The sequence below is a fragment of the Streptomyces sp. GL_148 genome (assembly GCF_057834205.1).
This window is the reverse complement of record NZ_CM174396.1, coordinates 6,239,598-6,296,056: the sequence shown is the minus strand read 5'-3', so window position 1 is coordinate 6,296,056 and position 56,459 is coordinate 6,239,598. Positions and strand designations below refer to the sequence as shown.

Here is a 56,459-nt window from a genome sequence, read left to right as displayed (position 1 = left end):
CGACCTGAACAAGGTCTTCTTCACCACCGGTGGCGGCGAGGCCGTCGAGACCGCCTGGAAGCTCGCCAAGCAGTACTTCAAGCTCCAGGGCAAGCACACCAAGTACAAGGTCATCTCGCGTGCGGTCGCCTACCACGGCACCCCGCAGGGCGCCCTGTCCATCACCGGTCTGCCGGCCCTGAAGGCCCCCTTCGAGCCGCTGGTCCCCGGCGCGCACAAGGTGGTCAACACCAACATCTACCGCGCCCCGATCTACGGCGACGACCCCGAGGCCTACGGCCGCTGGTGCGCCGACCAGATCGAGCAGGAGATCCTGTTCGAGGGCGCCGACACCGTCGCCGCCGTCTTCCTGGAGCCGGTGCAGAACGCCGGTGGCTGCTTCCCGCCGCCGCCCGGCTACTTCCAGCGCGTCCGCGAGATCTGCGACGAGTACGACGTCCTGCTCGTCTCCGACGAGACGATCTGCGCGTTCGGCCGCCTCGGCACGATGTTCGCCTGTGACAAGTTCGACTACATCCCGGACATGATCACCTGCGCGAAGGGCATGACCTCGGGCTACTCCCCGATCGGTGCCTGCATCATCTCGGACCGCCTCGCCGAGCCGTTCTACAAGGGTGACAACACCTTCCTGCACGGCTACACCTTCGGCGGACACCCCGTGTCCTCCGCGGTGGCGCTCGCCAACCTCGACATCTTCGACAAGGAAGGCCTCAACCAGCACGTGCTGGACAACGAGGACGCCTTCCGCTCGACGCTGGAGAAGCTGCACGACCTGCCGATCGTCGGCGACGTCCGCGGCAACGGCTACTTCTACGGCATCGAGCTCGTCAAGGACAAGGTCACCAAGGAGTCCTTCACGGACGAGGAGACGGAGCGCGTGCTCTACGGCTTCCTCTCCAAGGCGCTCTTCGAGAACGGCCTGTACTGCCGCGCCGACGACCGTGGCGACCCGGTCATCCAGCTGGCCCCGCCGCTGACCGCCGACCAGGGCACCTTCGACGAGATCGAGGGCATCCTGCGCCGCGTGCTCACCGAGGCCTGGACCAAGCTCTAACCAGCCGGCGTCCTCCCACCGTCCCGCAGGCGGCAAACTGCCGGACCACACGGCCCGGATCCTCCGTTCGAGTGAGAACGCGGGGGTCCGGGCCGTGTGCTGTCACCATCCAAGACGTTCATCTCTTTACATCTCATTGCGGCGCCAGTGACCAAGCGGGCTCCGCTTCGTTCCCCCGGACGGAGGTGTACGCCATGGTGGCTCCACGGGACAACGCCGCGCTGGACAATGCCCGGCCCGACAGTGCCCTGCCCCAGGACGATCTGCTCTGGGCACGGTCCCTTCACTACTCCCACAGCGGTTCGCCGGGACTCATCGGGGTCTCGGTCGGCGTCCGCGCGGGAGAGATCCTCGCCGTCACCGGCCCCCGGGGCAGCGGGAAGACCACCCTGCTCCGCTGTCTGTCCGGACAGCTGCGGCCCGAGCAGGGCGAGGTCTGGTTCAACAGCGTCCCCGTGCACACCATGGGCACGCCGGCCCTCGAGCGGCTGCGCCGCGACCGCTTCGGCTGGATCGGCCCCGAGCCGCGGCTGCTGCCCGAGCTCCGGGTCTGGGAGAACGCCGCCCTGCCGCTGCTGATCGCGGGCGCACCCCACCGCACCGCGAAACGGGCCGCCTGCGAATGGCTGGACCGCCTCGACATCGGCGCCTTCGCCCGCAAGCACCCGGGCTCCCTCAACCGGGCCGAGTCCCAGCGCGTCGCCCTCGCCCGCGCCCTCGCGCACCTGCCCGCCGTGATCTTCGCCGACGAGCCCACCGCCCCGCTGCACCGCGCCGAGCGCTCCCTGCTGCTGCGCACCCTCACCACGGCCGCCCGCTCCCACGGCATCACCGTGCTGCTGGCCACCCACGAGGAGGAGACCGCGGCCGTCGCCGACCGGCGCTTCTCCCTGCTCGACGGCCGCCCCGCCGCCGCGGCGGCCGGGCTCTCCCCGAACTCCTTCCCCCAGCCCCCGGAGGACCAGGCCGCGTGCTCGCTCTCCGCCTAGCCCGCGGCTCCCGGCCGCTGGTCCAGATGCGACGGTTGTTCGTCGCCGCCGCCTCGGCCGGCAGTGGCTTCCTGCTGCTGTACGTGCTCGCGCAGGCCACGGCCCGGTCCGCCGGATCGTTCCCTCAGCTGCTGTGGGCCCTGGTCCCCCTCGCCGTCACCGTCCAGTTCGCGGTCGCCGTGGCCCGTACCGACCCCGCGACCCGCCCCCTGGAAGGACTGGACGCCGCCGGGCTGGGACCCGTACGGCTCACCCTGGTCGCGACGATCTCCACCGCCGTGGCCTGCGCCCTCGGCAGCGCCGTGGCCCTGGCCGTCTTCCTCCATCTGCGCGGGGACGTGACCGGGCTGCCCTTCGACGGCGCCGGGGCGCGGCTGCTGCACGGCGACCAGCCCCTGCCCGTGGCGGCGGCCCTCACCCTGTTGGCCCTGCTCCCGCTGGCCGCCTCGATCGCCACCGCCCTCGCCCTGCGCCCGCACCCCCGGCCCGCGCCGCAGACCGCACTGCCCTGGGGCATCGCGCTGACCGCCTGCGGACTCGCCGCGCTGGCCTACTCCCGCCCCGGCGGAGCCGGCATGCCGACGGGCTGGGCGCTGACCGCCCTCGGGCTCGCCCTCGCCGGTCCCGGCCTGGCCTACGCCTGCGGGGCCCTCGTCCAGGCCGTCCGCCCGGGCGCGCTCCGGCTGCTGGCCGGGCGGACCCTCCAGGAGGAGGCCCCCCGTCTGGGCGCGCCCCTCGGTGTCCTGTGCGCCGTCGGGGCGGGCGCCCTCAGCGCCGTGGCCCTGCGCGATCACGGCGGGCTGCAGGTCCCGCTCGGCCCGCTGACCGCGCCCGCCGCCGCTCTGGTGGCGCTCTGCGCGGCCGCCACCCTGCTCACCTCGGCGGTCGAGGTCCGCCAGGCCCGGGCCGCCACCCGCGAGACCCTGACCGGGCTCGGCGCCCCGGGCAAGGTCCTCCGTACGGCCGCGACCGTACGGGCCACCGCGCTGGTGGCCGTGTGCCTGCCGCTCAGCTGGGGTGTGGCACAGCTGACGTCGCTGGCATTGACCCGCTGAGGCGGGCAGCCCTTAGGGTGGGCCGAATGGTCAACCCACACATCGAGACCGACACCGAGATCGAGACCCTCGCCGAATTCGACCGGGTCGTGGCCCGCGGCTCGCTCTGCGGGTACCGCATCCAGTCGGTCAACCTGTTGGAGCGGACCTTCGCCCTGCTGTCCGCCGACACCTCGGCCGCCGTGTTCCTGGGCTGCGCGATGGAACCGGACGCCTCGGTCAAGGTGCGCGCGGACGGCGCCCTGGTCTTCCCGCCCGTCCCCGACCTGCCCTTCAACCCGTACCGGGGCCTGCTCTACACGGCCGAGGAGCTCTTCAGCGGGCTGTCCGCGGGCTACGAGGCCACCCCGGACGCCGAGGCGTACGCCTGGTTGCAGGAGACCAAGGCGGACGGCGACATCTACTCCTCGATGCTGCGCTCGATCCACGACGACGCGATCTCCGACGCCCTCGACGAGCACCTCCTCGGCGCCCGCGTGGTCGGCGTGATGGGCGGCCACGCCATGGCCCGCGGCGGCGAGGCGTACCGGGGCGCGGCCGAGCTCGGCCGGACGCTGACCCGCTCCGGGCTGACCGTGGCCACCGGCGGCGGTCCGGGCGCGATGGAGGCGGCCAACCTCGGCGCGTACCTCGCCCCGGCCCCCGACGAAGCCCTGCCCGAAGCCCTGCGGATGCTGGCCAAGGCCCCCTCCTTCACCCCGTCCGTCTCCGACTGGGCCCGCGCGGCCTTCGCCGTACGGGAACGCTGGCCGGCGGTCACGGGCGGCGACTCGGTGGGCATCCCGACCTGGTTCTACGGACACGAGCCGCCGAACCCCTTCGCCGGGCACATCGCGAAGTACTTCGCGAACGCCACCCGCGAGGACGGACTGCTCGCCCGCTCCAACGCGGGCGTGGTGTTCCTGCCGGGCGCGGCGGGCACCGTCCAGGAGATATTCGACAGCGTGACGCCCAACTACTACGAGTCCCGCGGCGAGCCGAGCCCCATGATCCTCGTCGACCGCGCCCACTGGACCGAACGGCTGCCCGCCTGGCCGCTGCTCCAGGCGCTGGCCCGCGGCCGGGCGATGGAGTCCCGGATCGCCCTGGTCGACTCGGTGGCCGAGGTCCCGGCGGCACTCGCCGCCATGCGGTGACCTCGAAAACCTGACCCGGCCAGGCAACTCCGAGCCTCTTCCACACGTCTGGAAGAGGTACGCACTACGTAAAACCTGCCAGACGTGAACGGAGCCCTCGGGTGCTCATAGGCTTGCTGACCGCTATCGCGGCGTCCATCTGCTACGGCACGGGATCCGTCCTGCAAGCCGTGGGCTCACGGCGGGCGGCCCGGATGTCGCCCGCCGCCGCCGGGGTCACCCAGCACGGCGGCCCGAACCTCACCTCCACGGCGAAGGCCGCGATGACCTGGGAGTTCATCGTCGGCACGATCCTGGACTTCGTGGGCTTCGGCCTGGGCGCCCTGGCCGCCCGCCTCCTGCCGCTCTTCCTCTCCCAGACCGTCATCAGCGCCAACCTGGTGATCACGGCCGTGCTGAGCGTGAAGATGCTCGGCATCCGGCTGACCCGCAAGGAATGGACCTCCATCGGGGTCGTCTGCGCGGCGCTGGTCCTGCTGGCGACGGCGGCGGGCCACGAGGGCGGCCACTACGCGCCGCCCGCCACGCACTGGTGGCTGCTGGCCGTGACCGTACTGATCATCGTGGGCGGCACGGTGGCGGTACGTTTCCTCGGCGGCCGGGCCGCGATCCTGGCGGGCCTGCTGTCGGGTCTGGCGTTCGGCGCGCTGGGCGTCGGGGTCCGCATCCTGAACGGCGTGGAGCCGTTCTCGTTCCCCTCCCTCCTCTCCGACCCGGCCCTGTACGCCATCGTCCTGGCCGGCGTCGGCGGCATGTACCTGCACACCGTGGCCCTCCAGATCGGCTCGGTGAACGGCGCCACCGCCGCTCTGGTGGTCGGCGAAACCGTGCTCCCCGGCGCGATCGGCGTGCTCTGGCTCGGCGACGCCTCCCGCCCCGGCATGGCCTGGCTGGCGATCCTCGGCTTCGTCCTGGCGGTGGCCGGCGCGGTGGCAGTCGCCTGGTACGGCAACCACGAGGGCGCGGACGGCGACGTCCCCACCCGGGAACCGAGCCCCGCCGGCGTCTGAGTCGCGGGGTCTGGGCATTTCAGCCGTCCGGCGTTGAGGACCAGGGTCTGGGTCCTTCAGCCGTCCGGCGTTTGAGGACCGGGGTCCGGGTCCTTCAGCCGTCCGGCGTTTGAGGACCGGGGTCTGGGGCGGAGCCCCAGAAACGGGTCCGGGCGGAGCCCGGGGAACGGGCGAAGGGCGGGTAGGGGACTTGGCCCCGCGCAGCGGCAAGGGCCGCTGCGCGGGACTCCGCCCCGCGCAGCGGCCCTACTCCCCCGCCAGCACGACCACCTCGGCCGGGGCGAAGGACACCGCAACCCGGTCCCCGACCGCCGGCGCCCCCTCCAGCCCGCACTCCGCCTCAAGCCCCGGCCCCACCTCGGGCCGCAGCAACAGCGCGACATGCGTCCCCCGGAAGGTCCGCGACACCACCTCGCAGCCCAGCCCCGCAGGCGACAGCACGACCCCGGACGGCCGGATCAGCACACGGTGCTCCCCCTCCGGTGACCCGGCCGGAATGGGTACCTGGCCCCACGGGGTCACGGCCACCCCGGCCGAAAGCGCCGCCGGCACCACGTTCTCGAAGCCCAGGAACCGAGCCACGAACTCCGACGCCGGCCGCTGCCACACCTCCAGCGGCGTTCCCGCCTGCGCGATCCGCCCGTCCCGCATGACGACCACCCGGTCGGCCAGCGCGAACGCCTCGCCCTGGTCGTGCGTGACGGCCAGCACGGTCGTGCCCAGCCGCGAGAACAGCCCCCGCAACTCCGCCACGAGCCGCTCCCGCAGCCCGCGGTCCAGCTGCCCGAGCGGCTCGTCCAGCATCAGCAGCCGCGGCGAAGGCGCCAGCGCCCGCGCCAGCGCGACCCGCTGCTGCTCGCCTCCGGACAGCGAGGCCACCGCCCGTCCCTGCGCCCCGGGGAGCCCGACCAGGTCCAGGAGCTCGGTGACCCGGGTCTCGGAGGACTGCTTCGAAGCACCCCTCATCCGCAGCCCGAAGGCCACGTTCCCGCCCACGTCCCGGTGCAGGAACAGCTGGTGGTCCTGGAACATCAGGCCCACCCCCCGCCGGTGTACGGGCACTGCGGCCTGGTCGGCGCCGCCCAGGAGCACCCTCCCGTCGGCTACGGGCTGCAGCCCGGCCACCACCCGGAGCAGGGTGGACTTGCCGCTCCCGCTCGGCCCCAGCACGCACACGATCTCGTGCTCGGCGACCGCCAGGTCCACGGCGTCCACGACCGCGCGCTCACCGAAGCGGACCGACACCCCTTCCAGCTCGAGCAGCGTCATCAGAACTCTCCGGAGGTCTTGTCGGGTCGCAGTCGCTCCAGCGCCAGCAGGGACACCGCGCACACCAGCATCAGGATCGTGCTCAGGGCCATCGCCTGCCCGTAGTTCATCTCCCCGGCCCGCCCCAGCAGCCGCGCCACCGCGACCGGCAGCGTCGGATGGTCCGGCCGCGCGATGAAGACGGTCGCCCCGAACTCCCCGAGGGACACGGCGAAGGCGAAGCCCGCCGCGATCAGCAGGGCCCGGCGCACCATCGGCAGGTCCACCTCCCGCCAGGCCCGCAGCGGTGAGGCGCCGAGCACGGCGGCGGCCTCCCGCAGCCGTCCGTCGACCGCGCGCAGCACCGGCAGCATGGTCCGTACGACGAAGGGAACGCCCACCAGCGCCTGCGCCAGCGGCACCAGGATCCACGAGGTCCGCAGGTCCAGCGGCGGCTCGTCGAGGGTGATGAGGAAGCCGAAGCCGACGGTCACGGCCGACACCCCCAGCGGGAGCATCAGCAGCGCGTCGAAGCCCCGTACGAAGCGGCCCGCGCGCCGGGTCAGCGCGGCGGCGGCGAGACCGCCGACGACCAGCGCGATGGCGGTGGCGGCGAGCGCGAACTGCAGCGAGTTCCAGATCGCCTCCAGCGGCGGCACCAGGAACGTTCCGCCGCCCGCGCCCACCTCCTGGAGCGCCCGGTAGAAGCCGAAGCCATAGCCGCCCGGGGCGTCGAGGGAGCGTTCCACGAGCACGCCGAGGGGAAGCACGATCAGCAGCGCCACCGTCAGCAGCACCCCGCCGAGCAGGGTGCGCTGGGCCCAGCCGCGCGGCCGGTGCGTGGTCCGGCCCGGGTCGACGAGCCGCAGCGCGGTCTCCCGCTTGCGCACGGTCCAGGCGTGCACGCCGAGGATCGCGCCGATGGCCGCGAACTGCACCATCGTCAGCACGGCGGCCGTCGGCAGGTCCAGGAGCTCTGCGGTCTGCCGGTAGACCTCCACCTCCAGGGTGGAGTACGCGGGCCCGCCCAGGATCTGCACGACGCCGAAGGAGGAGAACGTGAACAGGAACACCATCAGCGAGGCGGCCGCGACGGCCGGGCCCAGCGCGGGCAGCGTCACGCGCCGCCAGGCGGCGAACCGCCCGGCGCCCAGCACCCGCGCGGCCTCCTCCTGACGCGGATCGAGCTGCGCCCACAGCCCGCCGACCGTACGGATGACCACGGCGTAGTTGAAGAAGACGTGCGCGAGAAGGATCGCCCAGACGGTCGTGTCGAGGCGGATCCCCCACACCTCGTCCAGCAGACCGTTCCGCCCGACGAGCGCCAGGAACGCGGTGCCGACCACGACGGTCGGCAGCACGAACGGCACCGTCACGAGCGCCCGCAGCAGCTGTTTGCCGGGGAACTCGAAGCGCGCGAAGACGTACGCGCCGGGGAGTGCGATCAGGAGCGTGAGCACCGTGGACGCGAGCGCCTGCCAGGTGGTGAACCAGAGCACGTCGCCGATGTCGGGCCGGGCCAGCACCTCGCCTATCCGGCCGAACTGCCAGCCGGCGTCGGTCTTGAGCCCGCGCCCGACGATCGCGGCCACGGGGTACGCGAAGAACAGCCCGAAGAAGACGAGCGGCACGGCCATCAGACCGAGCCTGACGGCCGTGACCCGCCCGCTCTCCTTCGGAGCCTTGCTCACTCGTCCTACTTCACGACGAGCGTGGTCCACGTCTTGACCCACTGGTCGCGGTTCTTGGCGATGGCCTCAGGGGCGACCGTCTCGGGCTTCTCGATGACGACGCCGTGCTTGGTGAACAGCTCCGGCAGCGTCGCGTCCTTGGTCACCGGGTTCACGAACATCTGGAGCGGCATGTCCTCCTGGAACTTCTTGGAGATCAGGAAGTCCAGGAGCGCCTTGCCGCCCTCCTCGTTCTTCGCGCCCTTGAGCAGACCCGCGAACTCGGTCTGACGGAAGCAGGTGCCCGTCGCGACGCCCGTCGGGGCCTCGGCCGGCTGCGGCTCGCCGTAGAGGACCTCGACCGGCGGGCTGGAGGCGTAGGAGACGACCAGCGGCCGGTCGCCCTTGGCCTTCTTGCCGCCCGCCGAGCCGGAGAAGCGCTCGTTGTAGGCCTGCTCCCAGCCGTCGACGACCTCGACGCCGTTGGCCTTGAGCTTGCTCCAGTAGTCCTTCCAGCCCTCGTCGCCGTACTTGCCGACGGAGGCGAGGAGGAAGCCGAGGCCGGGCGAGGAGGTCGCGGCGTTCTCGGTGACCAGCAGGTTCTTGTACTCCGGCTTGATCAGGTCGTCCAGCGTCTGCGGCGGGGCGATCTTCTTGTCCGCGAAGTAGGCCTTGTCATAGTTCACGCAGATGTCGCCGGAGTCGACGGGGGTGACCCGGTGCTCCTTGTCGAGCACGAACTCGGGCTTCACGCCGGCCAGCCCCTTGGCCTCGTACGGCGTGAAGATGCCGTTGTCGAGGGCCCGGGAGAGCAGCGTGTTGTCCACGCCGAAGAAGACGTCGCCGCGCGGGGAGCCCTTGGTGAGGATCTCCTGGTTCAGCGCCGCGCCCGCGTCGCCCGACTTCAGGACCTTGACGGTGTAGCCGCTCTGCTGCTCGAACGCCTTGAGGACCGTGTCAGTCACGTTGAAGGAGTCGTGCGAGACGAGAGTGATCGTCTTGGACTTCGGGGCGTCGCTCGCCCCGGCGGACTTGTCCTTGGCGTCGCCGCCGCCGCAGGCGCTGAGCGTGGTGACGCCGAGCGCGGCCACAAGCGCGACGCCCGCCATCTTCTTGGTGGTGCTCATTGGTGCATTCCTCCTGGGATGTCCAGGAGAAGACGCGGCCCCGCCCGGCGCTCTGTGGAGCGGACGCCGGGCAGGGCGCAACAGCTTGAGTGATGACCGAACTTCCTACCCCGAATGACCGGGGCGAGGTTCAGAGGGTCTGCGGTGACGGTTACCGCACTCTCAGCGCTGTGGCGCTCCCCTGTCGGAATATGAAATTGGTTCGGCCACAGGGTACCCCGCGGCCGAAAGCGAACCTCAACTGGCGGAAATCAGCGCTCCGAGGCGGCGAGCTGGCCGCACGCGCCGTCGATCTCCTGACCACGGGTGTCGCGGACGGTCACCGGCACGCCGTGGCGGGCGATGGCGTCCACGAAGGCCTTCTCGTCCTCGGGCCGCGAGGCGGTCCACTTCGAGCCCGGCGTCGGGTTCAGCGGGATCAGGTTGACGTGCACGCGCTTGCCCTTGAGCAGCCTGCCGAGCAGGTCTCCACGCCAGGCCTGGTCGTTGATGTCTCGGATCAGGGCGTACTCGATGGAGATCCGGCGGCCGGACTTCTCCGCGTACTCCCAGGCCGCGTCGAGCACCTCGCGGACGTTCCAGCGGGTGTTCACGGGGACCAGGGTGTCGCGCAGCTCGTCGTCCGGGGCGTGCAGGGAGACGGCGAGGCGGCACTTGAAGCCCTCGTCGGAGAAGCGCAGCATCGCCGGGACCAGGCCCACGGTGGAGACGGTGATACCGCGCTGGGACAGGCCCAGGCCGTCGGGCTCCGGGTCGGTGAGGCGGCGGATGGCGCCGACGACGCGGTTGTAGTTGGCGAGCGGCTCGCCCATGCCCATGAAGACGATGTTCGACAGCCGGGCGGGCCCGCCGGGGACCTCGCCGTCGCGCAGGGCGCGCATGCCGTCCACGATCTGGTGGACGATCTCGGCGGTCGACAGGTTGCGGTCGAGACCGGCCTGGCCGGTGGCGCAGAACGGGCAGTTCATGCCGCAGCCGGCCTGCGAGGAGATGCACATGGTGACCCGGTCCGGGTAGCGCATGAGCACGGACTCGACGAGCGTGCCGTCGTGCAGCTTCCACAGGGTCTTGCGGGTGGTGTCGTCATCGCAGGAGATGTGGCGCAGGACGTTCATCAGGTCCGGCAGCAGCTCCTGCTGGAGCTTCTCGCGGGAAGCGGCCGGGATGTCGGTCCACTCGGCCGGATCGTGCGCGTACCGGGCGAAGTAGTGCTGGGAGAGCTGCTTGGCCCGGAAGGGCTTCTCACCGATCGCGGCGACCGCCTCCCGGCGCTCCTCGGGGGTGAGGTCGGCGAGGTGCCGGGGCGGCTTCTTCGCTCCACGAGGGGCGACGAAAGTGAGCTCTCCCGGGACTGGGCGGGCCATGGCAGGTACTCCTTGTAAGACGAAAGGCGCGCCGCAGAAGCAGCGCGCCTTCCAAGAGTAACCGCCCCGCCTGTACGGGCGCCTTTTCGCAGGTCAGCCGGTGCCCACGAACAGCGCCAGCAGCAGCCAGACCACCGGGGCCGTCGGGAGCAGGGAGTCAAGCCGGTCCATGATGCCGCCGTGACCCGGCAGCAGCGTGCCCATGTCCTTGATCCCGAGATCCCGCTTGATCATGGACTCGCCGAGGTCACCGAGGGTCGCGCTGACCGCGACGGCGAGGCCGAGCACCAGGCCCTGCCACCAGACGCCGCCGTCGATCAGGAACTCCATGCACAGCGCGCCGGCCCCCATCGCGAAGGCCACCGCTCCGAAGAGCCCCTCGCGGGTCTTTCCGGGGCTGATGCGCGGGGCGAGCTTGGTCTTGCCGAAGCGCCACCCCACGGCGTAGGCCCCGGTGTCGCTGACCACGGTCAGGACCAGGAAGGTGACGACCCGCTGCGGCCCGTCGTCGGCGGTGAGCAGCATCGCGACGAAGGTGGCCAGGAAGGGGACGTAGAACGCCGCGAAGACTCCGGCGGTGACGTCCTTGAGGTAGTCCTCGGGCGGCTCGGTCATCCGCCACACCAGGACCGCGAGGGCGGTCAGCGCCATCGCCACCCAGGCACCCTCGGCCCCGCGGATGTATCCGGCGATGACCATCGCCGCACCGCCGATCGCGAGCGGGACCAGCGGAGCCTTGATGCCCTTCTTCTCCTGCAGCCGGGAGGTGAGCTCCCACAGGCCGACGACGACCGCCACGACGACGACGCCGACGAAGACCGCCTTGACGATGAACAGCGACGCGAAGATCACCGCGCCGAGGCCGACTCCGACCCCTATGGCGGCGCGCAGGTCCCGCCCGGCGCGCTTCTTCTGAGGCGGGGGCGGGGGGTCCTGCGGCGCCGGCGAAGGCGGGGTCGGCGGGGGGCTGGGCATGGGCTCCTGCGGCGGCGTATCGGCGCGGAAGAGGGGGCCGCCGTCAGCGGCGGCCCCCCGATCGCGTGCTTCCCGGTCGTCGAAGTCACGGCCGGCGGCATCGGGCACGATGGGCATGGGCCGAGTGTGCGGGCCCACCAGCGCATCGTAGGCGGGACCCGCCGGAACCGGCTCCGGCTGCCAGGAAGTGTCGTTCATCAGACTTCGAGGAGCTCGGCTTCCTTGTGCTTGAGCAGCTCGTCCACCTGCGCGACGTACTTCGCGGTGGTGTCGTCGAGCTCCTTCTCGGCGCGGCGAACCTCGTCCTCGCCGGCTTCCTTGTCCTTGACGAGCTTGTCGAGGGCGTCCTTCGCCTTGCGGCGGATGGCGCGGATCGAGACCTTGGAGTCCTCGGCCTTGGTGCGCGCGACCTTGATGTACTCCTTGCGGCGGTCCTGCGTCAGCTCGGGGAAGGTCACCCGGATGATGCTGCCGTCGTTGCTGGGGTTGACGCCCAGGTCGGAGTCGCGGATGGCCGTCTCGATGTTGCGCAGGGCGCTCTTGTCGAACGGGGTCACGATCGCCATGCGCGGCTCGGGGACCGAGAAGGAGGCGAGCTGGTTGATGGGCGTGATGGCGCCGTAGTACTCCGCCACGATCTTGTTGAACATCGCCGGGTGCGCACGACCGGTGCGAATCGCGGCGAAGTCTTCCTTGGCGACGACGACGGCCTTTTCCATCTTCTCCTCGGCCTCGAGGAGGATCTCTTCGGTCACCACGTGCTCCTGCATGTCAGAAATGGATGGTTCAGGCGGACGGGGGGCTTGCTCAGGCCCGGGTGCCCTGGTCGCTCACGAGCGTGCCGATCTTCTCACCCTTGACGGCTCGCGCGATATTGCCCTCGGCGAGCAGCTCGAAGACGAGGATCGGCAGCTTGTTGTCGCGGCACAGCGTGATGGCGGTGGCATCGGCGACCTTGAGGTCGCGCGACAGCACCTCGCTGTACTCCAGCGCGTCGAACTTCACCGCGTCCGGGTTCTTCTTCGGGTCGGAGTCGTAGACCCCGTCGACGCCGTTCTTGCCCATGAGCAGGGCTTCCGCGTCGATTTCCAGGGCGCGCTGGGCGGCCGTGGTGTCGGTGGAGAAGTAGGGCATGCCCATGCCGGCGCCGAAGATGACCACGCGGCCCTTCTCCAGGTGGCGGACGGCGCGCAGCGGGATGTACGGCTCGGCGACCTGGCCCATGGTGATGGCCGTCTGGACGCGGGAGTCGATGCCTTCCTTCTCCAGGAAGTCCTGGAGGGCGAGGCAGTTCATGACCGTGCCGAGCATGCCCATGTAGTCGGACCGGGCCCGGTCCATGCCGCGCTGCTGGAGTTCGGCGCCGCGGAAGAAGTTGCCACCGCCGATCACGATGGCGATCTCCGCGCCGTCGCGGACCACCGCGGCGATCTCGCGGGCGATGGCGTGGACTACGTCGGGGTCGACGCCCAGTCCTCCGCCACCGGAGAAGGCCTCGCCCGACAGCTTCAGCATGAAGCGGCGGCCCTTCTTGTCCTGGTCGCTCTTGTCGTCGGAAGCGGTGTGGGTGTCCACGCCCTGATTCATGGAGATCTCCTCGTGCACATACGAAGAAGGCCATTGCCGGTGGGTCCTCGCGGTTCCCTCTACGGCAATGGCCTCCTCGTCAGATCTGCGGTCGCCCTGCGCGAACGCGGGCGACTGCTTCAGACCCTACCGGGGTCCGGTGTCCGTCGCGTACGGACGGACTCAGATGCCGACCTTGATGCGCGAGAAGCGCACCAGGGTGACACCGGCCTCGTCCAGAACCTTCTGGACGGACTTCTTGGCGTCCAGGGCGTAGGCCTGGCCAAGCAGCGTGTTGTCGCGGAAGAAGCCGTTGACACGACCCTCGACGATCTTCGGCAGCGCGGCCTCCGGCTTGCCCTCGGCGCGGGTGACCTCTTCGGCCACGCGACGCTCGGACTCGACGACGTCGGCGGGGACGTCATCCTTGGAGAGCCACTTCGGCGCGAACGCGGCGATGTGCTGCGCGACGCCGCGGGCGACCTCGGCGTTCTCCTTGTCGAGCTCGACCAGGACACCGATCTGGAACGGCAGGTCGGGCATCGTGCGGTGCATGTACGCCGAGACGTAACCGCCGGTGAACTGCGCGAAGCGGTCCAGGACGATCTTCTCGCCGAGGTTGGCGTTGGCCTCGTCCACGAACGCCTGGACGGTCTTGCCGGGCTCGATCTCGGACGCGAGGAGCGCCTCGATGTCGGCCGGGGAAGTCGCGGCGACGTGCTCGGCCAGCTGGTTGGTGACGGCCAGGAACTTCTCGCCCTTGGCGACGAAGTCCGTCTCGCACTTCAGCTCGACGATGACACCGGAGGTGTTGTCGTCGGCGATCACGGAGACGACGGCACCGTTCTCGGCAGAACGGCCTTCGCGCTTGGCGACGCCCTTCTGACCCTTGATACGGAGCGCCTCGACGGCCTTGTCGACGTCGCCGTCGGACTCGACCAGCGCGTTCTTGCAGTCCAGCATGCCGACGCCGGTGAGCTCGCGGAGCTTCTTGACGTCAGCGGCGGTGTAGTTCGCCATGAGTCTGTGATTCTCTCTCGAAGTCGTAGATCTACGGGTGAACGGCGGAGGAGGCGCGCTTTTGGCGCGGCTCCCCCGCCGTCATCGTCCGTGCTGTGAGTGCCCGGCGCATGAACGCCGGGCGCTCTCAGTGGGTCAGGCCTGCTCGGCGTCGGCGGCCGGAGCCTCGACGACGGGCTCGGCGACAACCTCGGCCTCGGCCGGAGCGGCCTCAGCCTCGACGGCGGGGGTCTCGACAACGGCCTCGGCCGGAGCGGCCTCAGCGTCGTCGGCCTTCTTCTCGCCCTCGAGCAGGTCGCGCTCCCACTCGGCGAGCGGCTCGGCAGCGGCCTTCTCGCCCGGCTTCGAGTCGCCAGTGGCGGCACCGGAACGGGCGATGAGGCCCTCGGCGACGGCGTCGGCGATCACGCGGGTGAGCAGACCGACGGAGCGGATCGCGTCGTCGTTGCCCGGGATCTTGTAGTCGACCTCGTCGGGGTCGCAGTTGGTGTCGAGGATCGCGACGACCGGGATGTGGAGCTTGCGCGCCTCACCGACGGCGATGTGCTCCTTCTTGGTGTCGACGATCCAGACGGCGCTGGGAACCTTCGACATCTCGCGGATACCACCGAGGGTCTTCTCCAGCTTGATCTTCTCGCGAGAGAGGACCAGGAGCTCCTTCTTGGTGAGACCCGAGGCGGCGACGTCCTCGAAGTCGATCGCCTCAAGCTCCTTCAGACGCTGAAGGCGCTTGTAGACGGTGGAGAAGTTGGTGAGCATGCCACCCAGCCACCGCTGGTTGACGTACGGCATACCAACGCGCGTCGCCTGCTCGGCGATGGCCTCCTGGGCCTGCTTCTTGGTACCGACGAACATGATGGAACCGCCGTGGGCGACGGTCTCCTTCACGAACTCGTAGGCGCGGTCGATGTACGACAGCGACTGCAGCAGGTCGATGATGTAGATGCCGTTGCGCTCCGTGAAGATGAAGCGCTTCATCTTCGGGTTCCAACGGCGGGTCTGGTGACCGAAGTGGACGCCGCTTTCCAGCAGCTCCCGCATCGTTACGACGGCCATGGCCATCTCCTTGTTTCTCGGTTTGGTTCCTGACGCCCCTATCGCGCCCTGCCCCCGTAGAGGGGACCGAGAGACGCTGTCACCTGGCCCTGAGGGGCCGGTGCTGGGGCGTGCGAAGTCGACCCGGTGACCCGGATCGCCACAAGAAGTGTACGGGACCCGGTGGTATGCCGGATGACGCGGTTGTCCACAGCGTCCCGACCGTCCACAGGCCCGGACGGAGCCGGCGCCGGGTTGGGACCCTTCCCCGCATGACGAAGCTGCTGCTCACCGTGCTCATGACCCTGGGCCTCGCCCTGAGCCCCCCTCCACCGACCCCGGGACCGCCGGGGCCACCGGCCCCGGGCGGACGCCCGCTCCCGTCCCCCCTGACCGTGGTCCGCTGGTGGGACCCGCCCCCGACCCCGTACGCGGCGGGCCACCGCGGGGTGGACCTGGCGGCCCCGGTGGGCGCGGAGCTCCGCGCGGTCGGCCCGGGCCGGGTCCACTACGCCGGACCGGTCGCGGGTCGCGGGGTCCTCTCGCTGACCCTCCCGAACGGCCTGCGCACGACGTACGAACCGGTCCGCCCCCTGGTGGTGCAGGGCGCCGAGGTCACGACGGGCCAGGTGGTGGCCCTCCTCACGGACGGCCCCCACTGCCCCCGCTCCTGCCTCCACTGGGGTCTCCTGCACGCGCAGACCTACCTCAACCCGCTGGCGCTGCTCCCGCGCCCGACCCCCCGCCTGCTCCCCCTGGCCGCTCTTCAGCCGTCCGGCGCGTGAGGACCGGGTCAGCCCCCGACGCCCCGCAGGGCCATGGCCACCGCCGCGTCCGTGACCACGACGGGGTCTTCCCCCGCACCCGCCTCGATCCGCCGGACTGCGGCGTCCACCACGCCCTGGAGCAGCATCGCGGCCAGCCTCGGCTCCGCCTGCCCCAGCGCGGCCAGCGCCTCCACGATCATCGCGATCAGGCTCCCGTGCGCCGCGCGGATCTTCTCGCGCGCCCCGGCGTCCAGCTCGCTCGCCGAGATCGCCACCACCGCCCGGTGCCGCTTGTCCCCCACCAGCCCCAGCTGGCAGCGCACGTACGCCTCGATCTTCGCCTCCGGCGCCTGCGCCTCGGACATCGCCGCCTCGATCTCGGCCGCCCACACGGGGAAGTCCACCGCGCACAGCTCTTCGACGACGGCCGCACGGGACCGGAAGTACTCGTATACGGAGGACCGGGCGAGGCCGGTCCTCTCGGCGAGGGCGGGGAAGGTCAGCGCTTCCGTCCCCCCTTCGGACAGCAGGGAACGCGCGGCGTCCAACAGGGCGCCGCGCTGCATCGACCGGTGCTCGGCCACGGAGGCCGCTCGAATCCTGGGCACGCGTCCACTCTACGGATGTACCGCAAGGCCGTCGTACGCTCTCGGCCTCCGCCCTCGCGCCCCGGGACCCCCGGTTCAGCGCCCGACGTCCGCCAGCTTCGCCCGCAGCTGCAGGACCGACTTGGTGTGGATCTGGCTGACGCGGCTCTCGGTGACCCCGAGGACGTTGCCGATCTCGGCGAGCGTGAGGCCCTCGTAGTAGTAGAGGGTCACCACCGTCTTCTCCCGCTCGGGCAGCGTGTTGATGGCCCGCGCCAGCAGCCGTCGCAACTCCCGGTCCTCCGCGACCTCCACCGGGTTGTCCGCGGCGGTGTCCTCCAGGGTGTCCATCAGGGAGAGGCGGTCCCCCTCCCCGCCCACGTGCAGCAGCTCTTCCAGGGCGACCACGTTGGCCAGCGACAACTGGCTGAAAACGGCGTGCAGATCCTCCACGCCGATGCCCATTTCCCCGGCGACCTCGTGTTCGGTCGGGGTGCGCCGCAGCTGGGCCTCCAGCGTGGCGTAGGCCCGTTCCACGGCGCGCGCCTTCTGCCGCACCGAGCGGGGGATCCAGTCCAGCGCCCGCAGCTCGTCGATCATCGCGCCGCGGATGCGGGTGATCGCGTACGTCTCGAACTTGATGGACCGTTCGATGTCGAACTTCTCGATGGCGTCGATCAGTCCGAAGACTCCGGAGGAGACGAAATCGGCCTGTTCCACATTGGGCGGCAGACCGACGCTGACGCGGCCCGCCACGTACTTCACGAGGGGCGAGTAGTGCAGGATCAGCTGCTCCCGCAGCCGCTCGTCACCCGAGTCCTTGTACGAGCGCCACAGCACCTCCAGGGACGAGGGCGCGGTGGACCGCTCGCTGCTGCGCGCAGCGGGGGGCACCGCAGCGCGGTCAGACCCTGAGGTGTGCTGGGGCATACTTCGCCTTTGCCGGAGCCGGATTCCTTGGGAGCGTAGCGTGACGGAAGTGTCGCGGTGCGCGAAGAGTACGGGATCGCGCGGGCCCACAAGGGCGCCCCGACTCGCGCGGGCGACCGGGGACCGGCGCCTGGCGCACGGTCCCGGCGGGTGCCACCGGGAAGACCGCGTCTCTCATCGCCTTCACTCTTTCACCGGAACGCCCCAGGTCAACGACCGCCTCGCCGGGCGACTGCGCTTTATGCGCCTCCTCTCGGCCGCTTCGGGGTCAACTGCCAGCCGTCGCCCTGCCGTTCGACGAACCCCAGAGAGTGAAGTTCGTACAGTCTGCCGATGACTTCATCGGTGCCGGTGCCCGACGCGAGGGCCAGTTCCTCCAGGTCTGCGAGGCGCCCCGCCGGGAGGGCGTCGAGTACCCGGACCGCTTCGGGCCCCAGCAGGTCCCGGGCGATCACGGGGCCCCGCCGCTCGGGGGCCAGTTCTCCCATCCCTCCGACCAGCTCGATGACCTCCGCCGCGTCCGTGACCAGCGAGGCTTCACCGCGCAGCAGTTCGTGCACGCCGGCCGAGAGCCCGCTGGTGGCCGGGCCCGGGATGCCCATGGTGATCCTCCCCAGTGCCTGGGCCCGCCGGGCGGTGACCAGGGACCCGCTGCGGTGGGCCGCCTCCACGACGACCGTGCCCCGGGTCAGGGCGGCGATGACGCGGTTGCGCAGGACGAAACGGCTCGGCGTGGGGTGGCTGCCGGGCGGCAGCTCGCCGAGGAGCAGCCCCTGGGCGGCGATCCGGCCGAGCAGTCCGGCGTGGCCGCGCGGGTAGGGCACGTCCACCCCGCAGGCCAGCACGGCGGCCGTCGCTCCGCCGGCGGCGAGGGCCCCGCGGTGGGCGGCGCCGTCGATCCCGTAGGCGGCGCCCGAGACCACCACCCAACCGCGCTCGGCGAGTTCACCGGCCAGGCTCTGGGCCATGTGTGCCCCGTACGGGGTGCACGCGCGGGCCCCGACCACCGCCACGGAGCGCAGGGCCCAGGCCCGCAGGCTCGCCCTGCCCCGCACCCACAGCCCGACGGGCCGGGCGTCACCGAGGTCGTCCAGCTGACTCGGCCACTCCGCCGACCCGGGGCAGACGAACCGGCCCCCGGTCTCGGCGGCGACCGCCAGGTCCCGCCGAGGGTCGGCCGACGCAGCCCGGCGGCGGTATCCGGCGAGCCGCTCGCCGCCGACCCCGGTCAGCACCCCGGGCTCCGGCGCGGGCCCGGTCAGCAGCCGTATCAGCCCGACCGCCCCGTACGCCTTCAGCCAGCGCCCGCCGTGCTCCTCCCCGGGCTCCAGGACCCGGGTGAGCGCGGCCCGAGCGAGCACCTCGCCCGCGGGCTCCGCCTCCTCCTCCGTGCCGGGTCCCGGACCGGGTCCCGGGGCCGGCGCCGCGGCGGTCATGAGGCGGCGTCCAGGTGCGCCGTGGCTCCGCGGGCGATTCCGGTGCGCAGTTCGAGGGCGACCGCCACGTCCAGGGCGTCGGGGCGGTCCCGGCTCCGCAGGTCGGCCACCGTCCAGGCGACCCGGAGCACCCGGTCGAGCCCCCGCGCGGTCAGCAGGCCGCGCTCCAGGTCCCGCTCGGCCTGGGCCAGTGCTCCCGGGGCGGCCGGCCAGCGGGTCCGCAGCTCGTGGCCCGGGACCTCCGCGTTGAGCCGCCAGGGCGTGCCCTCGAGCCGGGCCGCGGCCCGGTCACGGGCCTCCCGGACCCGCCCGGCCACCACCGCCGTGGCTTCGCCGCGGCCCCCGCGTCCCAGCAGATCGGAGCGGGTGACCGGCTCGACCTCCACGCGCAGGTCCACCCGGTCCAGCAGCGGCCCCGACAGCCGGGCCTGGTAGCGGCGGATCACCGAGGCCGGGCAGTCGCAGCCGGTCCCGTGCAGGGTGTGCCGCCCGCAGGGACAGGGGTTGGCGGCCAGCACCATCAGGAACCGGGCCGGCAGGCGTACCACCCCGGCGGCCCGGGCGATGACCACGTGTCCCGCTTCGAGGGGCTGCCTCAGGGCGTCCAGGGCCTTGGTGCTGAACTCCGCGGCTTCGTCGAGGAACAGCACCCCCCTGTGGGCCAGCGACACCGCTCCGGGCCTGGCCACACCGGCTCCGCCTCCGACGAGGGACTGCATGGTCGCCGAGTGGTGCGGGGCGCAGTACGGGGCCCGGGCGACGAGCGGTTCGCCCGGGGGCAGGATTCCCGCGACCGAGTGGACGGCCGTGACCTCCAGGGAATCCTGTCGGGTGAGCGGGGGCATGATCCAGGGGATCCGCTCGGCCATCATCGTCTTGCCCGCGCCGGGCGGTCCGCTCAGGAAGAGGTGGTGGCCCCCGGCGGCCGCCACCTCCAGGGCCCGGCGTGCCGCGTGCTGTCCGGCGACGTCGGCGAGGTCGGGGAAGTCCCGCCCGTCGCCGTCGCGGGCCACCCCCGTGCCGAGTCCGGCGCCGGGGACGACCAGCCCGGCGAGCATCGGGTCCGGGCGCCCGGACGGATCCGGTGGATCCTCCTCGGGGACCTCCCCCTCGGTGAGCACCGCGATCAGTTGCCGCAGGCTGCGTACGCCGAGCACCGAGACGTCCGGGACGAGCATGGCCTCGGCCGCGCACTGCTGCGGGACCACGACCTGCCGGTATCCGGCCTCGGCGGCGGCGAGCACCGCCGGCAGGATCCCGCGGACGGGACGCACCCGGCCGTCCAGCCCCAGCTCCCCGATGAGGACGAGATCGGCGATCACCTTCGGGTCGACCACTTCGGCGGCGCCGAGCACGGCGGCCGCAACGGCGAGGTCGAAGCCCGCGCCCCCCTTCGGGACGGACGCCGGGCTGAGGCCGACGGTGAGCTTCTTCTGCGGCCAGGCGGCGCCCGAGTTCACCACGGCCGCCCTGACCCGGTCCCGGCTCTCGACCAGGGTCTTGTCGGGGAGCCCCACCAGGGAGAAGGTGGCGACCCCGGGCTCCAGGTCGGCCTGGACCTCCACCACCACGCCGTCGACGCCCACGAGGGCGACCGAGCAGGCCCGCGCGAACCCCATCAGGCCGCCCCCCTGACGTGCTCCACCACGGGCCCGCCGCGCCGCGGCAGGAGGACCCCGACGAGGTCGATGCGCACCCCGCCCGGGGGTGGTCCGCCGTGGTCGGCCAGCCAGCGCCCGGCGAGCCTGCGCAGGCGCTCGGCCTTGGCGGGCCGCAGCGCGGCCATGGGATGTTCGAACTCCCCCGCGCGCCGGGTCTTGACCTCGCACACGACGAGGGCGTCCCCGTCCCGGGCGACGATGTCGATCTCCCCGCCGCGGCACCGCCAGTTCCGCGCGATCACGGTCATCCCGGCCTCGGTGAGCCGCCGCGTCGCGAGGTCCTCGCCGTACCGCCCCAATGCCTGCTGTGCCACGCCCTTCGCGTTCATCCGGCACCACCTCCGGCACCGACGATCCCGCGTCCCCGCCCACCTAGTGGATCTTGGTGGACAACCGGGGCGATGTGGACAACCGCGTCACCCCGGCGAGGGAATTCAGCTGCCCGGAAGTTCGAGATCGCTCTTGTTGAGCTCCTCGATGTTCACGTCCTTGAAGGTCAGCACCCGCACCTGCTTGACGAACCGAGCCGGTCTGTACATGTCCCAGACCCACGCGTCGGCCATCGAGACCTCGAAAAAGACCTCCCCCTGTACCGAGTGCACCTGCATCTCGTAGTCGTTGGTGAGGTAGAAACGGCGTTCGGTCTCGATCACATACTTGAACAGCCCGACGACGTCGCGGTACTCGCGATAGAGCTTCAGCTCCATCTCGGTCTCGTACTTCTCGAGGTCCTCGGCACTCATGGCATGTTCCCCTTCAGCCGTGCGTCCCCCTATTGTGCGCCAGGCCCGTGCGCCCCTAAACGATTTCCGGGGCCAGGTTCACGGGCGCACCCGGGGGACCATCGTCGAGCAGCGTGCGGAGCAGCTCTGCGAGTCTGGTCGGGTACACCGTCTCATGGGCCGCAAGAAGTTCCTCGGAGGTCCACCACCTGGTGCCCGAGACGCTGCGGCGCTCCAGCTCGGTGAGGCCTCCCAGTACGGTCGCGGTCTGGGTCGTCCGGGCCAGGAAGTACCACTCGTCCTGCTCCCAGCGGCGCCCGTCGAAGGGGAACGAGCAGTAGCGGTGCCACAGCACCGGCCCCAGTTCCACGTCGGTGATCCCGGTCTCCTCCGCGAGCTCGCGGAGCGCGGCCTGCTCCCGGGTCTCGGCCCCTTCCAGGCCGCCGCCCGGGGTGAACCACCAGTCGTCCGCCGGGTCTCCCGGCTCGAAGCCGTGCAGCAGCAGGATCCTGTCCTCGGGGTCCAGCAGGATCACCCGCGCCACCTTGCGCGGCGATCCCGACCCTCCCGGAACTCCCGCCCCTCCCTGCCCACCCGACCCGGAACCGGTCCCCGGCCCCGCCGTCGCGTCAGCGGACATCGGCCCGCTCCTGCCTCCGCCCGCGCCCGAGAACCCGTACGACCGGCCCGTACGCGGCTCCGAGCACCACCAGGGCGGCTCCGGCCACCACCGCGGCCACCTGGAGCAGCAGCGGCCCCGGCGTCGAGGTCCCGCCGGGCAGGGCCGCGTAGGCCCGGGGCCGCTCCAGCATCGACATGTCGGGCCACGCGAGGGCGTCGACGCGGCCGGTCACCGCCGAGCGGGCCACCGTCCCCTGTCCGGCCTCCTCGAGGTGTGCCCGGGAGTCCAGCGAGGCTCCGCGCCGGTCGCCGAGCAGGAAGAGGTTGCCCTCCGGCACCGTCACCTCGAACGGCGTCCGGGAGGCGGACCCGCCCGGAGCGCCCGCCACGTCGAGCTTCTCCTCTTCGATGTACGGCTCGTCCAGCTCCTTGCCGTTGACGGTGAGCCGGCCGCCGTCACCGCAGCACTTGACCGTGTCCCCGCCGACGCCGACGACCCGCTTGACCATCGGCGAATCGCTCCACTGCCCGTCCTTGAAGATCACCACGTCTCCGCGGCGCACGTCCCCCCCGGCGATGCGCTGTGCCAGCACCCGGTCTCCGGGCTTCACGGTGGGCACCATCGAGTCGGTCGGCACCGTGTACGGCTGGTACACGACGGCTCCCCACACGAACCCGCCCAGGAAGAGCACAAAGCCGATGGCCACGGCGACTCCCGACAGCATGCTGCCGAGAGCACCGCGGCCATCGCCGTCACCTGCTCGTATTGCTCGTGTTCCGCCCATTGCAAGCGCCCCCACACTCGGAGATCGTCGACCTGGGCGGCACCCTACCTGTCGGTACGCCCCGCGGTCAGCCTCCGCCTGCGCCACAGTACGACCGGCACCGCGCCGGCGAACCCGAGCGCGGCCGGGCCGAGCCCGACCGGCGCCAGCCCCTCGGCGCCCAGACCCAGCGCGGTGGCCTTGGTCTGCGTACCGATGCCCGGCTGGTCGAAGGTCTCCGGAACCGGCAGGGTGGACCAGCGGGTGACCGGCCAGGCCACCACCACGGCGCGTCCGACGACATCGCTGACGGGAACGAAGCCCTGGGTGGGGTCCTGCTGGTGGTAGCGGGAGTCCTGCGAGTTCTGCCGGTGGTCGCCCATCACCCAGATCTTGCCCTTGGGCACGGTGAGCGGACCGAAGGGGAAGTCGTCGCACGGGGTGTTGCCCGGGAAGATGTACGGCTCGTCGAGCTCCTTGCCGTTGACGACGACCGGTCCGCCCTTCTTGCACTCGACCGTGTCACCGCCGATGGCGATCGTCCGCTTGATCAGGTCCTTCTCCTCGGCGGACGGCATGAGGCCGATCCAGCTGAGGGCCTTCTGCGCGATGTTGGGTTCCGGAGTGACCTCGTTGCTCAGCCAGTTCGACGGGTCGTGGAAGACCACGACCTCACCGCGCTCGGGCTCCGATCCGAACCACGGCGTCAGCTTGTCCACGAGCACCCGGTCGCCGCGCTGCAGGGTGTTCTGCATCGAGTCGGAGGGGATCGAGAAGGCCTGCACCAGGAAGGTCTTGATCAGCAGGGCGAGCAGCAGGGCGATGCCGACCAGGAGCGGCAGCTCCTTCCAGAACGAACGGTGCGGGCGTGCCGCGGCGCCGTCCTGCGCGTCGTCGCCGTCGTTCTCGACGGCATCGGGTTTGGAGGAGTCATTCGGCTCCTCGCCGCCCTCGTCGCGTCCGGACCGTGCACCAACCGCCACGTCCCCCACATCCACTCCTCGTTCGGATAGCGACGCCCGGACCTGGTGAGGTACGGGCCCTCCCCTCCCCTAACGAGCGGGAGTTCCCGAAGGCGCGGGAGACCAAGGACACACTATGCGAACGAGGAGGCGCCCCGGCGCCTACGGGGCGCGCGGCGACCGCCGCGCGCCCGGTCGGGAACCATCCGGAAGGTGGCGGGCTGTTCCAGCCGGTGCCAGTGCCCGAACGGCCAGGCGATCACCACGGCCTCGCCGACCACGTCCTTCTCGTCGATCGTGCCGTGGAAGGCCTCGTCGAGGTGGTAGCGGGAGTCGGCGGAGTTCGCCCGGTGGTCGCCCATGACGAAGATCCGTCCGGCGGGCACCTGTACCTCGAAGCGGATCTCCGAGGGCACGTTGCCCGGGTTCACGTACGGCTCGTCGAGCGGCGATCCGTTGACGCTGACCCGGCCCCGGGCGTCGCAGCACTTCACGCTGTCCCCGCCCACGCCGATGACCCGCTTGATCAGGTCCTGTTCGTTCGCCGAGGGCAGCAGGCCGATGAAGGTGAGGGTCTGCTTGATCTGCTTGATCCCCACCGGGTCCTCGGTGGTCTGGACGTTGTCCGCGCCCAGCCAGCCTCCCGGGTCCTTGAACACGACCACGTCCCCGCGCTCGACCTCCGAGCCGAACCACGGGGTCAGCTTGTCCACCAGGACCCGGTCTCCGATCCGGATCGTCTGCTCCATGGAGCCCGACGGGATGAAGAAGGCCTGGACGAGGAAGGTCTTGAGGATCAGGGCGATGCACAGCGCGACCACCACGAGCAGGGGCAGCTCCCCCACCCGGCGGGTACGCCGTCTGCGCCGGACCCGGCGGGCGAGGCGACGCCGTTCGGCCCGGCCGCCCGGCTCCGGGGGCCCGTCCGCCGAGTCCGCCGCGTCCGGCCCCGGCTCCGGGTCGGCGGCGTCCCCGTCCTCGTATGCGTACGGGCCGCCCCGCGGTCGCCCGCGGCTACCCACGGCCGCCGCCCACGGAGCCCGCGTCACCCCAGCGCGACACCGGCCAGCCGATCCAGTCGGCCCGCCCGATCACCTTCTCCACCGGCACCATTCCCCCGCCCGGCTCCCCCAGGTGGTCCCGGGAGTCCCGGGACTGGGAACGATGATCACCCATGACCCACAGGGTCCCGAGGGGCACGACGACGCGGAACGGCACTCTTGACCCCGAGTCGCCGGGGAAGAGGTACGGCTCGTCCAGCGGCACCCCGTTGACCTTGATCCGGCCGTTCGCGTCGCACACCACGTCGTCGCCGCCGACGCCGACGACCCGCTTCACGAAATCGGAGTCCGCGGGCTCGGCCAGGCCCAGCGCCGAGGCCGCCCCGTGCAGGGCGTCGCCGATCGGATTGCCGTCCGGGGCCTCCCGTACGAAGGAGCCCGTGCCGTCGAAGACCACGACGTCCCCGCGCTCCGGCCGGCCGCCGAAACGGTACGCCAGCTTGTTGACCAGCACCCGGTCCCCGACGGCGAGCGTGGGCTCCATCGAGCGGCTCGGGATCAGGAAGGGCTGGACCACGAAATTGCTGAACAGCAGCAGGAAGACGGTGCAGGCCACGCCGAGCAGCCCGGCGCGCCGCCAGGTCAGCCAGCCGGCCGTTGCGGAGCCGGGACCGGGGTCTGCGCCGGCGTCGGAACCACGAGCGGGATCCGGGTCGGAACCGGAACCGGGGCCCGACGCGGGCCCCGCTCCGGAAAACACGAAACGCGACCTCCCCTCCCCCTCGTCGGGGGAAGAGTGGCCGCGCTGCGTGTGAGGTGCTTCGGTGTCCATCGGAGGCGAGCCTATCCGGCCTTCCCCTGAACTCCGGGAGCAGATCAGCGGTCGCGCTTCTCCTTGATCTTCGCGGCCTTGCCGCGGAGCTCACGGAGGAAGTACAGCTTGGCGCGACGCACGTCACCGCGGGTGACGAGCTCGATCTTCTCGAAGATCGGGGAGTGGACCGGGAAGGTACGCTCCACGCCGACGCTGAAGGAGACCTTGCGGACCGTGAAGGTCTCGGAGACGCCGGCGCCCTGGCGGCGGATGACGACACCCTTGAACTGCTGGATACGCGAGCGGTTGCCCTCGATCACGCGGACGTGAACGTTGACGGTGTCACCCGGGCGGAAGGCCGGGAGGTCCGAGCGCAGGGTGGCGGCGTTGACGCCATCGAGCAGGTGAGACATGTGATTCGTCTGCTTTCTTCGCATGACGCCACAGGTCGCCGATGCGGGGTTTCCGGAGAGAATTCGGGAGCTGCGGGACTCGGCGGACGACGGTCCCCCTGTGGCAGGGGCGTACGCGAGCACACAGCAGCCGCCTATTCTTCCACGGTCTGGGGCCTGCGCCAAAATCGGCCGTCGGGAGACGGCTTCCAGCCGAGGATGCTCAGCAGCTCGCGGTCCTTCTTGTCGAAGGCGGAGGCCTCGCAGCGCTCGATCAGGTCCGGACGGTTGGCCGCCGTGCGGCGGAAGGCCTCGTCGCGGCGCCACCGGGCGATCTTGCCGTGGTGGCCGCTGACCAGCACGTCCGGGATTCCGTGGCCGCGCCACTCGGGAGGCTTGGTGTAGACGGGCCCCTCCAGCAGGTTGGCCATGTCCCCGGGCGCGAAGGAGTCGTCGCGGTGCGATTCGGCGTTGCCGAGCACCCCGGGCAGCAGCCGGGCCACGGCCTCGGTGACGACCAGGACGGCCGCCTCGCCGCCGGCCAGGACATAGTCGCCGATGGACACCTCGTAGACCGGGAGGCGCGTGGCGTACTCGTCCATGACCCGGCGGTCGATGCCCTCGTACCGGGCCGGGGTGAAGATCAGCCAGGGGCGTTCGGAGAGCTCGACGGCCAGTTCCTGGGTGAAGGGCCGGCCGCTGGGGGTGGGCACGACGATGACGGGTCCGTGCGCGCCCGCCTCGTAGCCGTCGGCCAGCGCCGCGTCCAGGGCCTCGCCCCAGGGCTCGGTCTTCATGACCATGCCGGGACCGCCGCCGTACGGGGTGTCGTCCACCGTGTTGTGCCGGTCGTACGTCCAGTCCCGCAGGTCGTGGACGTGTACGTCGAGCTGGCCGCGCGCCCGCGCCTTCCCGACCAGGGAGACGTTGAGCGGTTCCAGGTACTCGGGGAAGATCGTGACGACGTCGAGACGCATCAGGCGTCTTCCCCGTCCTCGTCCCGGGTGGAGACGACGATCGCCTCGCGCTCGTCGATGAGACCGGGCGGCGGGGTGATGACGCAGCGCTGCTCTTCGAGGTCGATCTCGGCGACGATCTCCTCGACGAAGGGGATCATCACCTCGGTGCCGTCCGGCCGCTCGACGATGAACAGGTCCTGCGAGGGCAGGTGGGAGATCTCGGTGATCCGGCCGATCGCGGTGCCGTCCTCGAGGACCACGTCGAGGTCCATCAGCTGGTGGTCGTAGTACTCGTCGTCCTCGTCCGGCAGCTCCGCCGGGTCCACGTCGGCGATGAGCAGGATGTTGCGCAGCGCCTCGGCGCCGGTGCGGTCCTTGACCCCGGCGAAGCGCAGCATCAGCCTGCCGCTGTGCACCCGGCCGGTCTCGACCGTCAGCGGTCCCGCCGACGCCGGGTCGGTCCGGAGCACGGCGCCGGGTCCGAGCCGCAGCTCGGGCTCGTCGGTCCGCACCTCGACGGTGACCTCACCCTTGATCCCGTGGGCGCGGCCGATCCGCGCGACTACCAACTCCACTGATTTTCTCCTGTTCAGACGACGACGGGCCGGGGCGGGCACGTATGCCCTCCCCGGCCCGTGCCGGTGATTCACGCTTCTAGCAAACCGGGTCTCAGCGGACCTGGTCCACGTCGACGAGGTCGACGCGGATCCCCCGGCCGCCGATGGCGCCCACGACGGTACGCAGAGCACGTGCGGTGCGGCCGTTGCGGCCGATCACCTTGCCGAGGTCGTCGGGGTGGACCCGGACCTCCAGCACCTGCCCGCGGCGCAGGTTGCGCGAGGCGACCTGCACTTCGTCGGGGTTGTCCACGATGCCCTTCACGAGGTGCTCAAGAGCCTCCTCGAGCATGCTCAGGCCTCGGTCGACTCGGCGGTCTCGGCCTCAGCCTCGTCCGCCTTCTTGTCGGCCTTCTTCGCCTTCTGGGTAATGGCTTCGCCCTTGCCCTCGCCGATGCCCTCGAGGGCCTTGGCGAACTCGTCGAAGGAGCGACGCTTGTTCTCCTTCGTCGCCGGCTGCAGCAGCGGCGCGGGGGCCGGGAGGCCCTTGTGTGCCTGCCAGTCACCGGTGAGCTTCAGGATGGCGAGCACAGCCTCGGTGGGCTGGGCGCCAACGGACAGCCAGTACTGCGCACGCTCGGCGTTGACCTCGATGCGCGACGGATTGTACGTCGGGTGGTAGATACCGATCTCTTCGATCGCGCGACCGTCCCGACGGGTACGGGCGTCGGCGACGACGATGCGGTAGTGCGGCTGGCGAATCTTGCCGAGGCGCTTGAGCTTGATCTTGACTGCCACTGGAGTGGTGTCTCCTGAACTTGACGTGGTTGGGCACATGAGATGCCACGTGGGGTTGCGGTACTCGGGTGCCCGATGGACGCGTCAGCCGGAGGAGAGAGGGGTCCTATGCGACTGTCGAGTACAGCTGTCCATTGTGCCACACGCCCGCGGCGCGCTCGGCCGGGAGGTCGCGTCCGCATGGACTGGGGCCACCCGCCGGGTCAGGAGGCCACCGCGATGGCCACTTCCGGGATGCGGAAGGGCTTCATGCAGCCTCCGCACACGATCGGGGCCTGAGCCAGCACGGACGGGACCACGCGCACGTTGCGCCCGCAGTCGCAGACCGCCTTGACGCGTACGCCGCCGCCGGAGGACCCGTGCCGGGCGGCCGGACCGCGGAAGCTGCGCTTGGTGTCGGCGGCCGTGGCGACCGTGTGGGCCTTCAGCGCGCGCTGGAGGCGCTCCATGGTGGGGCGGTAGCGCTTCTTCGCCTCGGGATTGAGCGAGACCAGGGAGAAGCCGCTGCTCGCGTGTGGCTCCTCGGTGTGGTCCAGCCCCATCTCCTCGGCGATCGCGAGGAACCTGCGGTTGTGGTAGCGGCCGGCGCGCGAAGTGTCACGCACTCCGCGGGCTGCGGCGATGCCGTGGACTGCCTCGTGCAGCAGTCGCTCGAAGGAGAGTTCGGCGCCGCAGGCGGACGAGGACTCTCCGATCAGGGACTCGGGCGCGGCAAGGTCAGGCAGCTCGGGGTGGTACCGCTGAATATCGGCCCACGCCTGCGCCAGCTCTGCGGCGAGAACAGGGGGTGTCGTGCTCACGTCGTGACAACGAGCCGGGGTGCCCCGGTGTTCCGATTCCGGGCCATTCCAAATTTTTTGCACGTACCAGTCAGTTCAGTCTCATGCGCCCCGACGAGGACGGGTGCGCATATCTCAGGATGAGTCGGTACGTAATGAGGCCCACCAACAGGCGACGACGACACAGCCCCGGCGCGCGGCGGGTGCCGCACGCCGGGGCGTGAGAGCCGTCAGGCGGACCGGCTAGTACGAGCGCGCGACGATCGCGATGTTGCCGGGGGCGTCGTCCGCCTGCGGCACCGACCCGTCCTCGGCGATCAGGCAGCGTACGGAGACGGCCTGCTCGGCGAGCTTCGCCTCGCCCTCGGGGCCGAGGTCGGCCCACGGGATCCGCGCCCAGCCACCGGCGATGGCGGCCTCGGCGGCCTCCTCGATGGTCGAGACGTCGGACGTGCGGGAGATGCGGCGCTCGCGGGACTCGCGCAGCAGCTGCTCCTGGTCCTCCTCCAGCACCTTGGGCAGCAGGGCGGCGAGGTCGGAGATCTGCACGGCCTCCTTGCCGCCCGGGATCCGGCGGGCCAGCATCGCGGTGCCGGCCTCCAGGTCGCGGGGGCCGATCTCGACGCGGACCGGTACGCCCTTGAGTTCCCAGTCCACGGCGCGGCGGCCGAAGGGGGTGTCGACGCGGTCGTCGACGAACACCCGCAGGCCCGCGGCCTTGAGCTGGGCGCCCAGCTCGCGGACCTTCGCCACGGCCTCGTCGCCCTTGATCGCCATGACGACGACCTGGACGTGCGCCAGGCGCGGCGGGACCCGCAGGCCGTTGTCGTCGCCGTGCGACATGATCAGGCCGCCGACCATGCGGGTGGAGACGCCCCACGAGGTCTGCCAGACGAGCTCCTGCTTGCCTTCCTTCGACAGGTACTGCGTGTTGAAGGCCTTGGCGAAGTTGGTGCCGAGCTCGTGGCTGGTGCCGAGCTGCAGGGCCTTGCCGTCGCCCATCATGCCCTCGAGGGTGAGGGTGTTGATGGCGCCGGCGAAGCGCTCCTTGGCGGTCTTGCGGCCGAGCACGACGTCGATGCCGAGCACGTTGGTCATGAAGTCGCCGTACACGTCCGTGTGGATGCGGGCGGCGTAGTCGCGGGCGTCCTCGTACGTGACGTGGGCCGTGTGGCCCTCCTGCCAGAGGAACTCGCTCGTACGGAGGAACACGCGCGGGCGCATCTCCCAGCGGACCACGTTCGCCCACTGGTTGATCAGCAGGGGCAGGTCGCGGTAGCTCTGGACCCACTTGGAGAAGTACTCGTTGATGATCGTCTCGGAGGTGGGCCGGACGACGACCGGCTCGTCGAGCTCCTTGCCGCCGCCGTGCGTGACGATCGCGAGCTCGGGGGCGAAGCCCTCGACGTGCTCCGCCTCCCGCGTCAGGTACGACTGCGGGATGAACAGCGGGAAGTACGCGTTCTGGGCGCCCGCGTCCTTGATGCGCGCGTCCATCTCCTGCTGCATCCGCTCCCACAGGCCGTAGCCGTACGGCCGGATGACCATCGTGCCGCGGACCGGACCGTTGTCGGCCAGTTCGGCCTTGTTGATCAGATCCTGGTACCAGCGGGGAAAATCCTCCGCCTGGGGGGTGAGAACGGGTGCCTTTGCCATGGCGTGAATGGTACGGCGCCCGGGGCGGCGAACGTGAATCGGGTGCGAATCGGGTGGCGCGCTCCTCTGGACGCGGGGGCGAATCGGGAGTTCCCTGGCAACGGGGGCATGGGGGCGACACGGAATCAGGAGCGCTCTTTCGATGACACCGACGCCGACGGCGACGCTGGTCGCGCGGGACTGGGCGGAGATCCAGGAACGGATGCTGGTACCGCTGTACGAGGCGGTCTACGACCGGCTGGAGGTCGGGCCGGGCGACCGGCTGCTGGGCCTCGGCTGCGGGGCCGGACTGGCCCTTCTGCTGGCCTCGGGCCGGGGAGCCCTGGCCACGGGTGTGGAGACGGATCCGGCACGCCGGACACTGGCCCGGGAGCGCCTCCTGGAGGTCCTCGCGGCCCCGCCCGCGCCCGCGGTGCCCTACGACGTCCTGCTGGCCTTCTCGCCCACCCCGGGCGCCCTGGCCGCGGCCCTGCCGGCGCTGCGCAGGCCCGGCGGCGCGGTGGTGCTGGCCGACTGGGGTCCGGCGGAGCGGTGCACGGTGCCCTCCGTCCTGGGCGGCGGGCCGGCGGCGCGGGACCTGGACGCGATGGCGGCCGCGGCCGGGCTGGTGCCGGACGGTTCGGGGCGGGTGTTCTGCCCGTTCGGGTACGCCGACGTGGACAGCGCGGTGCGCGGGCTGCTGTCGACCGGGCTGTACGAGCACTCCGACCCGGTGCAGGTGGAGAAGGAACTGGCGGAGGCGCTTCACCCGTACGAGCGGGGTGACGGGGCCGTCTGGCTGCCGAACATCTTCCGGTACGTCATCGCCCGTACGGCGTAACCGCCACACCGTAAGCAAAGTGACCGCCGCCGTGCGGGGCCGCCCACCGGCCCCGCACGGCGCTCACTTGTGGAGCCGTGCGATGCCCGCGGCGGCGTAGGCGGCCGCTTCGTCCAGGGTTTCGTTGGCCATCAGGGCCTCCGCGAGGGCGTCCAGCTTGTCGCGGTTCTCGCGCAGGAGGCTGCAGGCCTTCTCGTAGCACTCGTCGACGATCCGGCGCATCTCGTGGTCCACCGCGTCGAGGGTGGCGGGGGCCGCGGAGAGGCCGTAGGGGCTCTGTCCGTCCGAGGGGATCGCGGTGAGGCGGCCGATGCGTTCGCTCATGCCCCAGCGGCCGACCATGCCCCGGACGATGTTGGTGACCTGTTCGAGGTCGTTCTCCGCGCCGGTGGTGATGACGTCGTAGACGAGGTGCTCGGCCGCCATGCCCCCGAGTGCCCCGATGATGCGGCCGCGCAGGTACTCCTCCGTGTACGCGTACCGGTCCGCGTCCGGGGTGGAGAGGGTGACGCCGAGCGCCCGGCCGCGCGGGACGATGGTGATCTTGCGGACCGGGTCGGCGCCGGGCTGGAGCATGCCCAGCAGGGCGTGCCCGCCCTCGTGGTACGCGGTGCGGCGGCGGTCCTCGTCCGACATGACCAGCGGCCGTTCCGCGCCGAGCTGGACCTTTTCCAGCGCGTCGGAGAGGTCCGACTGGGTGACCTCCTGCTGCTGGCGCTTCACGGCGAGCAGGGCCGCCTCGTTGGCGAGGTTGGCCAACTCGGCTCCGGTCATGCCCGGCGTCGTACGGGCCACTTGTGCGAGGTCGACGCCGTCGGCGAGCGGGATGTCCCTGGTGTGGATGCGGAGGATGGCTTCCCGGCCGCTCTTGTCGGGCGGGGAGACGACGACGGTGCGGTCGAAGCGGCCCGGCCGGGTCAGCGCCGGGTCCAGGACGTCGGCCCGGTTGGTCGCGGCGAGGACGACCACGCCTTCGGAACCGGAGAAGCCGTCCATCTCGGTGAGGATCTGGTTCAGGGTCTGCTCGCGCTCGTCGTGGCCGCCCATGGCCGCGCCGCCGCCGCGCACCCGCCCGATGGTGTCGATCTCGTCGATGAAGACGATGGCGGGGGCCACTTTCCGGGCCTCGGAGAAGAGTTCGCGTACCCGGGACGCGCCGACGCCGACGATCATCTCGATGAACTCGGAGGCGGAGGCGGAGAAGAACGGCACCCCGGCCTCGCCCGCGAGGGCGCGCGCGAGCAGGGTCTTGCCGGTGCCGGGCGGCCCGGCGAGCAGGACGCCTCCGGGCATGCGGGCGCCCATCTTGCGGTACTCGTCCGGGTTCTTGAGGAAGTCCACGACGTCGTTGAGCTCGCCCTCGACCTCGTCGATGCCGGCCACGTCCTCGAAGGTCGTGCGCTTGGCGCCCTCCAGCTCGACCGGCTTGGGCGGCGTCTTGCGCCCGAGCCCGCCCATGCCGCCGCCCATCGCCGATCCCATCCGGCGGGCGATGACCACCCACAGGAGGACCAGCAGGAGCATCGGGGCCAGGGAGATCAGCAAGTTGGCCAGGAAGCTGCGCTGCACGACGACCGGGGAGGCGGTGACGACGACGTTCTGCTTGGTGAGGTTGGCCCACAGGTCGTCGTCGGCGAAGGCGGGCCGCTGGGAGACGAACTTCTTGTAGTCGCCCTTGTCCCCGTCCGGCTTGGGCTGTTCGGTCTTCAGCTCGCCCTGGATGGCGTCGCCCTTGGCGTAGATCTTCGAGACGTTGCCGTTCGCGACCTGCTTGCTGAACTCGGTGTACGAGATGGTCGGCTCGTCGCCCTCGTTGAAGTAGGACAGCACCAGGTTGGTGATCAGGTAGACGATCAGGGCGACGAGGATCAGGCCGCGCCAGCCGCCGGGCATCCGCTTCTTCGGCGGCGGGGCGGGGGGTGCGCCTTCTGAGCGCCAGGGCGTATCGGCCCGGTCGCGGGGCGGTACGGGGGTGGGGCTGGGCACGTGGCCTCCTTCTGCCGTCCTCCCGGCCGACCATAAGCGACAAACCGGACTGTCGCCCCTGGCGGCGGGCCACACGGCGAAGCCCCGGCCGGAGTGGTCCGGCCGGGGCTCGCGTGGCTCCGTACTGCTACTTCACGAACTGGTACTTCACGAACTGCTACTTCATGAACTTCTTGAACTCGTCCGGCAGGTCGAAGTCCTGGCCGGGCTGGGCACCCCCGGTGGGAAGGCCGAACGGGTTGCCGCCGGCTGCGGGCTCGATCGCCTCCGGACCGGCCTCGCGGCGCGCGGCGGCCGCGGCCTCTTCTTCCTTGCGCTTCATCGGGTTGCCGCTCTTGCGCTTGCCCTTGGCCTGCTTGACCTGCTTCTTCTGCCGGCCGGGGCCGCCGCCCATCCCGGGGATGCCGGGCATGCCCGGCATGCCGCCGCCCTGGGCCATGCGGGACATCATCTTGCGGGCCTCGAAGAACCGCTCGACCAGCGACTTGACGGCGCTGACCTCGGTGCCGGAGCCCTTGGCGATGCGGGCGCGGCGCGAGCCGTTGATGAGGTGCGGGTCCTGGCGCTCGGCCGGGGTCATCGACTTGATGATCGCGGCGGTGCGGTCCACGTCGCGCTCGTCGATGTTGTTGATCTGGTCCTTGATCTGCCCCATGCCCGGGAGCATGCCGAGGAGCTTGGAGATGGAGCCCATCTTGCGGACCTGCTCCATCTGGGACAGGAAGTCGTCGAGCGTGAACTCCTTGGGGCCCTTCTGCAGCTTGGCCGCCATCTTCTCGGCTTCGGCCTGGCTGAAGGTCTTCTCGGCCTGCTCGATCAGGGTGAGCATGTCACCCATGTCGAGGATCCGGCCCGCCATGCGGTCCGGGTGGAAGGCGTCGAACTCGTCGAGCTTCTCGCCGTTCGAGGCGAAGATGATCTGCTTGCCGGTGACGTGGGCGATGGAGAGCGCCGCACCGCCGCGGGCGTCGCCGTCGAGCTTGGAGAGCACGACGCCGTCGAAGCCGACGCCGTCGCGGAAGGCCTCGGCGGTGTTGACCGCGTCCTGGCCGATCATCGCGTCGACGACGAAGAGGATCTCGTCCGGGCTGACGGCGTCGCGGATGTCCGCGGCCTGCTGCATCAGCTCCTGGTCGATGCCGAGGCGGCCGGCGGTGTCGACGATGACCACGTCGTACTGCTTGGTGCGCGCGTACTCGATGGAGTCCTTGGCGACCTGGACCGGGTCGCCGACGCCGTTGCCCGGCGCGGGGGCGTAGACGGCCACGCCGGCCCGCTCGGCCACGACCGAGAGCTGGTTGACGGCGTTGGGGCGCTGGAGGTCGCAGGCGACGAGGATCGGGGTGTGACCCTGCCCCTTCAGCCAAAGGCCGAGCTTTCCGGCGAGGGTGGTCTTACCGGCACCCTGGAGGCCCGCGAGCATGATCACGGTGGGCGCGGTCTTGGCGAAGCGCAGCCGCCGGGTCTCGCCGCCGAGGATCGAGACCAGCTCGTCGTTGACGATCTTGAGGACCTGCTGGCCCGGGTTCAGGGCCTTGGAGACCTCTTCGCCGCGGGCGCGCTCCTTGACGTTCGCGATGAAGGAGCGGACGACGGGGAGGGCGACGTCGGCCTCGAGGAGGGCGATACGGATTTCCCGCGCCGCAGCGTCGATGTCCTGCTCGGAGAGGCGGCCTTTGCCCCGGAGGGACTTGAAGGTCGCGCTGAGGCGGTCGGAAAGCGTATCGAACACGGTGGTCGCGATTCCTCGGGTCAGGGGGCGTGTGGTCGTCCCCAGGGTATCGGGCCGCGCCACCCCCCTGGCCCTGCGGGCTGCATTCCCCTACCCGCCCTTCCCCCGTTCCCCGGGGCTCCGTCCCGGACCCCGCGCCTCAAACGCCGGCGGGGCTGGATTTTCCCCGGCGGGGGGCTGGATGGCGCGGAGCGCCATTTCAGCCCGTCCGGCGTTTGAGGACCGGGTCCGGGCGGAGCCCGGGGAACGGGGGAAGGGCGGGTCGGGGACGGCCCCGCGCAGCGGCCGCCCCTTGCTAGGCCAGCGCCGCCTGAACCGCCCCCGCCAGGGCTGCCGCCGCCGGGCCGGCGAGGGGTTTGCCGTCGGCGTCGACCACGTACACCGTGTCCACGGCATTCGCGCCGAGCGTGGACACGTGCGCGCTGCGGACCCTGACCCCGGAGGACTCCAGCGCGCGCCCGATCCGGTGCAGCAGCCCCACCGCGTCGGGGGCGCGCACCTCCAGGACCGTGGCCAGCGAGGAGACCTCCGGCACCACCGTGACCCGGGGCGGCGGCGGGACCACCCCGCGCCGGCGCGGGTACGCCGCTTCGCGGTCCGCCAGCTTCGCCGGGACGTCCAGCGAGCCGTCCAGGGCCCGCACCAGATCGGTGCGCAGCCGCGCGGCCTGCGGCAGGGAGCCGTACTCCGCCGCCACCCGCCAGCGCAGGACCAGTACCTCGCCCAGCTGGTCCGGGAGCTCCATCGAGCGCAGGTCGGCCGCCCGCACGGTGAGCCGGTGCAGGGCCAGTACGCCGGCCACCGCGGGCAGTACTCCCGGCTGGTCGGGGACGGCCACGACCAGTTCCACGCCGACCGCGTCCTCCTCCTGCCGGGCGTGCAGGGCCAGCACCGGCTCTCCGGTGCGCAGCGCCTCCACCGCCAGGCGCTCCTGCTCCGTGGTCGGGATCTCCAGCTCCGTCACGGCCGGGGGTGCGCCGCGCAGCACGGCGGCGACCCGGGCGACCAGGTCGGCCACGAGCGAGCCGCGCCACGCGCTCCACGCCGCCGGGCCGGTGGCCAGCGCGTCGGCCTCCGTCAGCGCGTGCAGGATCTCCAGCGTGCCGGGCGAACCGACCGCCTCGGCGACCGCCTTGACCGTCGCCGGGTCGTCCAGGTCCCGCCGCGTGGCGGTGTCGATCAGCAGCAGGTGGTGGCGTACGAGCACGCCCAGCACGGCGACGTCCTCCGCGTCGAAGCCCACCCTCAGCGCCATGTCGCGCGCGATGGTCTCGCCGGCCACCGAGTGGTCGCCGGGCCAGCCCTTGCCGATGTCGTGCAGCAGCGCGGCCATCAGGAGGAGGTCGGGGCGGCCCACCCGGCGGGTCAGCTCCGAGGCCCGGACGGCCGTCTCCACGAGGTGCCGGTCCACCGTCCAGGTGTGCACCGGGTTGCGCTGCGGCCGGCACCGCACCCGCTCCCAGTCGGGCAGCAGCTTCGTGATGATCCCCTCGGCCTCCAGCGCCTCCCACACGGCCACCGTCGGCTCCCCCGCGCCCAGCAGGGTCAGCAGCTGCTCCCGGGCCTCGGCCGGCCAGGGCACCGGCAGCGGCTTCGCCTGCGCCGCGAGCCTGCGTACGGCGTGCAGCGAGACGGGCAGTCCGGCCTGGGCGGCGGCCGCGCCGAAGCGCAGGGGCAGCACCGGGTCCCGGTCGGGCCGCGCGGCCAGGGCCAGTACGGCCTCGCCGTCGGACTCGACGACGCCTTCGGCGAGCGGCGCCCGCTCCGGTACGGAGCTGCGGGTGCCGAGCAGCCCGCGGAGCCGGGGCCGGGCGGACCGCGCCCGGAGCACGCGCCCGACCTCGCGCCAGGTCACGTCACCGGCGTACGAGACCACCCGCGCGGCCTCGTACACCTCCCTGAGCAGGGCGTCGGCGTCGAGCAGACCGAGCTGCGCCGCGACCGGGGTCTGTTCCTGGAGGGAGAGCCGCTCGGTGGCGCGGCCGGTCACCAGGTGCAGCGCGTCCCGGGCGTCGAGCAGCCGGCGCCGGGCTTCGGCGAGGCCCTCGCGCGGGGCGTCGGCCAGCCAGGACGCGGCGACGGCCCGCAGCGCGGTGACGTCGCGCAGTCCCCCGCGGGCCTCCTTGAGGTCGGGTTCCAGCAGGAAGCGGAGCTCCCCGGCACGCTCGGCACGCTCGCGGCACAGGGAGTGCAGCTGCGGCAGCCGCTTGGCGGCGTGGTTGCGCCAGTCCGCCAGGACGGAGGTGCGCAGTCCCGCGAGGAGCCCGGCGTCGCCGGCGACGGGCCGGGCGTCGAGCAGTCCGAGGTGCACCTTGAGGTCTTCGGCGGCTGTTTTGCGGGCTTCGCCGGGTGTGCGCACCGAGTGGTCGAGGGCGACGCCGAGGTCCCAGACGGGGTACCAGAGCCGGTCGGCCAGGGTGGCCAGCGCCCGCGGTTCGGCTTTGCCGTCGTGGAGCAGGACCAGGTCGAGGTCGCTGCGCGGGGAGAGTTCGGCGCGGCCGTAGCCGCCGACGGCCACGAGCGCGGCGCCCCGCACGCCCGTCTCCCGTACGGCGGTGGCGAACAGCGCCTTCAGCCAGTCGTCGGTCAGGGCCGCCAGGGCGGAACGCCGGGAAGGCCCGGACCGCGACTCCTCCTGGAGGAGTCGCAGCCGGGCCGCGGCGTACCCGCTGGGTCCCTGGCCGGCGGTGTTGCCGTCCGTGGTCTCTTCGACACTCGTCACCCAGGGGTTCCCATCGTTAAGGACCTGTCCGGTCAGTCGGGCCGGGTCGTCCTACAGCGCGTCAGCGCCACGTTCGCCGGTGCGGACCCGGATGACCGAGTCCACGGGGATGCTCCACACCTTGCCGTCACCGATCTTGCCGGTCTGGGCGGCGTCCACGACGATCCGCATCACGTCTTCGGCGTCGCCGTCCTCGACGAGCACCTCTATGCGGATCTTCGGTACGAGGTCCACGGTGTACTCGGCGCCCCGGTAGACCTCGGTGTGTCCGCGCTGGCGGCCGTAGCCGCTGGCCTCGGAGACGGTGAGTCCCTGGACTCCGAAGCGGTGCAGGGCTTCCTTGATCTCGTCCAGCCGGTGCGGCTTCACGATCGCGGTGATGAGCTTCATGCGTCAACCTTCTTGCTCGCGGCGGCAACAGGGGCGGGGGCGGCGGTGCTCCGGGAGGAGGAGCCGCCGCCGGCTCCGCTGAAGTCGTAGGCGGTCTCGGCGTGCTCGACCTGGTCGATGCCGGAGACCTCGTCGTCCTCGGTGACCCGCATCCCGATCGTCTTGTCGAGGAGGAAGGCGAGTACCGCGGATGCCACGAGAGAGTAGGCGAGGACGGCGAAGACTCCGACCGCCTGCTTGCCGAGCTGCTCCAGGCCGCCGCCGTAGAAGAGGCCGGCCACGTCGGACTGGACCCCGCCGGTGGCGAAGAGACCCACGAGGAGGGAGCCGAGGACACCGCCGACGAGGTGGACGCCGATGACGTCGAGGGAGTCGTCGTAGCCGAACTTGTACTTCAGGCCGACGGCCATGGCGCACAGGACACCGGCGATGACGCCGATGGCGATCGCGCCGAGCGGGGAGACGGCGCCGCCGGAGGGGGTGATGGCGACGAGGCCCGCGACCGCGCCGGAGGCGGCGCCGAGGGTGGTGAAGGAGCCGTGGCGCAGCTTCTCGTAGCCGAGCCAGGCGAGCATGGCGGCGGCGGTGGCGACCTGCGTGTTGACGAACATGACCGCGCCGACGCCGTCGTCGTTGCCGAGCCAGGAGCCCGCGTTGAAGCCGAACCAGCCGAACCACAGCAGGCCGGCACCGAGCATCACGAGCGGGAGGCTGTGCGGGCGCATCGGGTCCTTCTTGAACCCGACGCGCTTGCCGATGACCAGGATCACGCCGAGGGCCGCGGCGCCCGCGTTGATGTGGACGGCGGTGCCGCCGGCGAAGTCGATGACCCCGAGCTCGAAGAGCCAGCCGCCGGCGCCCCATACCCAGTGGGCGACGGGGAAGTAGACGATCGTGACCCAGAGGGTGATGAAGAGTGCCCACGCGCTGAACTTGACGCGGTCGGCCAGGGCGCCGCTTATCAGCGCCGGGGTGATGATCGCGAACATCAGCTGGAAGACGGCGAAGACGTAGACGGGGATGGTGTAGCCGTCCCACAGCTCGGTGATGCCGATGCCGCTGAGTCCCACGTAGTCGGAGGTCCAGCCGATGAGCGAGCCGGAGTCGGCGCCGAAGGCGAGGCTGAATCCGTAGAGGACCCAGAGGATCGTGACGATCCCGAGGCTGATGAAACTCATCATCAGCATGTTGAGGCTGCTCTTGACGCGGACCATGCCTCCGTAGAAGAAGGCGAGTCCCGGGGTCATCAGCATGACCAGGGCGGAGCAGATGAGCATGAACCCGGTGTTCGCGGAAGACAGCGTGGGGGCGTCTGCCGCGAGGGTCGTGATGGCTGATGCCATCGGCGTCTCCTCGTCGTCGGTACGTTCGCGTGCGGGCGATCGTGAAAACCTGAGCGGCGCTGGTTCGTGAATCAGGCCTGAGGGTGTTCCGGCCGGGGGGCTGGCCGGTTATTGGCCCTGAGATTCGCGCAGGCCGGTTTCCGGCGGCGCCGCTGGGTGTTTCACCCCGATGACGAAGGCGTCCGGCCTGTTACAGCCCGATGAACAGCCGCAACCATCAATTGAGCAACCACGACGGCGAGCAACCACCTCCGCGAGAGCGGCCGCGGTTTAGCGGCAAAGAACAGCCCGGCCGCGGCGATGACCCGGGGAACCTGGCTGGGGGAGCCTGATCGGGCTTCACGGGGTGACTGCCACGGCCGGGGGCCTTGGGATCGGCCGGGTGGCCGTCAGACGGCCTCCGCGGCCTCGGGGAGGCGGGAGGCGAGGTGGTCGGTCAGCCGCACCACGTCCGCGACGTCGCCGTACTCACGCGCGGCGGTGTCGACGGTCTTGCGCAGCCGGGTGTTCACCCGCTCGGACCGCACCTTTCCCGCCACGTCGAGGGCGCGGCCGACGAGGACCGTGGCCTGCTCGGGCTCGCGCTGGAGCAGGTGCACGGTGGCCATGCCGATGAGGTTCAGGGCGTAGGAGCGCTGGTGCTCCTCGTCCTTCTCGAAGAGCTCGACGGCGCGCTCCATGACCGGCTCAGCGAGGGAGGCGTACATGGGGCTGCGGCCGGCCACGTAGGCGAGGTCCCGGTAGGAGTGGGAGTTCTCGCCGTTGAGCTCGGCCTCGGAGAAGAAGCGGATCCAGTCGGGCTCGGGCTCGGAGTCGAAGCCGACGTCGGAGAAGGTGTCCTCGGCCATCCGCACGGCCCGCTTGCAGCGGCTGGGCTGGCCCATGTTGGCGTAGGCGCGGGCCTCCATCGCATACAGCATGGCCTGGGTACGGGGCCCCGCGCAGTCGCGGCTGCCGTACTGGGCCAGGTGGACGAGCTCCAGGGCGTCCTCGGGGCGGCCCAGGTGGATCATCTGGCGGCTCATGCTGGAGAGGATGTACGAGCCCAGCGGCTTGTCCCCGCCCTCCTTCGCGGCGTGCAGCGCGAGGACGAAGTACTTCTGCGCGGTGGGGTGCAGGCCGATGTCGTAGCTCATCCAGCCGGCGAGTTCGGCGAGTTCGGCGGCGACCTTGAAGAGCCGCTTCATGACCGGTGCAGGGTGGTTCTCCTGGAGCAGGTCGGTGACCTCGTGGAGCTGGCCGACGACGGCCTTGCGGCGCAGTCCGCCGCCGCACTGGGCGTCCCACTGGCGGAACATCACGGTGGTGGCTTCGAGGAGGTCCACCTCGGGCTCGGAGAGCCGGGGCGGCCGGTGGCCGCTCAGGGCGCCCGTCGGCCCCGCCTCCCGGGGTCCCGGGTCGGCGGCCGGAACCGGTACGAGCCAGCGCTGCATGGGCTCGATGAGGGCGGGGCCGGCGGACAGGGCGAGCGAGGTCCCGAGGAAGCCGCGGCGGGCCAGCATCAGGTCGCTGCGGGAGAACTCGCCGAGCAGCTCGATGGTCTGCGGGCCGGCCCAGGGCAGGTCGACGCCGGAGACGGAGGGGGTCTGGTGGGCGGTGCGCAGGCCGAGGTGCTCGATGGCGACGACGGAGCCGAAGCGCTCGGAGAACAGCTCGGACAGGATCCGCGGGACGGGCTCGCGGGGCTGTTCGCCGTCGAGCCAGCGGCGGACCCGTGAGGTGTCGGTGCTGATGTGGTGGGCGCCCATCTGGCGGGCGCGACGGTTGACCTGGCGGGCGAGCTCGCCCTTGGACCAGCCGCTGCGGACGAACCAGGACGTCAGCTGTTCGTTGCGGACGGTGGCGTCCTGCGGGGAGTCCTGGGCGGAATCCCGCTCCGAGTCCCGGTCGGGCATCCCGGCGGACGACACGTCGGACTCCGCACCCGTTCCGCTTGCGCCGTTGCCGCTCACTGGAACGCCCCCATCCGTCAGCCTCTTCAACACGAAACCCAGTCGGGAAACGGTCTTCACAGGTCCTTCACGCCTTGCCTCCGGCATACCCGCGAACACGTCTTCCTCCGCGCTTCATGCACCGAAAGTAATCCTACGATCACCCCTTCGGCGAGGTCGATCCCGGAAACGCCACCATTCGCCACCCCTTCGAATGAACTCGCCACCCGCCAGGCGCGATTCACTTGACACGAAGGCGGGACCGATCGGATGGACAGGAGTGCGCCGGGGCGCGCGCGGCGAGGAGTGCGCCGGGCATCCGGGCAGCCGACGCCCCAACCAGCCGATGTCGTAACCACCGGCACGTCCGACCCGTTGGAGGGGGCATGGGCATGGGCTTCACGATCGGCGGCAGCCACGGCACCAAGGAGTTCCGTTCCGGCGCTCGGCGCCGCGGCCGGACGTCGGAGTGCACGGCGGTGGCGGAGTACACCGGACTCTGGGGCTGGGACGTCGTCCCCGGCGCCCGGGCGGCGGGGCCCGCCCGCGACTGCTCCTGCGGTCATACGAGTTGTGGCGCGCCGGGGGCGCATCCGCTGGCCCTCGCTCCGACGGTCCCGGCCGGCGCCACCCTCGACGAGGTCACGGAGACCTGGAGCGGGTACCCGGGAGCCGCGATGCTGCTCCCCGTCGGCCGCACCTTCGACGTCATCGAGGTCGCCCAGGAAGCGGGGCGGCGGGCGCTGGTCCGGCTGGAGCGGATGGGCCTGCCGCTCGGCCCGGTGACCGCGACCCCTGACGGCCGGGCCCAGTTCTTCGTCGCCCCGGGGGCGGCCGCCGGGCTGCCGCAGCTGCTGTACCGGATGGGCTGGGACGACGCCGGTCTCGATCTGCGCGCGCTGGGCCAGGGCTCCTACGTCACCGCCCCGCCCTCGGACTTCGCGGGCCTCGGCCCGGTGAGCTGGATGCGCCCGCCGGCTCTGGACTCGGCCGGGGACCCCCCGCAGGCCCGCCTCCTGCTGGGCACCCTCGCCTACCTCTGCCACCGGCTGCGCCGCTCCTAGATATGGCAGTGCCCCCGGGTCCCTGGGACCTCGGGGGCACTGGCCGGCGTAGGAGCGTCGGGGCGTTCAGTCGCCGATCAGGGCGTCGACGAAGGCCTCCGGCTCGAAGGGCGCCAGGTCGTCCGCGCCCTCACCGAGGCCGATGAGCTTGACCGGGACGCCGAGCTCGCGCTGGACGGCGATGACGATGCCGCCCTTGGCCGTCCCGTCGAGCTTGGTCAGCACGATGCCGGTGATGTCCACGACCTCCGCGAAGACACGGGCCTGGGTCAGGCCGTTCTGCCCGGTGGTGGCGTCCAGGACCAGCAGGATCTCGTCGAGCGGGCCGTGCTTCTCCACGACGCGCTTGACCTTGCCGAGCTCGTCCATCAGGCCGGTCTTGGTGTGCAGCCGGCCCGCCGTGTCGATGAGCACCACGTCGGCGCCCTCGGCGATGCCCTCCTTGACCGCGTCGTAGGCGATCGAGGCCGGGTCGCCGCCCTCGGGGCCGCGTACGGTGCGCGCGCCGACCCGATCGCCCCAGGTCTGGAGCTGGTCGGCGGCGGCGGCGCGGAAGGTGTCCGCCGCGCCGAGCACGACGCTGCGGCCGTCGGCGACGAGCACCCGGGCGAGCTTGCCGGTGGTGGTGGTCTTGCCGGTGCCGTTCACGCCGACGACCATCACGACGGCGGGGGTGTCCACGCCGCTCTCGGTCTTCACGGCGCGGTCGAAGTCGGTGCCGAGGAGCGTGACCAGCTCCTCCTTCAGCAGGGCGCGCAGATCGGCGGGGGTGCGGGTGCCGAGCACCTTGACCCGCTCGCGGAGCCGGTCCACCAGTTCCTGGGTCGGCGCGACACCGACGTCGGCGATGAGGAGGGTCTCCTCGATCTCCTCCCAGGTGTCCTCGTCGAGGTGCTCGCGGGAGAGCAGCGTGAGCAGCCCCTTGCCGAGCGTGTTCTGCGACCGGGCGAGGCGGGCGCGCAGCCGGACCAGGCGGCCGGCGGTGGGCTCGGGCACCTCGATCTCGGGCGTGGCCGGAACCTCGGCGACGGGGGCTTCGGGCTCCGCGACCGGGGCCTCGGCCTCGGCCTCGGGCAGCACGACCTCTTCGATCGTGCGGCGCGGCTCTTCCGCCGTCGGTGCGGCGTCCTCCCCCACCTGCGGTTCGGCGGGCGGGGCAGTGATGGTCGGCGTGCTCGACGGGGCCGTGGGGGGCAGCTGCTTCTTCTTGCGGCTGCTGACCACGAGCCCGCTGATCGCGCCGACCGCGACCAGGGCGATGACTACGACAAGGATCAGGATTTCCATAACCTGTCCAGTATGCGTGACCTGGCCGACGGCACCTCGTTCTCCAGGCGGGGCTTTGCACCCCGCGGGCCGGGCTGGTCCGTCGCTCGGCCGCGTGTCGGCGAGAAGCCCTTCGGGCGGAGTCACAACGGGCCCAGTATCGGATACGGGCGCGGTCGGCGCTGAGCGCCCATAGGTTGTCGCGGCCCATGCAGTGGACCGCGACAACCCATGACTCCTGGGCATCACACAGGGCAGTAAGCCTCTATTTGTGGTTTTTGCGGCAAATCTACGATGATGAGCAACCCCCATCACGCCCCCGCCTCCCCCACGGAGTACACCTATGTCTGCCGAGACCGCCGTCGAGTCGCGCGGCCTGGAGCCCGTCCCGGACGCCGAGCGCCGTGGGCGGGTCCGCGAGCTCGTCCCGACCTGGGTCGCCGCCAACATCAGCGTGCTGCTGCTGACCATGGGCGCCGGTCTCGTCATCTTCAACAAGCTGAACATCTGGCAGGTGCTCGTCGTCGCGATCGCCGCGCCCGTCGTCTCCTACGGCATCGTCGGACTCATATCCATCGCGGGCAAGCGCGGCGGCTCCCCCGGCATGGCGCTCTCCCGGGCCGTCTTCGGCCAGCGCGGCAACCTCTTCCCCGGCGCCCTGATCTGGGTCGCCCGCTGGGGCTGGGAAACCATCAACGCGGTCAGCGGCGCCTACGCCGTCCTGACCGTCCTCGACCTGGTCTTCGGCATCAAGAAGAACACCGCGCTGATCGTCGTCACCCTGCTCTTCTTCGTCGGCTGCACCTTCCTGGTCTCCGGCCTCGGCATCAACGCGCTGCGCGTCTGCTCCAAGTGGTCCACGTACCTCTTCGGCGCCTTCAGCGTGCTCGTGCTGGGGTACCTGATCGCCGAGACCGACTGGTCGGCCGTCTTCGCCAAGCCCGCCGGCTCCACCGCGATGATGATCGCGGGCATCGGCACCATCGCGGCCGGCGGCATCAGCTGGGTCCCCTCGGGCCCGGACTTCACCCGTTACCTGCCCCGTACCGCCTCCGCCAGGGGCATGGTCGGCGCGACCATCGGCGGCGCGGCCGTCGTGGTGATCCCGATGGTCCTCATGGGCGCGGTGATGGCCGTCGCCACCCCCGACCTGGCCACCGCGCAGGACCCGGTGTCCTTCATCGGCGAACTGCTGCCGACCTGGATCGCGGTCCCGTACCTGCTGATCGCGCTCGTCGGCATGCTGCTCATCAACTCGATGTCCATGTACTCGGCGGGCTTCACCGCCCAGACCCTCGGCATCAAGGTCCCGCGCGCGGCGGCGGTCAGCGTCAACGCCGTCATCAGCCTGGTCTTCGGCTTCCTGCTGATGGTGGTCGCGACCAGCTTCTTCGGTTCGTTCATCTCCTTCCTGACCCTGCTGGCCGTGGCCTTCTCCGCGTGGATCGGCGTCTTCGGCGTGGACATGCTGCGCCGCACCTCCTACGACAGTGCCGCCCTGCTGGACACCACGCGGAGCAGTGCCTACTGGTACCGGGGCGGTTTCGCCTGGCAGGCCATGACCGCCTGGGGCCTGGCCCTGGTGGTGGGCCTGCTGTTCACGAAGGTCGACTGGTTCGCCGGCCCGCTCGCCACCACCTGGATCGGGCAGAACGGCCTGGGCTGGGCGGCGGGCATCGTCACCTCGGCCGTGCTGTACGCGGCCTTGCCGCGCACCCCGGCGGCGCCGAAGGCCGCGGCGGCTCCGGAGGCCGTCCCGGCGGCCCCGGCACCGGCGGACGAGCCGGTCCCCGCCGGATCCCTGTCCAACTGACGCCACGTCAGCTAACGTCCCCCTTCGCCCGCCCACCCACCTCCGGCGAAGGGGGACTTCTCCATGCCCATCACCGTGGCCCGGTTCAACCTCATCGACCCGAACGGCACCCCGGAAACCCTCTCCGCCCGCTACAAGGCCGCACTGGAGATGGCGAAGTACGCGGACGACCGCGGGATCGACACCATCCAGACCGAGGAGCACCACGGCACCGACAACAACTGGCTGCCCTCCCCCTTCGCCTTCGCGGGCGCGGTCTTCGGCGCCACCCGCCGGATCGCGGTCACCGTCTCGGCGATCATCGGCCCGCTCTACGACCCCCTGAAGGTCGCCGAGGACATCGCCGTGCTCGACCTGCTCAGCGGCGGCCGCCTCGTCACGGTGGCCGGCATCGGCTACCGGCCCGAGGAGTACGAGCAGCACGGCGTGGAGTGGGGCCGGCGCGGCAAGCTCCAGGACGAGCTGCTGGAGACCCTGCTGAAGGCGTGGACCGGCGAGCCGTTCGAGTTCCGCGGCCGTACCGTACGGGTCACCCCGCGGCCCTTCACCCAGCCCCACCCGCTGCTCCTGGTCGGCGGCAGCTCGCAGGCGGCGGCCCGCCGGGCGGCCCGCCTGGGGCTGCCGTTCTTCCCGAGCGCGCACCTGCCCGAGCTGGAGGCGTACTACCACGCGAAGCTCGCGGAGTACGGCACGGAGGGCTTCTGCATGATGCCGGCGGCCGAGACCCCGCTGCTGCACATCGCGGAGGACCCGGACCGGGCGTGGGACCAGTACGGCGAGCGGTTCCTGCACGAGGCCGGGATGTACGCCTCCTGGCAGTCCAAGGACATCCGCAGCGCCGTGCGGTCGGGCGCGCACACGGTGGCGGAGCTGCGCGCCGAGGGCGTGTACCGCATCCTGACCCCCGACGAGGCGGTCGCGTACGCCCGCGGCGCCGGCGAGGCGGGGAACCTGGTGCTGCACCCGCTGTGCGGCGGGATGCCGGTGGACGAGGGCTGGCGGAGCCTGCAGCTCCTGTGCGAACAGGTGCTGCCCCGCCTCAAGGACTGAGACGGGGCAGCTCTGAGAGGAGAGGGGCCGCTGGCGGGGGTGGTCAGCCCATCTCCTCCAACGCCTTGCCCTTGGTCTCCGGCACCCGTTTGAGGATGAACGGGATCGAGAGCACTGCGAAGACCGTGTAGATGACGTAGGCGCCGGACAGGTTCCAGTCCGACAGGGTCGGGAACGACACCGTGATGACCCAGTTGGCGATCCACTGGGCGGCGGCGGCCACGCCGAGCGCGGCGGCGCGGATGCGACCGGGGAACATCTCCCCGAGCAGCACCCAGACGACCACGCCCCAGGACAGCGCGAAGAAGAGGACGAAGAAGTTGGCGGCGACCAGGGCAACGATGCCCTGGGCGTGCGGCAGCGCGATGTCGTCGCCGGCGCCGGACTTGTACGAGAAGGCCCAGGCGGCGAGGCCCAGCGAGATCGCCATGCCGACGGAGCCGATGAGGGCGAGCGGCTTGCGGCCGATCCGGTCCACGAAGATCATCGCGATCACCGTGCCGATGATGTTCACGACCGAGGTCTCGAAGGAGTACAGGAACGAGGCGCTCGGGTCGATGCCGACCGACTGCCACAGCGAGGAGCTGTAGTAGAAGATCACGTTGATGCCGACGAGCTGCTGGAAGACCGACAGGCCGATGCCGGTCCAGACGATGGGCAGGAAGCCCCTCTTCCCGCCGAGCAGGTCCTTGAAGGTGGACTTGTGCTCGGAGCGCATGGCGTGCTCGATGTCCGCGACGCGGCCGTCGAGGTCGATGTGCTCGCCCTCGACCTCGGCGAGCACCTTGCGCGCCTCGGCGTTGCGGCCGACGGAGATCAGGAAGCGCGGGGATTCCGGGATCACGAGGGACATCAGCCCGTAGAGCACGGCCGGGACCACCATCACGCCGAGCATCCACTGCCAGGCTTCCAGGCCGCCGATCTCGCCGCGCTGGTCGCCGCCGGCGAGGTTGAGGATCCCCCAGTTGACGAGCTGGGAGATGGCGATGCCGATGACGATCGCGGCCTGCTGGAAGGAGGCGAGCCGGCCGCGGTACGCGGGCGGGGAGACCTCGGCGATGTAGGCCGGGCCGATGACCGAGGCCATGCCGATGCCGAATCCGCCGATGACCCGCCACATCGCCAGGTCCCAGAGCGCGAAGGGAAGGGCCGAGCCGATGGCGCTGGCCGTGAAGAGCACGGCCGCGATCTGCATGCAGCGGATGCGGCCGATCCGGTCGGCGATGCGGCCCGCCGTGGCGGCGCCGAGGGCGCAGCCGATCAGTGCGGCGGCGATCACCTGGGCGAGGGCGGCAGGCCCGACGTCGAAGCGGTCCCGGATCGCGACGACCGCGCCGTTGATGACGGAGCTGTCGTAGCCGAAGAGGAATCCGCCCATGGCGGCGGCCGCGGTGATGAAGATGACGTGCCCGAGGTGGTCGGGCTGCGATGCCGGGGCGCCGCCCGAGGCCGAGCCCCGCGCTGTGCTGCTGCTCGTCAAGGTCTGCTCCTGCGTGCTGCCCGGCTGCGGGGACGGGCTGAGGGTGTGATCCCTTCCAGTGGCGCACAGGTCAAGATCGGGCACCATCCGGCGGGGCCATCGGGGGCGCACCTGCCCCGCAGGGGCCCGGCCGCACCCCGGCACCCCATCACCCCGGCACCCCGGCACCCCGGCACCCCATCACCGCAAGCGCTGGCTGATGACCTTCGAGACCCCGTCGCCCTGCATCGAGACCCCGTAGAGCGCGTCGGCGACCTCCATCGTCCGCTTCTGGTGCGTGATCACGATCAGCTGTGAGCTCTCCTGCAGCTCCTCCATGATCCGGATCAGCCGCTGGAGGTTGGTGTCGTCAAGCGCGGCCTCGACCTCGTCCATCACGTAGAACGGGCTCGGCCGCGCCTTGAAGATGGAGACCAGCAGGGCCACGGCGGTCAGCGAGCGCTCGCCGCCCGAGAGCAGCGACAGCCGCTTGACCTTCTTGCCCGGCGGCCGGGCCTCGACGTCGACGCCGGTGGTGAGCATGTTGTCCGGATCCGTCAGGATCAGCCGGCCCTCGCCACCGGGGAACAGCCGCGAGAACACCCCCTCGAACTGACGGGCCGTATCCCGGTAGGCCTCCGTGAAGACCTGCTCGACCCGCTCGTCGACCTCCTTCACGACCTGAAGGAGGTCGGCCCTGGTCTTACGCAGGTCTTCCAGCTGCTCGCTGAGGAACTTGTGCCGCTCCTCCAACGCCGCGAACTCCTCCAACGCCAGCGGATTGACCTTGCCGAGCTGCTGGTAGGCCCGCTCGGCCGCCTTCAGCCGCTTCTCCTGCCGGGCGCGCACGAAGGGCTCCGGCCCGGCGTCCCCCTCCGCAGCGTCCCGGGCCTCCCCGTCCACGGGCGGGCTCGGCGGCACCGGCTGGTCCGGCCCGTACTCGGCGACGAGCCCCTGGGCCGCCATCCCGAACTCCTCCAGCGCGCGGCTCTCCACCTGCTCGATCCGCATGCGCTTCTCGGCCCCGAGCACCTCGCCGCGGTGCACGGAGTCCGTGAGCTTGTCGAGCTCGCCCTTCAGGCCGCGGCCCAGGCCCCGGGCCTCGTCGAGCTCGCGCTCCCGCACGCCCTTCGCGTACTCGGCCGAGGTGCGCTCCCCCACGGCGCGGGTCAGCGACACCTCGATGTGGGCGAGCAGCTGGCGGGCTCCGGCGGCGACGGCCGCGGCCACCTGCGCCTCGTACCGCAGCCGTTCCCGGCGGCGCTCGGCCCGGGCACGGGCCTCCCGCTCGGCCCTGGCCCCGCGGTCCAGGGAATCGGCCCGCCCGGCGAGCCCCTTCACCCGCTCCTCGTGGGTCCTGAGCTGCAGCCGGGCTTCCATCTCGGTCTGCCGCGCGTTCGCCCCGTCGGCCGCGAGCCGGTCCCTGCGCGAGGTGTCCGGCTCCTCTTCCGCAGGCATCTCCTCGGCAACGGCGAGCCGTTCCGCGCACTCCGCTACGTCGGCCAGCGCCTGCTCCAGCGCGTCCTGCGCCGTGGCTGCGGCCGCGGCGGCGCGCTCGGCTTCGCCCAGCGCCCCCTTCGCCTGCCCGGCGAGCCGCCCCAGCTGCTGCGCGACCCCGGCCCGGGCCCGCTCGACGGCCCGCCGGAGCTCCCCGAGCTCCTCGACCCGGGCCCCGGCCGCCACCCGGCGCGCATCCGCGGCCGCCTTCTCGCCCGTCAGCACCAGACAGCGGCCGTCCAGCCGGGCCAGCTCCGCCGCGGCCTCGTCGACGGCGGCCTGCACCTCGATCAGGCTCGGCACCCCGGCGGACCCGCCGTGCGCGAGGTGCGCCCCGAGCACGTCCCCGTCGGCGGTCACGGCCACCAGCTCGGGCTGCGCGGCCACCAGTGCCTCGGCCTCATCGAGCCCCCCGACCACCACGAAGTCCCGCAACACCCACGCCAAGGCCCGCACCACCTCGGCGTCCCCCTGCACAAGCCCCCCGGCAACAACCGCCGAACCCGGCACACTCACCCCCACAGCGGAACCCACCGAACCCGGCGCGCCCACCCCCACCGCAGAACCCACCGGACCCGGCGTGCTCAGCCCCACCGCAGAACCCGCCGAACCCGGCGCGCCCACCCCCACCGCAGAACCCACCGGACCGGGCACACTCAGCCCCGCCGCGGAAGCCGCCGGACCCGGCGTGCTCAGCCCCGCCGGCGTTTGAGGCGCGGGGTCTGGGGCGGAGCCCCAGTTTCGGGAAGGGGCGGGGTGGGGGAAAATCGCCCCGACCGCGACCCCATCGGCAGCCCCGGCCCCGGAAACCTGCTCCAGGCCCGCGAGGCCAACACCACTTTCCGGACCCGGGTCCTGATCCGTGGCCACACCCTGCGCCGAGCCCTGAGCCTGAGCCGAGCCCGAACCCAAGTCCTGTGCCTGCTGGGCCAGGGCCGAGCCCGAATCCAGGGCCGAGCCCCACGCCGGCCCCGAAGCCTGCCCCGGGACCCCGGCCCCCGCCACCCCACCGCCGGAGGCCACCGCCCCCGGAGTGATCAGGAACGCGGCCCTGCCCGCATCACCCTCCCGCAAGTACCGGATCGCTCCGGCCGCCGCCGCCGTCGACGTGACGGCCACCGCATCCGCCGCCGCACCCAGCGCCGCCGCCACCGCGACCTCGTACCCCGGGGTCACGGACAGCCGCTGCGCCGCAGGCCCGAGCAACCCCTCCAGCCGCGCAGCGAGCAGCTCCGCCGTACCGTCCTTGCGGCGCAGCCCCATCGCCAGGGCGTCCCGTCGCGCCGACACCGCCGCCCGCGAACGCTCCGCCGCCGCCAACGCGTCCCGGGTCTCCCCGAGTCCGGCCTCCGCCGCCGCCAGCTCGGCCCGAGCCTCCTCGTACTCCCCCGCCCCGGAGCCGGCAGCGCCCTCACCCGCCCCCGGGGACTCCTCCCCGACTTCCTCCGCCAGCGCCTCGTACTCCTCGCGCGCCTCCTCGGCCCGCGCCCGCGCCCCGTCCCGCGCCAGCACCAGCCGGTCGATCTCCGCCTGGGCCGCGCCCGCGCGGGAGCGGGCCGCGCCGAGCCGGCCCGTCAGCCGCGCCAGCGCCTCGCGCCGGTCGGCGATGGCCCGCGCCACGTCCCGTAGCCGCCGTTCCTCGTCGGCCAGCGAGCGCTCCAGCTCGGCCCGGTGGGCGACCGTGTCCTCCAGCGCCCGCGCGGCCGCTTCCATCGCGGCCGTCAGCTCCGCCTCCTGCTCGCGGATCCGTGCGGCCTCCTTCTCCATCTCCTCCGGGTCCCGGCCGTGGCGGTCCTCCTCGGCCGGCGCCGAGGCGGAGGTGACCCGGGCGTCCGCCAGCGACACCGTCCCGCGCACCCGCTCGGCGAGCTGGGACAGGTCGTACCAGGTCTGCTGCGCCCGCTGGAGCCGTGGCGCGAGTTCGCGTACGGCCTCCTCCAGTTCGGACTCCCGCCGCACGGCCGCCGCGAGCTGCGCCTCGGCCGCCTCCTTGCGCTCCTTCAGCGCCGCCTCATCCGCGATCTCCGCGTCGAGCGCGCCCTTGAGCGTCACGAGGTCGTCGGCGAGCAGCCGCAGCCGTGCGTCCCGCAGGTCGGCCTGGATCACGGCCGCCCGCCGGGCCACCGCCGCCTGGCGTCCCAGGGGCTTCAGCTGCCGCTGCAGCTCGTTGCCCAGGTCCTGCACGCGCGCGAGATTGGCCTGCATCGCGTCCAGCTTCCGCAGCGCCTTCTCTTTACGCTTGCGGTGCTTGAGCACCCCGGCCGCCTCCTCGATGAAGGCGCGGCGGCCCATCGGATCGGCGTGCAGTACGGAGTCCAGCTGGCCCTGTCCGACGATGACGTGCATCTCGCGGCCGATGCCGGAGTCGGAGAGCAGTTCCTGGATGTCGAGGAGGCGGCAGGTGTCGCCGTTGATCTGGTACTCGCTGCTGCCGCCGCGGAACATGATCCGGGTGATGGTGACTTCGGCGTACTCGATCGGCAGCGCGCCGTCGGAGTTGTCGATGGTGAGCGAGACCTCGGCGCGGCCCAGCGGCGGGCGTCCGGTCGTGCCGGCGAAGATGACGTCTTCCATCTTCCCGCCGCGCAGGGACTTGGCCCCTTGTTCGCCCATGACCCAGGAGAGCGCGTCCACCACATTGGACTTGCCGGAGCCGTTGGGGCCCACGACACAGGTGATGCCCGGTTCGAAGCGCAGGGTGGTCGCGGAGGCGAAGGATTTGAAGCCACGCAGGGTCAGGGACTTGAGGTGCACGCCGCCGGACTCTACCTTTCACGTTCGGTTTCGCCCATGAAGGTGCAGGGCACATCCGACGTTAAAGGAATGGGCCCCCCACCTGGCGCAACGCCGCTCGGCGGCCTTGTCCGAGGTGGGAAAGGCGGAAGAAAGGCAGGGACGGAAGAGCGGAAAGAAAGAAGGGACGCCGAAGCGTCCCTTGCAGATCATGCGGTTCCGTTGATCGAGCGACGAGGGAGCGCGGATCAGGTGAGCGCAGGCTCCGCCTGGGGTACGTCGAGGTCGATGCTGTCAAGCAGCGAGTCTCCGTGCTGTGCGGCGGCCGCGTTCAGAGCGTCGTTTTCGGACTGGATTCGTCCGAGCTCGGACTCGAGGTCCTGGACGCGCTGCTGAAGCCGTCGCATCTCGGCGAGGAGTCGCGGGTCGGAACCGCCGACGTAACCGAGAAGCGCCTTTGCCATGATGGATGGTCCTCCACACTGAGTGACCGACCGAAGCGGTGTGGGTCGTGAGGGAATCGCACCCGCGGATGTCCGGCAGCGACTGTCAGTCACTGCATCGATCTTTAGCTGACACTGTGTACTGCCAGCACTGCCAAACAGCTCAGGTGCGCGGGGCTTCCAGCGTCTCACCAAAAAGTTTGACGGTCAACACGATCACGCCCCGTATCGGCGGGCATCCCGGGCCCCGCAAGGGGCGTGGAGATCATCCTCGTCTCCGAGCCTTCCACGGATCCGCCGCGGCGGCAACGCGTCGGCGACGAATGCGCAGTTCCGACCGCATGCGGACCATCCGGCGATGTGTTCAGTACATGATCAGTCGATCGCTCACCGGATCGCGAACCCGTCGTAGCCGCCGCGCGGTGTGCCCCAGATCTCCGTCACCCCGTCCACGCTCCCGGGCGTGTCGGCGCCGTGCAGCCACTCCAGGAGCCGGTGGCAATTCTCACGTTGACCTTCGGCCACCACCTGTACTCGCCCGTCGTCCAGGTTGAGCGCGAAGCCGATCAGTCCGCCGATCTCCATGGCGTTGGCCCTGGTGAACCAGCGGAAGCCCACTCCCTGTACACGGCCGCGCACCCAGGCGGTCATCCGCACGTCTTCATTCATGCCTGAACGCTAACCGGGCAAACAATTCCGGGTCACCTCACCCCCTCTCGCCATGGCGTACAGTCGCGCAGCAATGAGCTCACCCATTTGGGTGAGTAAAGGTTGATCTTGAAGTGCTGATCCCGCAGTGGATCTCAAACCCCCCAGGAAGGTGAGCCGCGATGGGACGCCACCGACTCCACGCCGCGCCGCGCCCCGGCGCCAAGCGCCGCGCCGCCCTGCGAGGCGGTCTGCTCGGCGCATCCGTGGCCGTGGTCCTCGGCACGGCTGCCGTCACCACGGGCGTCCTCCCGGTCGGCTCCTCCTTCCCCTACGTAGGGGTCACGGCCGCGGGCTCCGACGCGAAGACCTCGGACGCCAAGACCCAGGCTTCGCCGAGCCCCGAGAGCGCGCTGTCGCAGCAGGGCGGCCTCGCCAACCTCTCCGGCCGGGCTTCCGCGGGAGCGGGCACCCCTTCCTCCTCCCCCACTCCCACCCCCTCCGCCTCGCCGACCCCGTCGGCCAGCCCTTCCCCGTCCCCCTCCACGGAGCCGGCGAAGACCCCGAAGGCGAGCCCCACCCCGACCCCGGTGAAGCCGAAGCCTTCCGCGCCGAAGCCCTCCGCCCCCGCGGCCCCGGCGGCCCCGCCCACCTCGGCCGGGCACTCCGCCGAGGAGAGCGCCGTACTCACCCTGGTGAACCAGGAGCGCGCACAGGCCGGCTGCGGTCCGGTCCGGGCGAACCCGCCGCTGGCGGCGCTGGCCGGAGCCTTCAGCAAGGACATGGCCGTCCGGGGCTTCTTCGACCACACCGACCCCGACGGCAACACCCCGTGGGACCGCGCCACCAAGGCCGGCATATCGGGGATGGGCGGCGAGAACATCGCCCGCGGCCAGGGTGACGCGGCGGCCGTGATGAAGGCCTGGATGAACAGCCCCGGCCACAAGGCCAACATCCTCAACTGCGAGTTCCGCACCCTGGGCGTCGGCGTGTACAACGCCGCCGGCGGCCCCTGGTGGACCCAGGACTTCGGCTTCTAGCAGCGGAAACGGGCGGGGGCACGGTCGCGCGCGGCGGATATCGCCGCGCGCGACCGTGCCCCCGCCCGTTTCTCCGTACCTCGCCCCGGCCGGGCGGGCAGCGCCCGGCACCAGGGCCGTACGTCAGCCCGTCAGCGCGTCAGCCCGTCAGGCCGACGCCAGGGCGGCGCGGCCGGCGAGCAGGACACGGGTCTGCTCGGTGACGCGGCTGCCGAGGTGCTCGGCGGTGGCGATGTCGGCCTTGTGGACGAACTCGGCACCCTGGTCACTGTTGGACTGTGCGGCGGCGCCGTCGAAGAAGCCGAGGCGGTTGAGGTCGTTCTCGGAGCCGGTGCTGGAGTTCCAGCCCGGCTTCAGGCCCAGGTTGACCCAGCTCATGCCGTGCTGCGAAGCCAGCGTCTGGAAGTAGTCGAGGGTGTTTCCCTTGTCGCCGGACTTGGAGCCGGAGTTGGTGAAGCCCGCGGCGACCTTGTCCTGCCAGCCGCCCGCGAACCAGATCTTCGAGGTGGCCTCGGCGAAGACGTGGAAGGCGCCGGAGGCGGTGCCCATGTAGGTCGGAGCGCCGAAGACGATGGCGTCGGACGCGGTCAGGAGCTCCCACTGCGCGTCGTCGATCTCGTCGACCTTGATCAGGTGCACGGTCGCACCGGCCTCGAGGGCGCCGGCCTTGACTGCCTCGGCGATCACGGCGGTGTGGCCGAAGCCGGAGTGGTAGGCGATCGAGACGACGGGGGCGTAGGTGATTGCAGACAAGGCGGGTCTCCCTCGGAAAACACCGTGGCGGGTCACGGTGGTGCGTGGTGCGTGGTTCGTAACTACCCCGAGGAAAGCACTAACTTTTAGAAAGCGCAACCTGGATGGTCGGCGCTGCGTAGGAGTAGGCTGAATCCATGCAGACTCCAGGGTGTGGCGAGGCCGGGGACGACGGCGCGCCCGAACAGGCCTCCGACGCCTCCGGCGCTTTCGATGTGTTCGCCCGTGCGTGCCCGTCCCGCGAGACGCTGGAACACGTCACGGGTCGCTGGGGCAGCCTCACGGTCGGCGCCCTGTCCAAGGGGCCGTGCCGTTTCAACGAGCTGCGCCGCCGCGTGGACGGCATCAGCGAGAAAATGCTCTCCCAGACCCTGCACGCGCTGGAACGCGACGGCATCGTCAACCGGGAGGCCCAGCCGACCAACCCGCCCCGGGTCGACTACGAGCTGACCCCGTTCGGAGCGGCGGTCGCGGAGCGCGTGGACGCGCTCATCGGACTCCTGGAGGACAGCATGCCCGCCGTGCTCTCCTCCAGGTCCGCCTACGACACCACGCGCGAAGGCCGCTGACAGCGCGGGCAGAAGTAGCTCGACCGGTTCATCCAGGGCCGGCGCCGCATCGGAGTGCCGCAGCGCCGGCAGGGCTCGTCCTCCCGCCCGTAGGCGTCGAGGGAGCGGTCGAAGTAGCCGGACTCGCCGTTGACGTTGACGTAGAGGCTGTCGAAGCTGGTTCCGCCGACGGCGAGGGCCTCGTTCATGACGTCCCGGACATGGCCGAGGAGTTCCGTGCTCCGGGGGCGCGTGAGCGTGGCCGTGGGGCGCTCGTAGTGCAGCTTGGCGCGCCAGAGCGATTCGTCCGCGTAGATGTTGCCGACCCCGCTGATCAGCGACTGGTCGAGCAGCGCCCGCTTGACGGTGGTGCGCTTGGCACGCAGCGCCAGGTGGTAGGCCCCCTCGTCGAAGAGCGGGTCCAGGGGGTCCCGCGCGATGTGCGCGATGACGTCGGGCAGGCCCTCCGCGCTGTCGGGGACGCAGGGGTGGAGCGACAGTCCACCGAAGGTCCGCTGGTCGACGAAGCGCAGCTCGGTCCCGGCACCGTCCCCGAAGCGCACCCG

Annotated in this window: 52 protein-coding genes (2 of these 52 cut by a window edge); 12 read left to right on the top strand and 40 right to left on the bottom strand. The window is 71.5% G+C overall.

Annotated features, from left to right (window positions below):
* The 5 genes from AC3IYI_RS28950 to AC3IYI_RS28930 form a co-directional block, all read left to right on the top strand.
* Positions 1–1,054 carry the 3' portion of an aspartate aminotransferase family protein gene (locus AC3IYI_RS28950; protein WP_308401445.1) on the top strand. The gene continues 308 nt to the left of window position 1, outside the view, so only the last 1,054 of its 1,362 coding nucleotides appear in the window; the start codon falls outside the window, past its left edge; it ends in the stop codon at positions 1,052–1,054.
* 185 nt (positions 1,055–1,239) lie between these two features.
* Positions 1,240–2,043: an ABC transporter ATP-binding protein gene (locus tag AC3IYI_RS28945; RefSeq protein WP_489406444.1), complete on the top strand. Its 804-nt coding sequence runs from the start codon at positions 1,240–1,242 to the stop codon at positions 2,041–2,043.
* The gene (locus tag AC3IYI_RS28940) at positions 2,025–3,098 is read left to right on the top strand and encodes a hypothetical protein (RefSeq protein WP_489406443.1); all 1,074 of its coding nucleotides are present in this window, start codon (positions 2,025–2,027) and stop codon (positions 3,096–3,098) included. The genes AC3IYI_RS28945 and AC3IYI_RS28940 overlap by 19 nt, the downstream gene beginning before the upstream one ends.
* 26 nt (positions 3,099–3,124) lie before the next feature.
* Positions 3,125–4,234: an LOG family protein gene (locus tag AC3IYI_RS28935; RefSeq protein WP_489406442.1), complete on the top strand. Its 1,110-nt coding sequence runs from the start codon at positions 3,125–3,127 to the stop codon at positions 4,232–4,234.
* 101 nt (positions 4,235–4,335) lie between these two features.
* Positions 4,336–5,244 (top strand): DMT family protein, encoded by a 909-nt coding sequence (locus AC3IYI_RS28930; RefSeq protein ID WP_489406441.1) that lies wholly within the window; start codon positions 4,336–4,338, stop codon positions 5,242–5,244.
* A 246-nt stretch (positions 5,245–5,490) separates the two neighbouring features.
* Here the strand turns inward: AC3IYI_RS28930 and AC3IYI_RS28925 are convergent, their stop codons facing one another.
* From AC3IYI_RS28925 to rpsB, 9 genes are all read right to left on the bottom strand, one after another.
* Positions 5,491–6,513, bottom strand: a complete 1,023-nt coding sequence (locus AC3IYI_RS28925) for an ABC transporter ATP-binding protein (protein WP_489406440.1) — start codon at positions 6,511–6,513, stop codon at positions 5,491–5,493.
* Positions 6,513–8,129 (bottom strand): ABC transporter permease, encoded by a 1,617-nt coding sequence (locus AC3IYI_RS28920; RefSeq protein ID WP_489411712.1) that lies wholly within the window; start codon positions 8,127–8,129, stop codon positions 6,513–6,515. Before AC3IYI_RS28920 ends, AC3IYI_RS28925 begins: the two co-directional genes overlap by 1 nt.
* A gap of 59 nt (positions 8,130–8,188) precedes the next feature.
* Entirely contained in the window at positions 8,189–9,289 is a 1,101-nt protein-coding gene (locus tag AC3IYI_RS28915; protein ID WP_489406439.1) for a thiamine ABC transporter substrate-binding protein, read from the bottom strand.
* 251 nt (positions 9,290–9,540) lie between these two features.
* Positions 9,541–10,653: a dual-specificity RNA methyltransferase RlmN gene (gene rlmN / locus AC3IYI_RS28910; protein ID WP_422519534.1), complete on the bottom strand. Its 1,113-nt coding sequence runs from the start codon at positions 10,651–10,653 to the stop codon at positions 9,541–9,543.
* Positions 10,654–10,746: 93 nt separating this feature from the next.
* Positions 10,747–11,826, bottom strand: a complete 1,080-nt coding sequence (locus tag AC3IYI_RS28905) for a phosphatidate cytidylyltransferase (protein WP_489406438.1) — start codon at positions 11,824–11,826, stop codon at positions 10,747–10,749.
* Entirely contained in the window at positions 11,826–12,383 is a 558-nt protein-coding gene (gene frr / locus AC3IYI_RS28900; protein WP_112453867.1) for a ribosome recycling factor, read from the bottom strand. The genes AC3IYI_RS28905 and frr overlap by 1 nt, the downstream gene beginning before the upstream one ends.
* 52 nt (positions 12,384–12,435) lie before the next feature.
* Positions 12,436–13,215, bottom strand: coding sequence for a UMP kinase (gene pyrH / locus AC3IYI_RS28895; protein WP_243337648.1), 780 nt, complete (start codon positions 13,213–13,215; stop codon positions 12,436–12,438).
* A gap of 162 nt (positions 13,216–13,377) precedes the next feature.
* Positions 13,378–14,214 carry a translation elongation factor Ts gene (gene tsf, locus AC3IYI_RS28890; protein ID WP_478688239.1) on the bottom strand — a complete coding sequence of 279 codons (837 nt, stop codon included), beginning with the start codon at positions 14,212–14,214 and terminating at the stop codon, positions 13,378–13,380.
* Between the two features lie 135 nt (positions 14,215–14,349).
* A complete protein-coding gene (gene rpsB / locus AC3IYI_RS28885; RefSeq protein WP_489406437.1) occupies positions 14,350–15,270 on the bottom strand; it encodes a 30S ribosomal protein S2 in 921 nt (306 codons plus the stop codon).
* A 251-nt stretch (positions 15,271–15,521) separates the two neighbouring features.
* On the opposite strand from rpsB, the gene AC3IYI_RS28880 reads away from it, so the two are divergent.
* Complete coding sequence (locus AC3IYI_RS28880; RefSeq protein WP_489406436.1) at positions 15,522–16,034, top strand: M23 family metallopeptidase; 513 nt, start codon at positions 15,522–15,524, stop codon at positions 16,032–16,034.
* 8 nt (positions 16,035–16,042) lie between these two features.
* Here the strand turns inward: AC3IYI_RS28880 and AC3IYI_RS28875 are convergent, their stop codons facing one another.
* The 18 genes from AC3IYI_RS28875 to proS all read right to left on the bottom strand — a co-directional run bounded on the left by AC3IYI_RS28875 (position 16,043) and on the right by proS (position 30,655).
* On the bottom strand, positions 16,043–16,600 hold the full coding sequence (locus AC3IYI_RS28875) for a TetR/AcrR family transcriptional regulator (RefSeq protein WP_243337839.1): 558 nt from the start codon (positions 16,598–16,600) through the stop codon (positions 16,043–16,045).
* A 99-nt stretch (positions 16,601–16,699) separates the two neighbouring features.
* Positions 16,700–17,533: an RNA polymerase sigma factor WhiG gene (gene whiG, locus AC3IYI_RS28870; protein ID WP_243337655.1), complete on the bottom strand. Its 834-nt coding sequence runs from the start codon at positions 17,531–17,533 to the stop codon at positions 16,700–16,702.
* A 239-nt stretch (positions 17,534–17,772) separates the two neighbouring features.
* Complete coding sequence (gene dprA / locus AC3IYI_RS28865) at positions 17,773–18,969, bottom strand: DNA-processing protein DprA (protein WP_489406435.1); 1,197 nt, start codon at positions 18,967–18,969, stop codon at positions 17,773–17,775.
* The gene (locus tag AC3IYI_RS28860; RefSeq protein ID WP_489406434.1) at positions 18,966–20,588 is read right to left on the bottom strand and encodes a YifB family Mg chelatase-like AAA ATPase; all 1,623 of its coding nucleotides are present in this window, start codon (positions 20,586–20,588) and stop codon (positions 18,966–18,968) included. Before AC3IYI_RS28860 ends, dprA begins: the two co-directional genes overlap by 4 nt.
* Entirely contained in the window at positions 20,588–20,959 is a 372-nt protein-coding gene (locus AC3IYI_RS28855; protein ID WP_243337661.1) for a YraN family protein, read from the bottom strand. The genes AC3IYI_RS28860 and AC3IYI_RS28855 overlap by 1 nt, the downstream gene beginning before the upstream one ends.
* Positions 20,960–21,064: 105 nt before the next feature.
* Positions 21,065–21,373 (bottom strand): DUF2469 domain-containing protein, encoded by a 309-nt coding sequence (locus AC3IYI_RS28850; protein ID WP_005311352.1) that lies wholly within the window; start codon positions 21,371–21,373, stop codon positions 21,065–21,067.
* Between the two features lie 55 nt (positions 21,374–21,428).
* Entirely contained in the window at positions 21,429–21,992 is a 564-nt protein-coding gene (locus tag AC3IYI_RS28845) for an NUDIX hydrolase (RefSeq protein WP_489406433.1), read from the bottom strand.
* Positions 21,982–22,758, bottom strand: coding sequence for a signal peptidase I (gene lepB, locus AC3IYI_RS28840; RefSeq protein WP_489406432.1), 777 nt, complete (start codon positions 22,756–22,758; stop codon positions 21,982–21,984). The genes AC3IYI_RS28845 and lepB (AC3IYI_RS28840) overlap by 11 nt, the downstream gene beginning before the upstream one ends.
* Positions 22,759–22,802: 44 nt before the next feature.
* A complete protein-coding gene (lepB, locus tag AC3IYI_RS28835; protein ID WP_489406431.1) occupies positions 22,803–23,720 on the bottom strand; it encodes a signal peptidase I in 918 nt (305 codons plus the stop codon).
* A gap of 113 nt (positions 23,721–23,833) precedes the next feature.
* On the bottom strand, positions 23,834–24,721 hold the full coding sequence (lepB, locus tag AC3IYI_RS28830) for a signal peptidase I (RefSeq protein ID WP_489406430.1): 888 nt from the start codon (positions 24,719–24,721) through the stop codon (positions 23,834–23,836).
* A complete protein-coding gene (lepB, locus tag AC3IYI_RS28825) occupies positions 24,714–25,532 on the bottom strand; it encodes a signal peptidase I (RefSeq protein ID WP_489406429.1) in 819 nt (272 codons plus the stop codon). The genes lepB (AC3IYI_RS28830) and lepB (AC3IYI_RS28825) overlap by 8 nt, the downstream gene beginning before the upstream one ends.
* A 44-nt stretch (positions 25,533–25,576) precedes the next feature.
* Positions 25,577–25,927, bottom strand: a complete 351-nt coding sequence (gene rplS, locus AC3IYI_RS28820) for a 50S ribosomal protein L19 (protein ID WP_112450506.1) — start codon at positions 25,925–25,927, stop codon at positions 25,577–25,579.
* Positions 25,928–26,061: 134 nt separating this feature from the next.
* Complete coding sequence (gene trmD / locus AC3IYI_RS28815) at positions 26,062–26,883, bottom strand: tRNA (guanosine(37)-N1)-methyltransferase TrmD (RefSeq protein WP_250743888.1); 822 nt, start codon at positions 26,881–26,883, stop codon at positions 26,062–26,064.
* Positions 26,883–27,440: a ribosome maturation factor RimM gene (rimM, locus tag AC3IYI_RS28810; protein ID WP_489406428.1), complete on the bottom strand. Its 558-nt coding sequence runs from the start codon at positions 27,438–27,440 to the stop codon at positions 26,883–26,885. Before rimM ends, trmD begins: the two co-directional genes overlap by 1 nt.
* A 94-nt stretch (positions 27,441–27,534) precedes the next feature.
* A complete protein-coding gene (locus AC3IYI_RS28805) occupies positions 27,535–27,774 on the bottom strand; it encodes an RNA-binding protein (protein WP_030011889.1) in 240 nt (79 codons plus the stop codon).
* A gap of 2 nt (positions 27,775–27,776) precedes the next feature.
* The gene (gene rpsP / locus AC3IYI_RS28800) at positions 27,777–28,220 is read right to left on the bottom strand and encodes a 30S ribosomal protein S16 (RefSeq protein ID WP_243337676.1); all 444 of its coding nucleotides are present in this window, start codon (positions 28,218–28,220) and stop codon (positions 27,777–27,779) included.
* Between the two features lie 203 nt (positions 28,221–28,423).
* A complete protein-coding gene (locus tag AC3IYI_RS28795; protein ID WP_327255153.1) occupies positions 28,424–29,020 on the bottom strand; it encodes a hypothetical protein in 597 nt (198 codons plus the stop codon).
* Positions 29,021–29,242: 222 nt separating this feature from the next.
* Complete coding sequence (proS, locus tag AC3IYI_RS28790) at positions 29,243–30,655, bottom strand: proline--tRNA ligase (RefSeq protein WP_327255152.1); 1,413 nt, start codon at positions 30,653–30,655, stop codon at positions 29,243–29,245.
* A gap of 142 nt (positions 30,656–30,797) precedes the next feature.
* On the opposite strand from proS, the gene AC3IYI_RS28785 reads away from it, so the two are divergent.
* On the top strand, positions 30,798–31,475 hold the full coding sequence (locus tag AC3IYI_RS28785) for a methyltransferase type 11 (RefSeq protein WP_489406427.1): 678 nt from the start codon (positions 30,798–30,800) through the stop codon (positions 31,473–31,475).
* Between the two features lie 63 nt (positions 31,476–31,538).
* Here the strand turns inward: AC3IYI_RS28785 and ftsH are convergent, their stop codons facing one another.
* The 6 genes from ftsH to nsdA form a co-directional block, all read right to left on the bottom strand.
* Complete coding sequence (ftsH, locus tag AC3IYI_RS28780; protein WP_489411711.1) at positions 31,539–33,368, bottom strand: ATP-dependent zinc metalloprotease FtsH; 1,830 nt, start codon at positions 33,366–33,368, stop codon at positions 31,539–31,541.
* Positions 33,369–33,618: 250 nt separating this feature from the next.
* On the bottom strand, positions 33,619–35,193 hold the full coding sequence (gene ffh, locus AC3IYI_RS28775; protein WP_489406426.1) for a signal recognition particle protein: 1,575 nt from the start codon (positions 35,191–35,193) through the stop codon (positions 33,619–33,621).
* A 295-nt stretch (positions 35,194–35,488) separates the two neighbouring features.
* Entirely contained in the window at positions 35,489–37,915 is a 2,427-nt protein-coding gene (locus AC3IYI_RS28770; RefSeq protein ID WP_489406425.1) for a [protein-PII] uridylyltransferase, read from the bottom strand.
* 51 nt (positions 37,916–37,966) lie between these two features.
* On the bottom strand, positions 37,967–38,305 hold the full coding sequence (locus AC3IYI_RS28765) for a P-II family nitrogen regulator (protein ID WP_112451060.1): 339 nt from the start codon (positions 38,303–38,305) through the stop codon (positions 37,967–37,969).
* Positions 38,302–39,648 (bottom strand): ammonium transporter, encoded by a 1,347-nt coding sequence (locus tag AC3IYI_RS28760; protein WP_489406424.1) that lies wholly within the window; start codon positions 39,646–39,648, stop codon positions 38,302–38,304. The genes AC3IYI_RS28765 and AC3IYI_RS28760 overlap by 4 nt, the downstream gene beginning before the upstream one ends.
* 389 nt (positions 39,649–40,037) lie before the next feature.
* A complete protein-coding gene (gene nsdA, locus AC3IYI_RS28755) occupies positions 40,038–41,543 on the bottom strand; it encodes a transcriptional repressor NsdA (RefSeq protein WP_489411710.1) in 1,506 nt (501 codons plus the stop codon).
* Between the two features lie 428 nt (positions 41,544–41,971).
* On the opposite strand from nsdA, the gene AC3IYI_RS28750 reads away from it, so the two are divergent.
* Positions 41,972–42,643 carry a bifunctional DNA primase/polymerase gene (locus AC3IYI_RS28750; RefSeq protein WP_489406423.1) on the top strand — a complete coding sequence of 224 codons (672 nt, stop codon included), beginning with the start codon at positions 41,972–41,974 and terminating at the stop codon, positions 42,641–42,643.
* 66 nt (positions 42,644–42,709) lie between these two features.
* Here the strand turns inward: AC3IYI_RS28750 and ftsY are convergent, their stop codons facing one another.
* Positions 42,710–43,930 carry a signal recognition particle-docking protein FtsY gene (gene ftsY, locus AC3IYI_RS28745; protein WP_489406422.1) on the bottom strand — a complete coding sequence of 407 codons (1,221 nt, stop codon included), beginning with the start codon at positions 43,928–43,930 and terminating at the stop codon, positions 42,710–42,712.
* Positions 43,931–44,252: 322 nt separating this feature from the next.
* Between ftsY and AC3IYI_RS28740 the strand changes: the two genes are divergently transcribed.
* Entirely contained in the window at positions 44,253–45,722 is a 1,470-nt protein-coding gene (locus AC3IYI_RS28740) for a cytosine permease (RefSeq protein ID WP_489406421.1), read from the top strand.
* A gap of 63 nt (positions 45,723–45,785) precedes the next feature.
* A complete protein-coding gene (locus tag AC3IYI_RS28735) occupies positions 45,786–46,772 on the top strand; it encodes an LLM class flavin-dependent oxidoreductase (RefSeq protein ID WP_489406420.1) in 987 nt (328 codons plus the stop codon).
* 43 nt (positions 46,773–46,815) lie between these two features.
* Here the strand turns inward: AC3IYI_RS28735 and AC3IYI_RS28730 are convergent, their stop codons facing one another.
* The 4 genes from AC3IYI_RS28730 to AC3IYI_RS28715 all read right to left on the bottom strand — a co-directional run bounded on the left by AC3IYI_RS28730 (position 46,816) and on the right by AC3IYI_RS28715 (position 53,573).
* Complete coding sequence (locus AC3IYI_RS28730) at positions 46,816–48,252, bottom strand: sugar porter family MFS transporter (protein WP_489406419.1); 1,437 nt, start codon at positions 48,250–48,252, stop codon at positions 46,816–46,818.
* A 180-nt stretch (positions 48,253–48,432) separates the two neighbouring features.
* Complete coding sequence (locus tag AC3IYI_RS28725) at positions 48,433–52,482, bottom strand: AAA family ATPase (RefSeq protein WP_489406418.1); 4,050 nt, start codon at positions 52,480–52,482, stop codon at positions 48,433–48,435.
* Between the two features lie 227 nt (positions 52,483–52,709).
* Positions 52,710–52,925: a hypothetical protein gene (locus AC3IYI_RS28720; protein ID WP_030227372.1), complete on the bottom strand. Its 216-nt coding sequence runs from the start codon at positions 52,923–52,925 to the stop codon at positions 52,710–52,712.
* Between the two features lie 366 nt (positions 52,926–53,291).
* Positions 53,292–53,573 carry an acylphosphatase gene (locus AC3IYI_RS28715; protein WP_383942934.1) on the bottom strand — a complete coding sequence of 94 codons (282 nt, stop codon included), beginning with the start codon at positions 53,571–53,573 and terminating at the stop codon, positions 53,292–53,294.
* Positions 53,574–53,734: 161 nt separating this feature from the next.
* Between AC3IYI_RS28715 and AC3IYI_RS28710 the strand changes: the two genes are divergently transcribed.
* Positions 53,735–54,592 (top strand): CAP domain-containing protein, encoded by an 858-nt coding sequence (locus AC3IYI_RS28710; protein WP_489406417.1) that lies wholly within the window; start codon positions 53,735–53,737, stop codon positions 54,590–54,592.
* A gap of 147 nt (positions 54,593–54,739) precedes the next feature.
* Here AC3IYI_RS28710 and AC3IYI_RS28705 read toward each other — a convergent pair whose 3' ends face one another.
* A complete protein-coding gene (locus AC3IYI_RS28705; RefSeq protein WP_489406416.1) occupies positions 54,740–55,345 on the bottom strand; it encodes a flavodoxin family protein in 606 nt (201 codons plus the stop codon).
* A 137-nt stretch (positions 55,346–55,482) separates the two neighbouring features.
* Here AC3IYI_RS28705 and AC3IYI_RS28700 point away from each other — a divergent pair, with 137 nt between their 5' ends.
* Complete coding sequence (locus AC3IYI_RS28700) at positions 55,483–55,914, top strand: winged helix-turn-helix transcriptional regulator (RefSeq protein WP_489406415.1); 432 nt, start codon at positions 55,483–55,485, stop codon at positions 55,912–55,914.
* On the opposite strand, the gene mutM is transcribed toward AC3IYI_RS28700, so the two are convergent.
* Positions 55,887–56,459, bottom strand: partial view of a bifunctional DNA-formamidopyrimidine glycosylase/DNA-(apurinic or apyrimidinic site) lyase gene (gene mutM / locus AC3IYI_RS28695; protein WP_489406414.1) — the 3' portion only. 297 nt of this gene lie beyond the right edge of the window; only the last 573 of its 870 coding nucleotides appear in the window; the start codon falls outside the window, past its right edge; it ends in the stop codon at positions 55,887–55,889. The genes AC3IYI_RS28700 and mutM overlap by 28 nt on opposite strands.

Excerpts from the sequence above, each read along its gene's own strand:
- ftsH (WP_489411711.1), bottom strand. The coding sequence starts at position 33,368 with ATGCCCGGCGGCTGGCGCGGCCTGATCCTCGTCGCCCTGATCGTCTAC.
- AC3IYI_RS28855 (WP_243337661.1), bottom strand. The coding sequence starts at position 20,959 with ATGAACGCGAAGGGCGTGGCACAGCAGGCATTGGGGCGGTACGGCGAG.
- AC3IYI_RS28700 (WP_489406415.1), top strand. The coding sequence starts at position 55,483 with ATGCAGACTCCAGGGTGTGGCGAGGCCGGGGACGACGGCGCGCCCGAA.
- rplS (WP_112450506.1), bottom strand. The coding sequence starts at position 25,927 with ATGTCTCACCTGCTCGATGGCGTCAACGCCGCCACCCTGCGCTCGGAC.
- AC3IYI_RS28710 (WP_489406417.1), top strand. The coding sequence starts at position 53,735 with ATGGGACGCCACCGACTCCACGCCGCGCCGCGCCCCGGCGCCAAGCGC.
- lepB (WP_489406432.1), bottom strand. The coding sequence starts at position 22,758 with ATGGGCGGAACACGAGCAATACGAGCAGGTGACGGCGATGGCCGCGGT.
- AC3IYI_RS28740 (WP_489406421.1), top strand. The coding sequence starts at position 44,253 with ATGTCTGCCGAGACCGCCGTCGAGTCGCGCGGCCTGGAGCCCGTCCCG.
- AC3IYI_RS28720 (WP_030227372.1), bottom strand. The coding sequence starts at position 52,925 with ATGGCAAAGGCGCTTCTCGGTTACGTCGGCGGTTCCGACCCGCGACTC.
- ftsY (WP_489406422.1), bottom strand. The coding sequence starts at position 43,930 with ATGGAAATCCTGATCCTTGTCGTAGTCATCGCCCTGGTCGCGGTCGGC.
- whiG (WP_243337655.1), bottom strand. The coding sequence starts at position 17,533 with ATGCCCCAGCACACCTCAGGGTCTGACCGCGCTGCGGTGCCCCCCGCT.
- tsf (WP_478688239.1), bottom strand. The coding sequence starts at position 14,214 with ATGGCGAACTACACCGCCGCTGACGTCAAGAAGCTCCGCGAGCTCACC.
- AC3IYI_RS28760 (WP_489406424.1), bottom strand. The coding sequence starts at position 39,648 with ATGGCATCAGCCATCACGACCCTCGCGGCAGACGCCCCCACGCTGTCT.
- AC3IYI_RS28905 (WP_489406438.1), bottom strand. The coding sequence starts at position 11,826 with ATGAACGACACTTCCTGGCAGCCGGAGCCGGTTCCGGCGGGTCCCGCC.
- AC3IYI_RS28860 (WP_489406434.1), bottom strand. The coding sequence starts at position 20,588 with ATGGGGTTCGCGCGGGCCTGCTCGGTCGCCCTCGTGGGCGTCGACGGC.
- AC3IYI_RS28850 (WP_005311352.1), bottom strand. The coding sequence starts at position 21,373 with ATGAGTGCCGAGGACCTCGAGAAGTACGAGACCGAGATGGAGCTGAAG.
- nsdA (WP_489411710.1), bottom strand. The coding sequence starts at position 41,543 with ATGCCCGACCGGGACTCGGAGCGGGATTCCGCCCAGGACTCCCCGCAG.
- pyrH (WP_243337648.1), bottom strand. The coding sequence starts at position 13,215 with ATGAATCAGGGCGTGGACACCCACACCGCTTCCGACGACAAGAGCGAC.
- trmD (WP_250743888.1), bottom strand. The coding sequence starts at position 26,883 with ATGCGTCTCGACGTCGTCACGATCTTCCCCGAGTACCTGGAACCGCTC.
- rlmN (WP_422519534.1), bottom strand. The coding sequence starts at position 10,653 with ATGGCCCGCCCAGTCCCGGGAGAGCTCACTTTCGTCGCCCCTCGTGGA.
- AC3IYI_RS28805 (WP_030011889.1), bottom strand. The coding sequence starts at position 27,774 with ATGCTCGAGGAGGCTCTTGAGCACCTCGTGAAGGGCATCGTGGACAAC.
- dprA (WP_489406435.1), bottom strand. The coding sequence starts at position 18,969 with ATGACCGCCGCGGCGCCGGCCCCGGGACCCGGTCCGGGACCCGGCACG.
- AC3IYI_RS28935 (WP_489406442.1), top strand. The coding sequence starts at position 3,125 with ATGGTCAACCCACACATCGAGACCGACACCGAGATCGAGACCCTCGCC.
- AC3IYI_RS28735 (WP_489406420.1), top strand. The coding sequence starts at position 45,786 with ATGCCCATCACCGTGGCCCGGTTCAACCTCATCGACCCGAACGGCACC.
- AC3IYI_RS28785 (WP_489406427.1), top strand. The coding sequence starts at position 30,798 with ATGACACCGACGCCGACGGCGACGCTGGTCGCGCGGGACTGGGCGGAG.
- proS (WP_327255152.1), bottom strand. The coding sequence starts at position 30,655 with ATGGCAAAGGCACCCGTTCTCACCCCCCAGGCGGAGGATTTTCCCCGC.
- AC3IYI_RS28715 (WP_383942934.1), bottom strand. The coding sequence starts at position 53,573 with ATGAATGAAGACGTGCGGATGACCGCCTGGGTGCGCGGCCGTGTACAG.
- AC3IYI_RS28880 (WP_489406436.1), top strand. The coding sequence starts at position 15,522 with ATGACGAAGCTGCTGCTCACCGTGCTCATGACCCTGGGCCTCGCCCTG.
- AC3IYI_RS28845 (WP_489406433.1), bottom strand. The coding sequence starts at position 21,992 with ATGTCCGCTGACGCGACGGCGGGGCCGGGGACCGGTTCCGGGTCGGGT.
- AC3IYI_RS28915 (WP_489406439.1), bottom strand. The coding sequence starts at position 9,289 with ATGAGCACCACCAAGAAGATGGCGGGCGTCGCGCTTGTGGCCGCGCTC.
- lepB (WP_489406429.1), bottom strand. The coding sequence starts at position 25,532 with ATGGACACCGAAGCACCTCACACGCAGCGCGGCCACTCTTCCCCCGAC.
- rpsB (WP_489406437.1), bottom strand. The coding sequence starts at position 15,270 with ATGGCCGTCGTAACGATGCGGGAGCTGCTGGAAAGCGGCGTCCACTTC.
- AC3IYI_RS28920 (WP_489411712.1), bottom strand. The coding sequence starts at position 8,129 with ATGGCCGTGCCGCTCGTCTTCTTCGGGCTGTTCTTCGCGTACCCCGTG.
- AC3IYI_RS28750 (WP_489406423.1), top strand. The coding sequence starts at position 41,972 with ATGGGCTTCACGATCGGCGGCAGCCACGGCACCAAGGAGTTCCGTTCC.
- AC3IYI_RS28925 (WP_489406440.1), bottom strand. The coding sequence starts at position 6,513 with ATGACGCTGCTCGAGCTGGAAGGGGTGTCGGTCCGCTTCGGTGAGCGC.
- AC3IYI_RS28765 (WP_112451060.1), bottom strand. The coding sequence starts at position 38,305 with ATGAAGCTCATCACCGCGATCGTGAAGCCGCACCGGCTGGACGAGATC.